General features: G+C 57.4%; 55 protein-coding genes, 1 tRNA gene, 1 pseudogene and 1 riboswitch (2 of these 58 running past the window's edge). Of the genes and pseudogenes, 37 read left to right on the top strand and 20 right to left on the bottom strand.

Going from position 1 to position 57,671, the window contains the following annotated elements; genetic code table 11:
- Positions 1–978, bottom strand: partial view of an amidase gene (locus ACYVJT_RS01620; RefSeq protein WP_343958663.1) — the 5' portion only. The gene continues 426 nt to the left of window position 1, outside the view; only the first 978 of its 1,404 coding nucleotides appear in the window; the start codon lies at positions 976–978; the stop codon falls past the left edge of the window.
- An 81-nt stretch (positions 979–1,059) separates the two neighbouring features.
- Here ACYVJT_RS01620 and ACYVJT_RS01615 point away from each other — a divergent pair, with 81 nt between their 5' ends.
- Positions 1,060–1,386 (top strand): rhodanese-like domain-containing protein, encoded by a 327-nt coding sequence (locus tag ACYVJT_RS01615; protein WP_343958665.1) that lies wholly within the window; start codon positions 1,060–1,062, stop codon positions 1,384–1,386.
- 70 nt (positions 1,387–1,456) lie between these two features.
- Complete coding sequence (pheA, locus tag ACYVJT_RS01610; protein WP_343958667.1) at positions 1,457–2,383, top strand: prephenate dehydratase; 927 nt, start codon at positions 1,457–1,459, stop codon at positions 2,381–2,383.
- 30 nt (positions 2,384–2,413) lie between these two features.
- Here pheA and ACYVJT_RS01605 read toward each other — a convergent pair whose 3' ends face one another.
- Entirely contained in the window at positions 2,414–3,529 is a 1,116-nt protein-coding gene (locus ACYVJT_RS01605) for a diacylglycerol/lipid kinase family protein (RefSeq protein WP_343958669.1), read from the bottom strand.
- 44 nt (positions 3,530–3,573) lie between these two features.
- Here ACYVJT_RS01605 and serS point away from each other — a divergent pair, with 44 nt between their 5' ends.
- Both serS and ACYVJT_RS01595 read left to right on the top strand, forming a co-directional pair.
- Positions 3,574–4,854, top strand: a complete 1,281-nt coding sequence (serS, locus tag ACYVJT_RS01600; protein ID WP_343958671.1) for a serine--tRNA ligase — start codon at positions 3,574–3,576, stop codon at positions 4,852–4,854.
- Positions 4,855–4,940: 86 nt separating this feature from the next.
- Complete coding sequence (locus tag ACYVJT_RS01595) at positions 4,941–5,732, top strand: HAD family hydrolase (RefSeq protein ID WP_343958673.1); 792 nt, start codon at positions 4,941–4,943, stop codon at positions 5,730–5,732.
- Positions 5,733–5,734: 2 nt separating this feature from the next.
- Here the strand turns inward: ACYVJT_RS01595 and ACYVJT_RS01590 are convergent, their stop codons facing one another.
- Both ACYVJT_RS01590 and ACYVJT_RS01585 read right to left on the bottom strand, forming a co-directional pair.
- Entirely contained in the window at positions 5,735–6,373 is a 639-nt protein-coding gene (locus ACYVJT_RS01590; protein WP_343958676.1) for a hypothetical protein, read from the bottom strand.
- A 212-nt stretch (positions 6,374–6,585) separates the two neighbouring features.
- Positions 6,586–7,065, bottom strand: coding sequence for an inorganic diphosphatase (locus ACYVJT_RS01585; RefSeq protein WP_343958679.1), 480 nt, complete (start codon positions 7,063–7,065; stop codon positions 6,586–6,588).
- 164 nt (positions 7,066–7,229) lie between these two features.
- On the opposite strand from ACYVJT_RS01585, the gene ACYVJT_RS01580 reads away from it, so the two are divergent.
- From ACYVJT_RS01580 to hpt, 4 genes are read left to right on the top strand one after another with little or no spacing between them, the layout of a single operon-like run.
- A complete protein-coding gene (locus ACYVJT_RS01580) occupies positions 7,230–8,786 on the top strand; it encodes a D-alanyl-D-alanine carboxypeptidase/D-alanyl-D-alanine-endopeptidase (RefSeq protein ID WP_343958681.1) in 1,557 nt (518 codons plus the stop codon).
- 47 nt (positions 8,787–8,833) lie between these two features.
- Positions 8,834–9,856: a zinc-dependent metalloprotease gene (locus ACYVJT_RS01575; protein WP_343958683.1), complete on the top strand. Its 1,023-nt coding sequence runs from the start codon at positions 8,834–8,836 to the stop codon at positions 9,854–9,856.
- Between the two features lie 29 nt (positions 9,857–9,885).
- Positions 9,886–11,004, top strand: a complete 1,119-nt coding sequence (gene tilS / locus ACYVJT_RS01570) for a tRNA lysidine(34) synthetase TilS (RefSeq protein ID WP_343958685.1) — start codon at positions 9,886–9,888, stop codon at positions 11,002–11,004.
- A gap of 22 nt (positions 11,005–11,026) precedes the next feature.
- The gene (gene hpt / locus ACYVJT_RS01565) at positions 11,027–11,578 is read left to right on the top strand and encodes a hypoxanthine phosphoribosyltransferase (RefSeq protein ID WP_343958687.1); all 552 of its coding nucleotides are present in this window, start codon (positions 11,027–11,029) and stop codon (positions 11,576–11,578) included.
- Between the two features lie 81 nt (positions 11,579–11,659).
- Here hpt and ACYVJT_RS01560 read toward each other — a convergent pair whose 3' ends face one another.
- Positions 11,660–13,468 (bottom strand): HNH endonuclease signature motif containing protein, encoded by a 1,809-nt coding sequence (locus tag ACYVJT_RS01560; protein WP_343958689.1) that lies wholly within the window; start codon positions 13,466–13,468, stop codon positions 11,660–11,662.
- Positions 13,469–13,643: 175 nt separating this feature from the next.
- On the opposite strand from ACYVJT_RS01560, the gene ftsH reads away from it, so the two are divergent.
- The 13 genes from ftsH to ACYVJT_RS01495 are packed head-to-tail and all read left to right on the top strand — an operon-like array spanning position 13,644 to position 25,872.
- Positions 13,644–15,689, top strand: a complete 2,046-nt coding sequence (gene ftsH / locus ACYVJT_RS01555; RefSeq protein ID WP_343958691.1) for an ATP-dependent zinc metalloprotease FtsH — start codon at positions 13,644–13,646, stop codon at positions 15,687–15,689.
- Entirely contained in the window at positions 15,690–16,262 is a 573-nt protein-coding gene (gene folE / locus ACYVJT_RS01550) for a GTP cyclohydrolase I FolE (protein ID WP_343958694.1), read from the top strand.
- Positions 16,263–16,297: 35 nt separating this feature from the next.
- Complete coding sequence (gene folP / locus ACYVJT_RS01545) at positions 16,298–17,206, top strand: dihydropteroate synthase (protein ID WP_343958696.1); 909 nt, start codon at positions 16,298–16,300, stop codon at positions 17,204–17,206.
- Between the two features lie 13 nt (positions 17,207–17,219).
- Positions 17,220–17,600 (top strand): dihydroneopterin aldolase, encoded by a 381-nt coding sequence (gene folB, locus ACYVJT_RS01540; RefSeq protein ID WP_343958698.1) that lies wholly within the window; start codon positions 17,220–17,222, stop codon positions 17,598–17,600.
- Entirely contained in the window at positions 17,597–18,127 is a 531-nt protein-coding gene (gene folK / locus ACYVJT_RS01535) for a 2-amino-4-hydroxy-6-hydroxymethyldihydropteridine diphosphokinase (protein WP_343958700.1), read from the top strand. Before folB ends, folK begins: the two co-directional genes overlap by 4 nt.
- Positions 18,124–18,657, top strand: a complete 534-nt coding sequence (locus ACYVJT_RS01530) for a DUF3180 domain-containing protein (protein ID WP_343958702.1) — start codon at positions 18,124–18,126, stop codon at positions 18,655–18,657. The genes folK and ACYVJT_RS01530 overlap by 4 nt, the downstream gene beginning before the upstream one ends.
- A 10-nt stretch (positions 18,658–18,667) precedes the next feature.
- Positions 18,668–19,186: a PH domain-containing protein gene (locus ACYVJT_RS01525; protein ID WP_343958704.1), complete on the top strand. Its 519-nt coding sequence runs from the start codon at positions 18,668–18,670 to the stop codon at positions 19,184–19,186.
- Entirely contained in the window at positions 19,183–20,850 is a 1,668-nt protein-coding gene (locus tag ACYVJT_RS01520; protein WP_343958706.1) for a PH domain-containing protein, read from the top strand. Before ACYVJT_RS01525 ends, ACYVJT_RS01520 begins: the two co-directional genes overlap by 4 nt.
- A complete protein-coding gene (locus ACYVJT_RS01515) occupies positions 20,847–21,344 on the top strand; it encodes a PH domain-containing protein (RefSeq protein WP_343958708.1) in 498 nt (165 codons plus the stop codon). The genes ACYVJT_RS01520 and ACYVJT_RS01515 overlap by 4 nt, the downstream gene beginning before the upstream one ends.
- Before the next feature lie 9 nt (positions 21,345–21,353).
- Entirely contained in the window at positions 21,354–22,262 is a 909-nt protein-coding gene (locus ACYVJT_RS01510; RefSeq protein WP_343958710.1) for a Rossmann-like and DUF2520 domain-containing protein, read from the top strand.
- 57 nt (positions 22,263–22,319) lie between these two features.
- Positions 22,320–23,234, top strand: a complete 915-nt coding sequence (gene panC / locus ACYVJT_RS01505; RefSeq protein WP_343958712.1) for a pantoate--beta-alanine ligase — start codon at positions 22,320–22,322, stop codon at positions 23,232–23,234.
- Positions 23,235–23,294: 60 nt separating this feature from the next.
- Positions 23,295–25,313 (top strand): M13 family metallopeptidase, encoded by a 2,019-nt coding sequence (locus tag ACYVJT_RS01500; RefSeq protein ID WP_343958714.1) that lies wholly within the window; start codon positions 23,295–23,297, stop codon positions 25,311–25,313.
- Between the two features lie 10 nt (positions 25,314–25,323).
- A complete protein-coding gene (locus ACYVJT_RS01495; protein ID WP_343958716.1) occupies positions 25,324–25,872 on the top strand; it encodes a YbhB/YbcL family Raf kinase inhibitor-like protein in 549 nt (182 codons plus the stop codon).
- 83 nt (positions 25,873–25,955) lie between these two features.
- Here ACYVJT_RS01495 and gabT read toward each other — a convergent pair whose 3' ends face one another.
- Complete coding sequence (gene gabT, locus ACYVJT_RS01490; protein WP_343958718.1) at positions 25,956–27,284, bottom strand: 4-aminobutyrate--2-oxoglutarate transaminase; 1,329 nt, start codon at positions 27,282–27,284, stop codon at positions 25,956–25,958.
- A 109-nt stretch (positions 27,285–27,393) separates the two neighbouring features.
- On the opposite strand from gabT, the gene ACYVJT_RS01485 reads away from it, so the two are divergent.
- The 5 genes and pseudogenes from ACYVJT_RS01485 to ACYVJT_RS01465 all read left to right on the top strand — a co-directional run bounded on the left by ACYVJT_RS01485 (position 27,394) and on the right by ACYVJT_RS01465 (position 34,410).
- A complete protein-coding gene (locus ACYVJT_RS01485; RefSeq protein WP_343958720.1) occupies positions 27,394–28,299 on the top strand; it encodes a LysR family transcriptional regulator in 906 nt (301 codons plus the stop codon).
- Between the two features lie 86 nt (positions 28,300–28,385).
- Positions 28,386–29,930 carry a lysine--tRNA ligase gene (gene lysS, locus ACYVJT_RS01480; protein ID WP_343958722.1) on the top strand — a complete coding sequence of 515 codons (1,545 nt, stop codon included), beginning with the start codon at positions 28,386–28,388 and terminating at the stop codon, positions 29,928–29,930.
- 9 nt (positions 29,931–29,939) lie between these two features.
- Positions 29,940–30,158 carry a hypothetical protein gene (locus ACYVJT_RS01475; RefSeq protein ID WP_343958724.1) on the top strand — a complete coding sequence of 73 codons (219 nt, stop codon included), beginning with the start codon at positions 29,940–29,942 and terminating at the stop codon, positions 30,156–30,158.
- 213 nt (positions 30,159–30,371) lie between these two features.
- Positions 30,372–32,906 carry an ATP-dependent Clp protease ATP-binding subunit gene (locus ACYVJT_RS01470; protein ID WP_343958726.1) on the top strand — a complete coding sequence of 845 codons (2,535 nt, stop codon included), beginning with the start codon at positions 30,372–30,374 and terminating at the stop codon, positions 32,904–32,906.
- Positions 32,907–33,014: 108 nt separating this feature from the next.
- Positions 33,015–33,115, top strand: a riboswitch (TPP riboswitch).
- Between the two features lie 161 nt (positions 33,116–33,276).
- Positions 33,277–34,410, top strand: a pseudogene (locus ACYVJT_RS01465) (LLM class flavin-dependent oxidoreductase).
- A gap of 34 nt (positions 34,411–34,444) precedes the next feature.
- Here the strand turns inward: ACYVJT_RS01465 and ACYVJT_RS01460 are convergent.
- Together ACYVJT_RS01460 and ACYVJT_RS01455 are read right to left on the bottom strand one after the other, a co-directional pair.
- Positions 34,445–35,260, bottom strand: coding sequence for a fructosamine kinase family protein (locus ACYVJT_RS01460; protein ID WP_343958728.1), 816 nt, complete (start codon positions 35,258–35,260; stop codon positions 34,445–34,447).
- Positions 35,257–35,760, bottom strand: coding sequence for a low molecular weight protein-tyrosine-phosphatase (locus ACYVJT_RS01455; protein ID WP_343958730.1), 504 nt, complete (start codon positions 35,758–35,760; stop codon positions 35,257–35,259). The genes ACYVJT_RS01460 and ACYVJT_RS01455 overlap by 4 nt, the downstream gene beginning before the upstream one ends.
- A 119-nt stretch (positions 35,761–35,879) precedes the next feature.
- On the opposite strand from ACYVJT_RS01455, the gene ACYVJT_RS01450 reads away from it, so the two are divergent.
- Positions 35,880–36,404, top strand: a complete 525-nt coding sequence (locus tag ACYVJT_RS01450; protein WP_343958732.1) for an amino-acid N-acetyltransferase — start codon at positions 35,880–35,882, stop codon at positions 36,402–36,404.
- Here ACYVJT_RS01450 and ACYVJT_RS01445 read toward each other — a convergent pair.
- Positions 36,401–37,339: an iron-sulfur binding domain-containing protein gene (locus ACYVJT_RS01445; RefSeq protein WP_343958734.1), complete on the bottom strand. Its 939-nt coding sequence runs from the start codon at positions 37,337–37,339 to the stop codon at positions 36,401–36,403. The two genes, ACYVJT_RS01450 and ACYVJT_RS01445, sit on opposite strands and share 4 nt — an antisense overlap.
- 58 nt (positions 37,340–37,397) lie before the next feature.
- Between ACYVJT_RS01445 and ACYVJT_RS01440 the strand changes: the two genes are divergently transcribed.
- The gene (locus tag ACYVJT_RS01440; protein ID WP_343958736.1) at positions 37,398–38,042 is read left to right on the top strand and encodes a hypothetical protein; all 645 of its coding nucleotides are present in this window, start codon (positions 37,398–37,400) and stop codon (positions 38,040–38,042) included.
- Between the two features lie 3 nt (positions 38,043–38,045).
- Here ACYVJT_RS01440 and radA read toward each other — a convergent pair whose 3' ends face one another.
- Together radA and ACYVJT_RS01430 are read right to left on the bottom strand one after the other, a co-directional pair.
- The gene (gene radA, locus ACYVJT_RS01435) at positions 38,046–39,548 is read right to left on the bottom strand and encodes a DNA repair protein RadA (RefSeq protein ID WP_343958738.1); all 1,503 of its coding nucleotides are present in this window, start codon (positions 39,546–39,548) and stop codon (positions 38,046–38,048) included.
- Between the two features lie 38 nt (positions 39,549–39,586).
- Positions 39,587–40,759, bottom strand: a complete 1,173-nt coding sequence (locus tag ACYVJT_RS01430; protein WP_343958740.1) for an FUSC family protein — start codon at positions 40,757–40,759, stop codon at positions 39,587–39,589.
- A gap of 192 nt (positions 40,760–40,951) precedes the next feature.
- On the opposite strand from ACYVJT_RS01430, the gene pstS reads away from it, so the two are divergent.
- The 4 genes from pstS to pstB all read left to right on the top strand — a co-directional run bounded on the left by pstS (position 40,952) and on the right by pstB (position 45,160).
- A complete protein-coding gene (gene pstS / locus ACYVJT_RS01425; RefSeq protein WP_343958742.1) occupies positions 40,952–42,052 on the top strand; it encodes a phosphate ABC transporter substrate-binding protein PstS in 1,101 nt (366 codons plus the stop codon).
- A 103-nt stretch (positions 42,053–42,155) separates the two neighbouring features.
- Positions 42,156–43,115 carry a phosphate ABC transporter permease subunit PstC gene (gene pstC, locus ACYVJT_RS01420; protein WP_343958744.1) on the top strand — a complete coding sequence of 320 codons (960 nt, stop codon included), beginning with the start codon at positions 42,156–42,158 and terminating at the stop codon, positions 43,113–43,115.
- An 83-nt stretch (positions 43,116–43,198) separates the two neighbouring features.
- Positions 43,199–44,344, top strand: coding sequence for a phosphate ABC transporter permease PstA (gene pstA, locus ACYVJT_RS01415; RefSeq protein ID WP_343958746.1), 1,146 nt, complete (start codon positions 43,199–43,201; stop codon positions 44,342–44,344).
- 36 nt (positions 44,345–44,380) lie between these two features.
- Positions 44,381–45,160 (top strand): phosphate ABC transporter ATP-binding protein PstB, encoded by a 780-nt coding sequence (pstB, locus tag ACYVJT_RS01410; protein ID WP_343958748.1) that lies wholly within the window; start codon positions 44,381–44,383, stop codon positions 45,158–45,160.
- A 217-nt stretch (positions 45,161–45,377) separates the two neighbouring features.
- Here pstB and ACYVJT_RS01405 read toward each other — a convergent pair whose 3' ends face one another.
- From ACYVJT_RS01405 to ACYVJT_RS01395, 3 genes are read right to left on the bottom strand one after another with little or no spacing between them, the layout of a single operon-like run.
- Entirely contained in the window at positions 45,378–46,601 is a 1,224-nt protein-coding gene (locus tag ACYVJT_RS01405) for an FAD-dependent oxidoreductase (protein WP_343958750.1), read from the bottom strand.
- Entirely contained in the window at positions 46,598–47,326 is a 729-nt protein-coding gene (locus ACYVJT_RS01400) for a class I SAM-dependent methyltransferase (RefSeq protein ID WP_343958899.1), read from the bottom strand. Before ACYVJT_RS01400 ends, ACYVJT_RS01405 begins: the two co-directional genes overlap by 4 nt.
- Positions 47,327–47,328: 2 nt before the next feature.
- On the bottom strand, positions 47,329–48,474 hold the full coding sequence (locus ACYVJT_RS01395; RefSeq protein ID WP_343958752.1) for a type III polyketide synthase: 1,146 nt from the start codon (positions 48,472–48,474) through the stop codon (positions 47,329–47,331).
- A 258-nt stretch (positions 48,475–48,732) separates the two neighbouring features.
- On the opposite strand from ACYVJT_RS01395, the gene ACYVJT_RS01390 reads away from it, so the two are divergent.
- Together ACYVJT_RS01390 and ACYVJT_RS01385 are read left to right on the top strand one after the other, a co-directional pair.
- Entirely contained in the window at positions 48,733–49,203 is a 471-nt protein-coding gene (locus ACYVJT_RS01390; protein ID WP_343958755.1) for an AlbA family DNA-binding domain-containing protein, read from the top strand.
- Positions 49,204–49,257: 54 nt separating this feature from the next.
- The gene (locus ACYVJT_RS01385) at positions 49,258–50,502 is read left to right on the top strand and encodes an ATP-binding protein (protein WP_343958757.1); all 1,245 of its coding nucleotides are present in this window, start codon (positions 49,258–49,260) and stop codon (positions 50,500–50,502) included.
- On the opposite strand, the gene ACYVJT_RS01380 is transcribed toward ACYVJT_RS01385, so the two are convergent.
- The 3 genes from ACYVJT_RS01380 to ACYVJT_RS01370 are packed head-to-tail and all read right to left on the bottom strand — an operon-like array spanning position 50,499 to position 52,860.
- Positions 50,499–51,512 carry an inorganic phosphate transporter gene (locus tag ACYVJT_RS01380; RefSeq protein ID WP_343958759.1) on the bottom strand — a complete coding sequence of 338 codons (1,014 nt, stop codon included), beginning with the start codon at positions 51,510–51,512 and terminating at the stop codon, positions 50,499–50,501. The genes ACYVJT_RS01385 and ACYVJT_RS01380 overlap by 4 nt on opposite strands.
- Positions 51,512–52,138, bottom strand: a complete 627-nt coding sequence (locus ACYVJT_RS01375; RefSeq protein ID WP_343958761.1) for a hypothetical protein — start codon at positions 52,136–52,138, stop codon at positions 51,512–51,514. The genes ACYVJT_RS01380 and ACYVJT_RS01375 overlap by 1 nt, the downstream gene beginning before the upstream one ends.
- A gap of 41 nt (positions 52,139–52,179) precedes the next feature.
- On the bottom strand, positions 52,180–52,860 hold the full coding sequence (locus tag ACYVJT_RS01370; RefSeq protein ID WP_343958764.1) for a hypothetical protein: 681 nt from the start codon (positions 52,858–52,860) through the stop codon (positions 52,180–52,182).
- A 134-nt stretch (positions 52,861–52,994) separates the two neighbouring features.
- On the opposite strand from ACYVJT_RS01370, the gene ACYVJT_RS01365 reads away from it, so the two are divergent.
- Positions 52,995–53,067 (top strand) — tRNA-Lys (locus tag ACYVJT_RS01365).
- A 122-nt stretch (positions 53,068–53,189) separates the two neighbouring features.
- Here ACYVJT_RS01365 and ACYVJT_RS01360 read toward each other — a convergent pair.
- Positions 53,190–53,564, bottom strand: coding sequence for a hypothetical protein (locus ACYVJT_RS01360; protein WP_343958766.1), 375 nt, complete (start codon positions 53,562–53,564; stop codon positions 53,190–53,192).
- A gap of 135 nt (positions 53,565–53,699) precedes the next feature.
- On the opposite strand from ACYVJT_RS01360, the gene ACYVJT_RS01355 reads away from it, so the two are divergent.
- Positions 53,700–55,262 (top strand): AbgT family transporter, encoded by a 1,563-nt coding sequence (locus tag ACYVJT_RS01355; RefSeq protein ID WP_343958768.1) that lies wholly within the window; start codon positions 53,700–53,702, stop codon positions 55,260–55,262.
- A 66-nt stretch (positions 55,263–55,328) separates the two neighbouring features.
- Here the strand turns inward: ACYVJT_RS01355 and ACYVJT_RS01350 are convergent, their stop codons facing one another.
- Together ACYVJT_RS01350 and ACYVJT_RS01345 are read right to left on the bottom strand one after the other, a co-directional pair.
- Positions 55,329–56,390, bottom strand: coding sequence for a DUF998 domain-containing protein (locus tag ACYVJT_RS01350; RefSeq protein ID WP_343958770.1), 1,062 nt, complete (start codon positions 56,388–56,390; stop codon positions 55,329–55,331).
- A 117-nt stretch (positions 56,391–56,507) separates the two neighbouring features.
- A complete protein-coding gene (locus ACYVJT_RS01345) occupies positions 56,508–56,930 on the bottom strand; it encodes a hypothetical protein (RefSeq protein ID WP_343958772.1) in 423 nt (140 codons plus the stop codon).
- 153 nt (positions 56,931–57,083) lie between these two features.
- Between ACYVJT_RS01345 and poxB the strand changes: the two genes are divergently transcribed.
- Positions 57,084–57,671, top strand: the start of a protein-coding gene (poxB, locus tag ACYVJT_RS01340; protein WP_343958774.1) for a ubiquinone-dependent pyruvate dehydrogenase. The gene runs 1,134 nt beyond the window's last position; the window shows 588 of its 1,722 coding nt (coding positions 1–588); the start codon lies at positions 57,084–57,086; its stop codon lies beyond the right edge, outside the window.

Below are 57,671 nucleotides of genomic sequence, written 5' to 3'. Positions count from 1 at the left end.
CAGCGGCATATTCGTCAACCCGTTGGTCCAGACGGTCTGGAAGTTCTTGTGGTAGTCGGGCAGATACGAGAAATCCATCTCTTCGATGGACAGCCCGTCACGCGCTAACAGTGTGACCGCAAGAGTGAGCGCTTGAACGGCCGACTGCGACAGGGTGATATCCAAGTCCGGCTGGAATGGGGCAGCGGTTGTGTACCCAATGGACAGATTGCCTGCGGATTCCTTGCCTTCCCGAGCGGCCGTGACATAGCGGCCTTGTTGCTGGGTTGGGTCGACGAGCGCATCCATGAGCAAGCCTGCATCTTCGACGGTGCGCGCCAGTGGGCCCGTAGTGGTCAAATTGGTGACGTCATCGCGCTGCTCGTCCGTGGGAATCGTGCCGCGGCCGGGCTTGAGCCCAATGATGCCGGTTGCTGCGGCAGGAATACGAATGGAACCCCCACCGTCGGTGCCCGGTGCCACCGGAAGCATACCGGCAGCGACCGCTGCAGCGGCACCACCCGAAGAGCCACCGGCGGTGAGCTCAGGATTTCGAGGGTTTCGTGCCGGTTCAGAAATCGCATTATCCGAATGGCAGGACAGCGCGAACTCCGGAATGGTCGTCTTACCGGTCACCACTACACCCGCGGTGTTCATATTGACGGGCAACGGATCATCACTGGTTTTTGGTTCAGTGTCAGCAAAGAGTTTGGACCCAAACGTGGTGACCATCCCGGCCACATTCACGGCATCCTTGAACGCGATGGGTAGCCCGTGCAGCGGGCCGACCACACCGGTTGAAGTGTAGGCGGCATCGAGCTCATCGGCGCGGGCCAATGCGGCCTCGGCGTGTACCGTCATGAATGCACCCAGCGCAGACTGCTGCTGGATGACGGAAAGAAAATGTTCGGTGACTTTGCGGGCCGTATACGTGCCAGCGGCAATCGCGTCGCGCAGTTCGAGCGCGCTGAGCGTGCCAATTGCATGAGTTTCGGTCATGCGATAACTCTATACGCCCGTGGAAAGAAAGCGGTGGCTTTTGCTGGCAGCTGGGCGTTTTCCTGGTTTACGATGGGCTCCATGAGCGATTTTGAAACATTTAGCGTCAACGACGTCCCCGACAACGCCCACATACTGGATGTGCGTGAACCCTACGAATTCGACGCCGGACACATCCCGGGCGCCATCAACATGCCGATGGAACAACTGCCCATGCGCATCGAAGAGTTGGACCCAGACACCGACTACTACGTCATCTGCCGAACCGGTGGACGCTCCGCACGGGCCACACCATACCTGGAAATGCAGGGTTATTCGGCGTTCAATGTGGCCGGTGGATGCGGAGCCTGGCTCGAAGCCGACCTGCCCTTGGTGTCCGAAAGCGGTGCCGAGCCCATCGTGCGCTAAATTCGTGCCGAACGCACCGGAGCATGCCATAAGCGCATGGTGCTCCATGGTGTGCGTAAGATAGACGAGCATGAAGTCGTATGCGTATCTAGGCCCCGAAGGCACATTCACCGAAGCAGCACTCCAACGGGTGCCCGAAGCCCGTGAAGCAGAGAAAGTCGCGGCAGGATCCGTGATCGCCGCCCTGAATCAGGTGCGGTCCGGTGACGTCGAAGCCGCTGTCGTCCCGATCGAAAATTCGGTGGAAGGCGGGGTTTCAGCAACCCTGGACGAAATCGCGAACGGCGAGGAACTCTACATCGTCGGTGAGGTGCTCGTCCCCATCAGTTTCATGCTGGTGGGCCGCCCTGATCGTCCACAACAACTCGACCAGCTGCGCAGCGTGGCAACCCATACCCACGCGTGGGCACAAGTGCGCGGCTGGGCCCAAACCCATATTCCTGATGCCGAATTTGCCCAAGCATCCTCGACGGCCGCGGGCGCTCGCGGACTGCTTGACGACGCGACAACCTACGATGCAGCAGTATGCGCCCCACACTTAGCCCGCAGCTTGGATTTGCCGATCCTCGCCGAAGGTATTGAAGATACGACCGGTGCGGTGACGCGCTTCGTGGTCGTGGCCCGACCAGGCCGACTGCCCGAACGCACCGGCGCCGATAAATCCTCACTCGTCGTCCCACTGCCAGAAGATCACCCGGGCGCCCTGGTGCAAATCATGAACCAATTCGCCACCCGGGGCGTCAACTTGACCCGCATTGAATCCCGGCCTACCGGCGAATACCTGGGCAAATACTTCTTCTCCATTGACCTCGAGGGCCACCTGGGTGAAGAACGTGTCGGCGCCGCACTGGCAGCGCTCTACCGGATGTTTCCGGGCGTGCGCTTCATGGGGTCTTACCCGCGCGCCGAACACAGTCCCACATCGATTCCGGCATATACGACCGATGACGCATATCAGCGGGGTCGTGCCTGGGTGCAAAACATCTTGGATCGCTAAAGCCCCTGCGAGGGGCACGGCGACTTTACGCTACTCGCGTTCGTTTGGTGTTTTGGGGAGTGGAACCCGAACCTGCAGCGAATCTGGAATATTCTTGGCCACGATCTCTTTAGTCTTTGGAATCGGGTCGCCGTCAATCTGCGCCACCAGAGGTTCTTCGAACACCATCTTGCAACTCCGGGCCTGAAACGTCGTCACCCGCGGGCTTTTCGTCTTGGGTTTCAGTGCCGCGGTGGCAACCTGAATCCAATCCACGAGATGACGCGGATCCAACAAGGCCACGTCCAGCAAACCATCATCGATGGCCGCCTCCGGGACCATATTGATTCCCCCGGTCAAATACCCGCAGTTGGCAATCATCGCCGAACGTAACCGGTACCGCTTCGATTCGCCATCATCCGTCGAGATCGTCACCGCATGCCGTTTGCCACGCAAATTTCGTACCCCTGCCTCGGTATAGGCTAACCATCCGGCGGCCGCCTTGAGCCGGTCCGACGTCGAATGCATAATCTCCGCGTCATAGCCGGCACCGGCAATCACCACCGACACCATGTTCTCCCGCGTCCCATCGGCATACAACATATCTAACGAAATCACATCGATGGGGCGCACCACACCGTTAAACGCAATCGAAATACACGCCTGGACGTCATTGATCGGCAAATGCAGGTTGCGCGCCAGCAAATTTCCCGTCCCCGTGGGGATAATCCCCATCTGCACGTCGCTGCTCATCAACGCTTTGGCCGCGGCACGCACCGTACCATCGCCACCGGTCACCACCACGAGCTGGGCCCCATCATCTTTGGCCCGTTGCACCGCAGCAAACCCCGAATCATCGGGATCCGTCTCATACAACTTCGGTTCAGACAGCCCAAAGAGCCCGCACGCCTGCATGACCAGCGGCATCGCCTGGTCAGTCGCAGCCTTCGACGGGTTATACACCATGGCCACACGCTTTGGCACACCCAATGACGACGCGACCTGCGGAAGCTCATAGGCTTGCGTGAGCTGGTTCGACAGTTCAGCACGCAAGGACTCGGCACGATTGGCGCGCTCGCGAGCCTTCCGCCAGGCAACGGTAGTGATGATTGCTGCCACGATGGCGCAAACGGCCACGACGAGGAGCACAATCGTTAACGGATTCATGTCACCAAGTGTAGGCGACACCCGGCTCGGGTAGGCTGAAGGATGTGATTGACGTAAAGCATCTTGCCGAAAACCCTGACCTGTACCGCGCCTCCCAGCGAGCCCGGGAAGACGACGAATCACTGGTGGATCAGATCATCTCCGCCGACGCTGAACGTCGTGCTGCACTGCAGAGTTTCGAAAACCTGCGGGCCGAGCAAAAAGTGCTGTCCAAAAAGATTGGTCCGGCCTCCGGGGACGAAAAACAGGAGCTGTTGGCTGCGGCGAAAGAACTGTCGGCAAACGTCAAAATTGCCGAAGCTCAAGCCGACGAAAAGCAACGCGAGCTTGAGGCGCTGAACAACGTGTTCCCGAACCTTATTGCCGAGGGGATCCCGGCGGGCGGGGAAGAAAACTTCTCGGTGCTCAAAACAGTCGGCGAACTGCCCGAATTCGATTTCGAACCCCGGGATCACCTCGAACTGGGCGAAATGTTGGATGCGATCGACATGGAACGTGGTGCCAAAGTCTCCGGTTCACGCTTCTACTTCCTCAAAGGTGTCGGCGCGCAACTCGAAATGGCGCTAACCCAGATGGGCATGGCGCAGGCCGCCGAAGCGGGATTCACCCCCATCATGACCCCGACCCTGGTGCGCCCAGAAATTATGAGCGGCACCGGTTTTAACGTCGAACACGATGACGAAATTTACCGCATCGAAAAAGACGACCTCTACCTGGTCGGCACCTCCGAGGTCGCCCTGGCCGGTTACCACGCCGATGAAATTCTGGACCTTTCCGACGGCCCGATCCGTTTCGCCGGGTACTCGACCTGCTACCGACGCGAAGCCGGCGCCGCAGGCAAAGATACCCGCGGCATCATCCGCGTCCACCAGTTCAATAAACTCGAAATGTTCATCTACACCACGGTCGAGGAAGCCGAAGCAGAGCACGAGCGCCTGTTGGCCTGGGAAGAAGACATGCTCGCCAAAATCGAAGTGCCATACCGCGTCATCGATACCGCCGCCGGCGACCTCGGACCATCAGCGGCACGAAAATTCGACTGCGAAGCATGGGTCCCAACCCAACAGGACTACCGCGAACTCACCTCAACTTCGAACTGCACCACATTCCAGACCCGTCGCCATAACGTCCGCGAACGCCTGTTCAAAGACGATGGCAGCCGCGCCGGAACCCGCATGGCGGCAACCCTCAACGGCACCCTGGCCACAACGCGCTGGCTCGTCGCCATCCTGGAAAACCATCAAGACGCCGACGGCTCAGTCAACGTGCCGACAGCGCTCCAGCCATACATGGGCGGCAAAACCGTATTGGAACCCGTCGCATAAGACCGTCATCCCAGATTTCAAGACACGTTGATTCGGGTTTGCCTCTGATTCATCGCAACGTTGTCCAACATGATTGACTAGTGGTTATGAATCAAAAGATGGTGTGTTTAGACGTAGACGGCACGATTGTGGATTTCGACGGTCACATGTACCCCGAAGTGCGTGCCGAAATTATGAATGTCATGGAAGCCGGGCACCACGTGCTCATCGCCACCGGGCGCGCCTTCCACGCGACCCTGCCCATCATTCGTGACATTGGACTGCACTCGGGCTACTCGGTGTGCTCCAACGGCGGTGTCTCCTTGCGCCTTGATCCAGACTTGGAAGAGGGATTTGAAATCGTTGCGCGCAGTACTTTCGACCCATCGTCGGTGCTCGATGCCTTGCGGGAGCGCATCCCCACCGCAAAATTCGCCATCGAAGACGTTGACGGTAACTACCTTTCCACCGAACGCTTCCAGGACTTCAGCTTTGGGGTCCAGGCCAAAGGGGTCACGTTCGAAGAACTCGAAGAAGCCACCGCCGTGCGCCTGGTCGTGTTCTCTCAAGACTCATCGACCCAAGAATTTGCCTCAGCCATCGAAGCACTGGGTCTACAAGGCATTACCTACTCGGTCGGTTACAACGCGTGGCTCGATGTGGCCGGGGCCGGCGTAACCAAAGCCTCCGGACTGGATGCGCTGCGCCAAGTACTCCATATCGACGAAGCCGACACCGTAGCCATCGGCGACGGCTTCAATGACGTCGAAATGTTGGAATGGGCCGGTCGTGGCGTCGCCATGGGGCAAGCGCCCCGAGAAGTCAAGCGCGTGGCCGACGAAGTGACCGACACCGTCCACGACGGCGGTCTGGCCACCGTACTGCGCACGCTGCTCTAGTACTAGTAGCCGCTATTGGACTGGATGGTGACGGCCGCACCGGTTTGGTCTAACAGCAAACTCACGGCGCTTCGGACGTCGTGCTCGGTGTTATAGAGGGAACGTTTAATGGCCTGCGATACTGCCTGGACCGTCATGTCTAACTCCTCGGCCACGCGACGCTGTTGACCGCGAACACCCGGGGTTAACTGATCAAGGACCGCCCATTCAGCGGTGGAACGACGGGACACAATATGGCCCAGCAACTGCAAGACGCTTTGCGTATGCTGGCCGAGTTGCGTCTGCTCGACACCGCGGGGCGGCTTGGCGGCCTCGACCCGCAACGGCACCAGCTGGCCCTGCTTGGCCGCAATCGATACGGCAAGAGCGGCGGCTTTGACGCCCGAACCGTCCAGCCCATTGCCGTTTTCAACAACCGAGCCGACACCGATACCAACATTCCAGGTACCCAACCGCATCGCGTGCAAGGCCATCTCAACCACATGGTGTGACGACGTCAAAACCTGCTGATACATGGTCGAATCCGCAGCCCAAGACCCGGGCAGATCTGCCCCAAGACGCTGCGCTAACTCCTTCTGTAACGCCCGCACGTTTTGTTCACTGGGCTCGGTGGTGCGCTGAGTCATCGTCACAACAAACATGGTTCTATCCTTACACGGACCCGACACCCGAAGCGAGGAATATTAGACGGCCAAGCGTGGATGCGTTGTGGGGATGCACGACGAAACGCCGCGAGACCGGAATCTCGCGGCGTTCTACGCGTATATTGTGAGGCGACCTCAGTATTGTCTTTGGGCGAAATTGCTGAAAACCATACGAAATGCCTTCAAAATGAGGTGGTTCTCAGTTGGGCCTAGCCCTGGAAACGATCGATGGAAGCCTGCAGCTCAGCTTCGGCAGCCTTGCGATCCTTCCATCCTTCAGCGCGAACCCATTTGCCTGGTTCAAGATCCTTATATCGGGTGAAAAAGTGCTCGATCTCTTTGACCAGGTACTCATCGATATCGCCAATATCCTGGATGTGGTCGTAACGTTGATCAGTTGGCACGCACAGCACCTTGTCGTCCCCGCCGCCATCGTCGGTCATCGAAAAGATACCGATCGGACGGGCTTCCACCACGATATTGGGCAGCAACTCGAAGCCCGGCAGGTATACCATCGCATCGAGAGGATCGCCATCTTCCCCCAACGTATTATCGAAAAAACCGTAATGGGTGGGATACGACATGGCGGTGTACAAAATGCGATCCAGGTGCAAACGACCTGTCTTTTCATTGATCTCGTATTTGACGCGCGAACCGGCTGGGATCTCAATGGTGACGTCGTGCTGCATTATTTCTCCATCTGTTGGCGGTATGTCTTGCCGCGCCGAAACGATCTGACGCAAGCGTATGCTTGTTCTAAGGTTATTACGTGCACAGGCGAATCACCCAAATGTGCTCAAGGGTGCCAAGATATTAAACAGGCTAACGCGAAAAAAGTTCGACAGGTGAAACCATGATGGCAGCGAAACAATCTGGACGGCGTGCCAACCGCACCCCGAAGGGTCGAAATCGCAACACCAGCTGGCTCATCGGACTGCTGATTGGAATTGTGGGCGGTGCCGGGATGGCACTGGTCTACCCTGCGCCGAGCACCGACATCATGAAAATTCAGGCGAGAGACTGGTATCAGTCTATGCGCGACCTGGTGACGCCATCTGCCGCACCCGGTGGCGGGACAACCGGTATGCCACAGGTTTATGCCGCCCCACCCATCGGCCTGCCACCCGAAGCTGACACCGACGAAGTCCTGGACATTGAAAACGTCTCAGAACTCGTCAACGTCAATGCGCCGCGACCCGACACCGAGCAACTCACCCGAGCCTTGAATACAGAAATGGGGGAGCTGAACCTCAACAACAGGATGGTCGTCGTCGACGCTGCAACCGGTAACACACTCTATGACGCCGGCGGTCAAGACCAGATCGTGCCGGCCTCAACACTAAAACTCTTTACCGCCGCGACGGTGTTAGAACACCTCGACACCGACCACCGCTTCGCCACCTCGGCTAGCTATAGCACCGACTCGGGTGTCGTTTTGACAGGTGGGGGAGACGGCCTACTGGCCACCGGCGAAGGAACCGGTGAAACCATGGGCTACGCCGGATTGGCCGATCTCGCCGAAAAAACCTGGGACTCCATCAGCGACCAATTCTCGGCCGGTGACAACCTCACTGTCGATGTCTGGGCCGACGTGTCACGTTACAACCAGCCATGGGTGCACCCGGGCTGGTCTGAAAGTTTGATGACCGGCGGCTGGATTTCACCGATCTACCCGATGAACACTTTCGGCGGTTTTTACGTGAATCCGCGCACCGAAAACACTGCGGTGGAAGATGGGGCCGTACACGCCACAGCAGCCTATGCACGACACCTCACCGCACTGGCCGAAGCCGACAGCATGAACATCGAATTCAGTTACGCGGGTCAACAAACCCGGTCCAACGATCTCGAAGCAGTCGCCACGGTGCGGTCCGCGCCACTTGGACAACAACTGGAATATGCTATGAAGCAGTCCAACAACATGCTCTTTGAAATGTTCGGACGCGAAGCTGCGCTCGCCGCGGGCAACAGCCCAGACTTCGATGGCACCGCAGCAACCATGCAATCCACCATGGGCGACCTGGGAATTTCCACCGAAAACTTACAATTCGTCGATAACAGTGGACTCTCACCAAATAGTCGTGCCACCCTGAACTCGATGGTGCAACTGTATGACGTCATGCTCGCCGATGAGCAGTTCAGGCCGGTGTTCCACGCGCTGACCGTCGCCGGATACGACGGCACCATGCGCAATCGGATGGCCGAAGCGCCCTACTCGGGCATCGTGCGTTCCAAAACCGGCACCCTGGAAGTTGCCAGCTCCAATGCGGGAATGACCGTGACAGCAGATGGCCGAGCACTGTGGTTTGCCGTTAACACCACAGGGGCCGGCGAAGACTATGCTGCCGCCCGAGCCGAACAAGACCGCCTCGTCCAAGTACTGACCGACTGCGGGTGCCAAACTGAGTGACCAACAGCGTCGTTGGTAAAAACACTTCAACGTGATGGGATGGACCTATGGAAATTTTTAAACAGCACGTCGCCGTTTCAACCGGAACAAACCTGGTGCCTCCGGGGCCACGGGTGCCCGCCACGGATGCAATCGTTGAAGCCGAAGGACTGCGAGCCGCTGCCTATTCGGCAGCTGAACACGTGGCATACCTGAGCAAATTGCCGGTCATCCAGCACTGGGACGCCACCACCGTGGCGGATGACGTCGATGTATTAGTGGTTGACCGGCCCGGTTGGATCACCGCCAACTCGGCGTCGCTGCAGGTCATGTTGGAACCAGCCATCACCCGCCTTCATGAAGCCCAACCCGAACTGGTGAAAAACATTGGCACGGGCGTGACCGCAGCATTTTCTGGTGCGCAAGTAGGCTCCGTACTGGCGTTTCTTGCCAGTAAGGTGTTGGGGCAGTTCGAACCATACGCGGCCAAAGCTGCGGAAGGTGATGCAAAGCCCCGCCTCATGCTCGTTGCACCAAATGTGATGATGATTCGTGACGAACTCAACCTCAACGCTGAAGATTTCCGCTTCTGGGTCAGCTTGCACGAACTCACCCATGTTGCCCAATTTGCTCAAGCCCCATGGTTGGCCGACCATATTTTGCAGATTGCCACCGAGTTCCTCATGACCAACTTGCTGCCAGAATCCGAAAGTGAGTTGAACGCCGAACAGAAAACCGAGCGCTCTAAGACTTTGGAATCCCAGATCACCGCGGTGATGTCCCTGCTGGAGGGGCACGCCAATGTGATCATGGACGCGGTCGATACCACGCTGGTACCAAGTGTAAAAACCATCCGACAACGCTTTGACGCACGCTCCTCGAAGTACAAATGGTTTAGTCAGATCCTGCGCAAGGTCTTTGGCCTCGATGCCAAGGCGAAACAATATAAGCGAGGCCAATCCTTCGTAGCGGCAGTTGTTGATCGTGTCGGAATGGAACAGTTCAACCGTGTCTGGGAAAATCCGCAGCATCTGCCAACCATGGACGAACTGCACGACGCTGATGCATGGATAACTCGAGTACTGGGCTAAGTAGCGTTGACGCGACCTTGAATGATCCGATGACCACACAGCTGCAAGTGCCCCAAGGACCTAGGATTTGGCCGCCAACGCAAGCGTGGCCGCCAGCGGTTCATGCTGGCATCAATCAGCTCAAAGCCATGGCACACCAGTGGCGGAACGCAGACGACGACTCCACGGGGCCGATCCTAGTGGCCGTTTCTGGTGGGGCAGACTCACTGGCTCTAGCCGTTATTGCCGCCGAAACGCAGCGAACCACTGGCATCACCTTTGGCGCGATCGTGCTAGATCACCAACTACAGCACGTCACGGCCAAGGTTGCACGGCGCACCGCCGAGATTTGTGGGATGCTACGTCTTGAACCCGTGCTGACGGAACGTCTAAGCGTGACGGATCATGGAGACGGCCTTGAGGCAGCCGCACGAGAAGCCCGATACGCTGCGTTTGTGCGTTGTGCACATGAGGTCGACGCTGCCGGTGTGGTCACCGCGCATACCGCCAATGATCAAGCCGAGCAGGTGTTGCTAGGCATCGCCAGAGGCTCAGGAGCGCGCTCAATTGCTGGCATACGAAAGCAGCGTCACCATAATAGTGCTGGCTATCAGCCTATCCGCATTGGCCGTCCCATCCTGGAGCTTACCCGACAGGGGACTGAAGCCATCTGCACCTGGGCAGGCTTAAGATATTTCCAGGATCCGATGAATTTTGATGATGATGTGGCTCGGATCCGGGTCCGCAATCATCTTCTACCGACACTGACGGATCCGAGTAGCGGGCTCGGCCCCGGTGTGTTTTCAGGTCTAACCACTACCGCCGCGCTCGCAGCAGAAGACGCGGATCTGCTCGACGAACTTGCCGAGGAATCGTATCGTGCGCTCGCAGATGAGGAAACGCATCAGATCAGTTTTTCTCTGGCTCAATTGCGCGCGCTCAAGCCTGCCATCCTACGTCGGGTCGTGGCACGTGCTGTTCGACAATTCGATGCGCCCCAGCCGACGTCCGAACGGTTACGTGCTGTTCAAGAGCTCATCTTCCCGCCCGTTGGTGTGGCGTCATCGGCGGGCCCAATCCAGCTGGAGGGACACGTGAGTCTCTTCCGGAAAAAAGCAACCAACGAATATGCAAAACTATTAGTTATCTGCTCACCTCCGAGCGAGTAACCAGACACTATGAGGAGTGACCATGAAGGCCGAAGACGTTGTAGGCGATTTAGAGTCAGTGCTACTCAGCCGCGAAGAAATTGACGAGATCGTCAAGGACTTGGCAGCCAAAATTGACCGCGACTATGAAGGTAAAGATGTCTTGCTAGTCGGTGTGCTCAAAGGCGCATTGATGATCATGGCTGACTTATCGCGAGCCATGAAATCACAAGTCACCGTCGACTTTATGGCAGTGTCCTCGTACGGTTCTGGGACGAAATCATCGGGGGTTGTGCGTATCTTGAAAGATCTCGAAGAGGATTTGATGGATCGCCACGTGCTGATTGTCGAAGATATTGTCGATTCTGGTCTGACGCTTTCATGGTTGCAAACGAACCTGAAATCTCGCGGTCCAGCTTCTGTCGAAATTGTGACCTTGTTACGTAAACCAGATGCTTTGGCCGTCGATATCGATGTGAAATACATTGGCCGTGATATCCCGAACGAGTTTGTCGTTGGATACGGTCTGGACTTCGACCAGAAATATCGCAACCTGGACGTTCTGGGCACCTTGGCCCCACACGTTTACCAGTAAGGAATGCCCTCGTCCCGGTGGCGCCACGCTATGTTGTGACACCACCGGGGTGCTGTACCCTTTTGGATTATCGTTCCGTATTTATCCGCGATGCATCATATTGCGGACCCACGTTGCTTCCTGTGCGGTCGGTTCTAGAAGAAACTCCGGGAGTTGATCGTCGTTGAGTCGGACAATGACTTCCGATTGATGCGTGATAATATGGTGGAAGTTGCACAACATTACGGCATTCTCCAGTGATGTCGCACCGCCGTTTTGCCAGTGGACGATGTGGTGAATTTCCGAATAGATGTGCGGCAACTTGCATCCCGGGTAGGCGCATCCGCCGTCTCGTAGGATAACGGCACGACGAATACTGGTCGGGAATGCGCGCTGGGCGCGACCGACGTCGAGCGACTCACCTGGAGAATTCAAGACTGCGGGGATAATCGAAGCGTCGCAAGCCATGTGCCGCAGTGTTGCCCAATCCATGTTCATGGTGTCGTAGTCGTAGAGTTCTGGAAAAGGCTTACGGCCTTCCAGCAGCGCAGCTATTTCGGCTTGTACATTTGGGTCTTCTGAACCAAAGTCCAAGTATTTTCCGGCGAGATCCGAGTACTGCAGCCCAATCATGACGTTGGGCGCGACATTGACTAAACGGCCCAGCCCTGGAATGACGGCACCGGACGGCGCAATATCCTCGGGATGGGTTTCGTCGACGGTTTGGAATTCGGATGTCGTGTTGGAACGTTGTTGAACGTCACCGCAATACGCGTTGACCTGATCCTGGGCCTCACCGGAATCGAAACTGGTGAGCACAATGCCGGTTTCCAAAATATCTAACAGGAAATGTGACCACCGCTGGGCAACCGTTCGGTTGTCGTAGAGCATGGGAATTTCGTACTCATCATCGGCGGGCGTAATTCGTTGCGCTCCAGTTTGTGGCTTTCCGCTGACCTGATCCCTGGTATCTTCATTGATCCGGGATATTTCCGAACGAAGATTATTGACCCGTTGTCGCAAGCGTTCTAGAACGTTTTTGTATTGCCACTTGGTTAGCACCCAATCCAAGCGAACGTGGTTATCGCCCAGCGGCGTGACAAATCGTAGACCTTCTTCATATTGACGTTGCTTCGGCGTGAGTCGAGTGCCTGGCTTGGTGAACTGACGGCCAGTGCTGCGTTTCGTACGGTCGGCAAAGCGTCGAACTTCAGCGGGACCAGCATGCAACGCCTTGGCGAGGAATTCGCCCTCTTTAGTAGCGACGAGTTGATCCGCTTGAGCATCCGTGGAGCCAGCGCGTTTTGCCGAGGCCCGAATGGAACGCAACCGGTCGACAATGTAGTTAGCCGATGACGGGTCAATGCTCCCCGAGGTCATGGCTTTCTGGATTTTGGGTGCCCGCATTTTCGACGCACCGGGTTTGGTCGGATTCGCGTTGGCAATGCGTAGGCGACGTTCCACTTCAATGACATCAATCCCGTTGAGTCGAGATTGGAAATCTTTGGAATCCTTGAATGGTTGTTTACCCTTATGCGCCAGGGTGGCACTGCGCGCTTCCAATGTTGTAAACCAGCCCTCAAGTAACAGAGCGATTCGGCATTGGAAGTTATAGAACCGACGATGGTTTTCTTCGGCGATTCGGGAGACATCTCCCAGTGACAGACCCGCATCTTGGTATTCAGCAGTGTCTGTGAGTTCCTGATCGGAGCGGGTTTCAAGTTGTTCGGTCACTAACGCATGCATGGCCAATAATTCTGGGCCCGTCATGGTCTGGAGATCCTGTCCGTACCGCTGACGGAGCTGCTGCATATTCGCCGTGTGGGCAGGAAAGGCCCGCTGTGTTCCAGAGAGTTCGGGCCCATCGTCGGCGTCCTGTGTGTCTGGAGCAGTGAGTGTTGGTGTCGTCATGTCGCACCTCCTTTCGAAATGTAGCAATGCCACTAGTGTCGCGAACTTTGACACCGGACGCGCCCACACACGTCCAAATTGTGGATAACTTTGACGGCTGTGGACCCTTCCACCGATTGCGAAAGGAAAAGAGACGTGGACATGCGAGCTTGACGAAGCAGGTACCTTTAGAAGGGTGAAAGCCAAGAACATCTTTAAAGGGCCGGTCATTTGGATCGTCCTTGCAGTATTAGCGTTAATACTCATCGTGCCGGTATTGTCTGGTTCCTCATCGAACCGTGTCGATACCTCGGTGGGTATGGAATTGTTGCAAGACAACAAGGCAGACCAAGCGTTGTTGGATGACAACGAGTCTCGCGTTGACCTGACACTGCAAGACGACTTTGTCCACGAGGACCGCAATCTCGGCACCCAGGTGCATTTCTTCTATTCAGCGGATCGTGCCGAAACCGTGGTGGATGCCATCGCGGAATCGACTCTGGATGACTATACGGATGAGCCCGTCCAATCCAACTGGCTGATGTCCATGTTGGGCTTCTTGATCCCGTTCATCATCATTGCCCTGTTGTTCTGGTTCTTGCTGTCTCGCATGCAGGGCGGCGGTAGTCAGATGATGAAGTTTGGTAAATCACAGGCCAAGCTGATGTCGAAGGATACCCCGCAGGTTACGTTCAAAGATGTTGCGGGTTCGGATGAGGCCGTCGAAGAGCTCTATGAGATTAAAGAGTTTTTGACCGAACCGGAGAAGTTCAAGGCCGTCGGTGCCAAGATTCCAACGGGTGTGCTGCTGTATGGGCCTCCCGGTACCGGGAAGACGCTCATCGCCCGTGCACTCGCTGGTGAAGCGAGTGTGCCGTTCTACACCATTTCGGGTTCCGACTTTGTCGAAATGTTTGTTGGTGTGGGTGCCTCGCGTGTGCGTGACCTGTTTACCGAGGCCAAGAAGAACGCGCCGGCCATTATTTTCGTCGATGAGATTGATGCGGTGGGACGTCACCGTGGCGCTGGTGTGGGCGGCGGTAACGATGAGCGCGAACAAACCCTGAACCAGTTGCTGGTCGAGATGGATGGCTTCGACGAGAACTCCAACGTCATCCTTATTGCTGCGACGAACCGTCCGGATGTGCTTGATCCCGCGCTGCTGCGCCCGGGACGTTTCGACCGTCAGGTTCCCGTCGAGGCGCCGTCGCTTGAGGGCCGTCTGCAGATTTTGAAGGTGCACTCCCAGGGCAAACCCTTGGTGGAGAATATTGACCTGTACGGGCTGGCGCAGCGTACCCCTGGTTTTTCGGGTGCTGATCTTGCCAACGTGCTCAACGAAGCGGCCTTGTTGACGGCGCGCTCGAATGCCCATTTGATTGATAACCGTGCCGTGGATGAAGCAGTCGACCGTGTGATGGCCGGTCCGCAAAAGAAGACCCGGTTGATGAATGATCACGAACGCCGCGTGACCGCGTATCACGAGGGTGGTCACGCGCTGGTTGCCGCCGGGCTGCGACACTCAGCGCCGGTCTCCAAGGTGACGATTTTGCCCCGCGGACGGGCCCTGGGCTACACCATGGTGGTCCCGGATGAGGACAAGTATTCGGTCACCCGTAATGAGCTGCTGGACCAGCTCGCCTATGCCATGGGTGGCCGTGTGGCTGAAGAAGTGGTCTTCCATGATCCGTCCACGGGTGGCTCGAATGACATCACGAAGGCGACTGATACGGCCCGGAAGATGGTCACCGAATACGGTATGTCCGCGCGGGTTGGTACCGTCAAACTTGGTTCCGGTAACGATGAGCCGTTCTACGGTCGCGATGCGGGCTCGGGTCGAGAATATTCTGACGAACTGGCCTTCGTGGTGGATGAGGAAGTTCGTAAACTCCTCGACGACGCGCATGCGGAAGCCTACTGGGTCCTCAACGAAAACCGAGACATCCTGGATGACCTGGCAACCAAGCTGCTGGAACAGGAAACCTTGAATCGTCACGAGTTGGCCGATATTTTTGCCAATGTGCGCAAGCATCAGCCACGAGAGACGTGGTTGTTCCACGAGGACCGTCCGGTCTCGGATCTGCCACCGGTCGCCATGCCTGCCGGCACCGTCACGGACAACTCCACCCAACCCGCCGACCCAGCCGACACGGATACCGAGACGACAACCCAACCGGTCACCCCAGCCGAAACCACCGATGACGTCGACGACGAGTCTCACGGTGATGACCAGGAGAAATAGATGATTGACCAACCGAGGATCGAAGCGGCCGTACGTGAGATGCTCCTGGCGGTGGGTGAGGATCCGGATAGAGATGGCCTGATCGAAACTCCGGCACGGGTAGCCCGGGCGTACGGGGAGTTTTTCTCCGGATTGCACCGCGAGCCCGCAGAGGTGCTGGGCACCACATTCGACATCTCGCACGACGAACTTGTGTTGGTCAAAGACATCGAGTTCTATTCGATGTGTGAACACCACCTGGTTCCGTTTCATGGCAACGCCCACGTCGGGTATATCCCCTCGGCCGAGGGCAAGATCACCGGTTTATCAAAGCTTGCCCGGCTGGTCGATTTGTTTGCGCGTCGTCCGCAGGTACAAGAGCGCTTGACCACTCAGGTTGTCGAAGCGATCATGGAACACTTGGAACCGGCGGGCGCCATCGTTGTCATTTCGGCGGAGCATATGTGCATGTCGATGCGCGGGGTGCAAAAACCACACGCCAAGACCGTGACCTCGGCGGTGCGCGGCCAACTTCGTGAATCGTCCACCCGCAACGAGGCGATGAGTCTGATTCTCAATGCCGGGGTACACTAAGCCCGGCGGAGATAACCAAACAGGAAGGATTACCCATGTCTATTGGAGCTGTCCCAGGAACCGGTCCGGCCACGGGTCCACTGTCAGTGGTTCGTAAGGCCACGCGCAAAAGTTTTTCGGATTTGCCAACCGATCGCACCTTGGTCATGGGCATTCTCAACGTGACGGATAATTCGTTTTCCGATGGCGGAGAGAACTTCAATACGGCCAAGGCGATCGACCATGGGCTGCGCATGCACTATGCGGGTGCAGATATCGTCGATGTCGGTGGTGAATCTACTGCACCGGGCACCGAAGAGGTCAGCGTTGCAGAAGAACAGCGACGCATCCTGCCGGTCATCGAAGCCCTTATTAAAGCTGGCGTGTATGTCTCCGTCGATACCCGGCACACCGATACCGTGCGTGCGGCACTGGAATTTGGTGAGGTGCTGATCAATGACGTCTCGGGCTTGTCGCACGAGGCCGATATGCCCGCGCTCATCGCTGAGACCGGTGCCCGCTATATTGTGATGCACAATCGCGGCAATTCCAAGACGATGGATGAGCTCACCAGCTATGACGATCTGGTGACCGATGTGGTTGCTGAAACCCAGCAGATTCTGGATACGTTCATTGCGGCAGGTGTGAAACACGAGCAGTTGATCGTGGACCCGGGGCTCGGATTCTCCAAGGCGGGGGAACAGAACTGGCAGTTACTCAATAACCTGGCGGCGTTCGAGGCGCTGGGCTATCCGGTGCTGATCGGTGCCTCGCGGAAACGGTTTGTGGGTTCGATGCTTGCCGAACAAGATGACGAAGCAGTGGAACCACGTCAGCGAGATCATGCGACCGCCGCGATTACTGCCCAGGTTGCCGATCAGGGTGTGTGGGCTGTGCGCGTGCACTCGGTGATCCCAAATCTGGATGCCGTCAAAACCGTGGCCGCCCGTCAGGCAGTAGAATAACCGGTAGGCCACCATGGGGATCATCAGTTTGACGGGGCTGCGCGCCCGCGGCCACCACGGTGTGCTCGACCATGAGCGTGCCACCGGCCAGACCTTCCTTGTTGATCTAGAGCTCGAACTCGATGTGGACGAAGCTGCCCAGACCGATGATGTCGCCGCCACGGTGAACTATGCCGAGGTGGCCAAAGTCGTCGAGGAGATCGTCACCGGCGAGCCGGTCAACCTCATCGAAACCCTGGCCGTGGCCATGGCCGATGCGATTCTTCGAAACTTCCCGCGCGTCACATCAGTACTCGTGACGGTGAATAAACCCCAGGCACCCATCCCGGCAGATTTCGCCAATGTTGCCGTGACCATCAGCCGCGACCGACACCAGACACCGGAGTCGACATGAGCGCACTGGATCCTCAATTGGTCACTGCCCCGCAGACTCCCGCGGTGGCCGTGGTCGCGCTGGGCTCGAATCTGGGCGACTCCCAAACAATTCTTGACGACGCGGTCCAAGCCTTTCGCGATCACGAGGCAATCAGTGTGACGACAACCTCTCCCTTGGCCAAGACCGCACCGGTTGGGGGGCCCGAACAACCTGATTTCCTCAACCAAGTACTCGTGGTCGAAACCACGCTGGCCCCCTATGCCCTGCTGCAGTTTGGGCACGAACTGGAACACGCCGCCGCACGAATACGCGATGTCCGGTGGGGCCCGCGCACGCTCGACGTCGACCTCGTTACCTATGACAATGTCACATCCAAGCACCCGGTGCTCACGCTGCCCCATCCCAGAGCGCATGAACGCGCCTTCGTGCTCGTCCCGTGGTCGTGGGCCGACCCGCACGCCACGCTGACAGGCCAGTCGGTCGCGCACCTGGCGTCGCAGGCAGCCGACGCCGACACCGTCCACAAATACCAGGACGACTCATGACATCAATTCGTTACGGGTGGGTCGTGTTGATAGTCCTCCTGGCCGCGATTTTGGGCTGGCTCGCCGCATTTTTTACCGCAGAATCGGGTTGGGCAATCCCCGCGCTAGGCTACCCGGCCGTGATGACTCTGGCCGCCGTGGGTGTGCTCGAACTGATCTTGGGCATTCGAGTGCTCAAAGACCGCCAACGTCCCGTGGCCGATCGCATGAACCCCGTTGCCGCAGCCCGCACCCTGGTGTTAGCCCAGGCAGGCACGTATGCTGGGGCTGCCTTTGGTGGGTGGCACGCCGGAATTTTGTTGCACCGTGTTCCCCACGTTGGCTTCGGCTCGAGCGTGGTGACAGAAGCCACCGCGCTGGTCGTGACGGCGTTGGTGTTGGTGATCATAGGTTTTATTGTGGAACAATGGTGCCGAATCCCGCCGGACGATACCGACGGCAATGGCAACTACCATCAGCGGCCGCCCAATACTTCCGGAGCACAACCAACGACCCGGCAACAGGATTCCACCGACTGGTCTCAACGATAAGAATGCAGGCATGGATCACGAACAGCTCGACTACCGACGGGTTTCTCCCCGGCTGATACCGCTGCGCCAAATCAACAATGCCATCGGCTTTGGGTTCTTTTTTCTCGCGCTCCTAGTGCCGATCGTCATTGTTAACGCCGTGAATTCCACCTTCTTCTCGATGAACAGTGCTGCCTACTTGCTGTACGTGCTGCCGGTGGCCGTGCTCGTATGGGGGATCGTCTTGGCGTGCATTATCCCGCGCCAAGTACGAGCCATGGGCTATTTGGAACAGCAGGACGATCTGCTGTTGCGACGCGGTATCCTGTTCCGCAACCAGGTGGCGGTGCCCTACGGTCGCATCCAGTACGTGGACATCCGCCAGGGGCCACTGCAACGTGCCTTCGGCGTCACGCAAATTGTCATTACGACGGCTGGCGGCGGCACCGCGTCCACGTTCGAGGGACTGGTCATGCCGGAAGCCGAACGTCTCCGTGATGAACTGACTCAGCGCGGCTATGCTCGTCTGGCAGAATTGGGTCAATCATGACCGAACAGCAGACTCAGCACATTCCGTGGCGGCGCGTCCACCCCATCTCACCGTTCATTAAGTCGTGGTCGGCGCTGTTAGTGTTCGTATACATCATCACGAGCCTCTCGGTGCAGACGCTGCGCGACATCGTCAACTCGGTAGATATGGGGACGGGTCAAGCCCTGTTGGTGTTGCTGGGTATTGTGATCGCCATTTTGGTGGTTGCTGCCATCCTGTACGCGATCTCATGGCGGTTCTATCAGTTCCGCATCACCTCAGATGCCGTGGAACTTCACGCCGGTGTGATCTTTCGGCAGCGGCGGTATATGCGCTTGGACCGACTGCAAGCCGTGGATATCGTGCGCCCATTCTTTGCACGAATTTTCGGGCTCTCGAAGCTGTCATTGCATGCCGCAGATGGTTCCGAAACCACATTGACGTTGGAGTATCTCAAAGAAGCCGAAGCCGAGCAGCTGCGTCGCGAAATCCTCTATTTGGCGTCGGGCGCCCAGGATGATCCGGCCCTCGACCCTGCTGTGGATCCCGCAGGCGAACAGGCCATCCTCCAGGCGCCTACTCACGGCGCACCTCGATACCCATATGCCGACTATTTGCGTCAGTACGTGCAACATAATCCACACGGGCTCAATGAGGATGTCGCGCCGGACCCTTCGACCGCACCGATTCCGACCCCGCAGCACCCCAAAACCCCGCCGCGTGAGTTGTTGACCATCCCGTTTGGTCGAGTGGTGGGGTCCGCCTTCGTGACAGGACTCGGGACCGGTTTGATCAGCGGGCTCTGGGCCGCGATCTTCGGTGGGTTTTTCGTGTGGCTTGGTCTCCAATCAGACCCGACTGCAGACGCGGTGCCGTTTGCGCTGGTCGGGGCGATTGGGTTTCTTGCTGTCACCATCGTGGTGGCGGCAATTACCGCCTTCAGTCAGGTGAACTCGAACTTTAATTTCACCGCACGCACCTCAGATTCGGGGGTCCGCCTGACCTCGGGCATGCTGTCGACGTCGTCGCACACCATCCCGCCTGGTCGTATTCAAGCCATCCAAATTTCACAGTCTTTGGCCTACCGGATCTTTGGCTGGTACCGCATCCAGGTCACCGTGGCCGGGTACGGACTCACGGATTCATCGACAACCGTGCTGCCGGTCGGCAAGTTCAATGACGTCATCATTATGATGTCGGTGCTCGCCCCAGACCCCGGGGTTTACAACGCCAACGACCTCATCTACCGCGCGATGAAATACACCTCCGACGATGACGGTTTCACCCATGTGCCGTCCCGAGCCCGGTTTTGGCAGCCGGTGGCCGGCCGACGTCACGGCTACACCACGACTCCGACACTGCTGCTCATTCGGTATGCGAAGCTGCGACGCATCCTGGCGATGATTCCGCACGAACGCATCCAACAGTCCACCGTGTACCAGTCGCTTTCGGATAAATTCTCGGGCACGGTTTCGGCGAGATTCACCACCCCGCCCGGCCCCGTCCGCGTCGACATCAAAAACCACGAGCCACACGAGCTGATTCAACTGTTCTTTGAAGAGTCCCAGATTGCAGCCCACGCACGGCGCATCAGCGATAAGAATGAGTGGATGGCTGAGGACGAACTGGAAAACTTTGCGAAAGCGGCACAAAAAGCGCAAGCGACGGGAGGTAATCGGGCGTGAAAGCATTTCCCGCACACATTGCATTCCAACCCGTCAGGTCCGAGCTGGCCACCTACCGGCAGATCCACAACCTGATCAGCCTGGTCATCTATGTGGGAATTCTCGGTGGGTCCGCCGCGCTAATCAGTGCACTCTCGGATCCCGGCTGGTGGCACATCCTGTTCTACATTCCCGCCATCTGGATTCTGATCCACTGCGTGGTGCGTATTTTTATCATCCCGCATCAAGTTCGCATCCACGGTTGGTCGGAACAATCCGATGACATTCTGATCCGCAGCGGCGCGATCTTCCGGGCGCATACGGCCGTGCCGTATGGACGGTTGCAGTTCGTCACCGTGCGTCAGGGACCATTGCAACGAAAATTCGACCTGGCCGATGTATCGATCACGACCGCGGGGTCCAAAGCGGCGATACACGGCCTACCAACTCGAGAAGCCACTCGGCTGCGCGATGACCTGTCGTCCCGCGGTTACGCGCGGCTGGCGGGACTCTAAGGGAGGGTCATGAGCGTTGATGAACCACTGACCACCGAGGCCATCGGTCAACCAAACCGTCTAGGCATCGGCATCATCGGGGCCGGACGCGTCGGTGGCGTCCTCGGGTTGGCACTGCAGCGCGCTGGTCACACGATCACAGCGGTCCACGCGGTCTCGGATGCCTCCGTCGGGCGTGCAGAAACCTTGCTACCCGATGTGCCGATTATCGAGATACCAGACATATTGCGCCGCTCCGAGGCCGTGATTTTTGCGGTCCCCGACGACGTCCTAGAGTCCCTGGTGGCCGGGCTAGCCGAAGCCGGACACATCCAAACCGGTCATCTGCTCGTCCACACGTCTGGTCGGTACGGCACCGACGTCATGCAGTCGGTGCGTGAGCACGGCGCCATTCCGGTGGCCATTCATCCCGCCATGACGTTCTCCGGGCTGTCACTAGATGCCGACCGGTTACAGAACACGGCGTTTGGTATTACCGCGGACGCGGTCGTGGCACCGATCGCCGAGGCGCTCGTCGTCGAGATGGGCGGCATCCCCGTCACCATTCCAGAAGCCGCCCGACCCGTCTACCATGCTGCGATGGCGCACGCGTCGAATCACCTGGTCACCCTGACGGCACAAGCTCAGGCCATGCTGACGGCTGCCGGTATCGACCAAGCGCCCAAACTCGTGGGCAACCTGATGAGCGCAAGCCTGGAAAATGCGCTATCCAATGGCGACCAAGCACTCACTGGCCCGGTATCGCGCGGTGATACCGGCACGGTTGCCAAACACGTCGAAACACTCAAAGCGCTCGATGACCAAGACCTGTTCGAAACCTATCGCGCCATGGCGGTGGCTACTGCCCGTCGGGCACATCGTGCAGGGTTCATCAACGCGGCCAAACTCGAAGAACTCCAGCACGTGCTCGAGGTCTGAAACACCACGGGCCAGCAGATCTCAACCACCGGCGCATCCGAGACTAGACTGTCTGACGTGACAGACCAACAAGCCCAACTGGTAACCACCACTCAAGCTGCGCGAGACCTTATCGCCGCAACGGTCGCCGAGGCGATCGCGGACGGCAAGCCCAACCCGACGGTTGGCCTGGTGCCCACCATGGGCGCCCTGCATGACGGCCACGGGGCGCTGTTCGAACAGGCCCGCGCCGAAAATGATGTGGTCATCGCCTCGATCTTCGTCAACCCACTGCAATTTGACCGCGACGAAGACTTTGAAAACTATCCGAGCACCCTGAACGCCGACCTCGAATTGGTCACGCGCTACGGTGGCGACATCGTCTTCGCCCCGGACACCCAGCACATGTACCCCGGCTACCCGGACGCCCCACAGATCCGCGTGAGTGCCGGAGAAATGGGCCGCATGTTTGAAGGCGCGTCACGGCCCGGCCACTTCGACGGCGTGTGCACCGTGGTGGCGAAACTGTGGAACATTCTCATCCCACCGGCGCCGGCACAATTCCGCAGCTATTTCGGGCAAAAAGATGCGCAACAGTTAGCGATCGTGACCCGCATGGCCCGGGACTTAAACACCGATGTGGCGATCCGTGCCGTTGATCTGGTTCGTGCCCCTTCTGGGCTGGCGCTGTCGTCGCGCAATGTCAGACTCGATGATCACGGCATGGAAAACGCCCTGGGATTATCCAAGGCACTGCACTATTTGGCCGACCAAGCAGCCGCCGGGGTGCCCCTTGATATTGCAGCGGCCAGAGACATCATTCGAGCACAAGAAAACGTCGAATTAGACTATTTGGAGATCGTCGATCCGGCTACCTTAGCGTCCCTGACACCACAGCAACTTGCCACCCCGCTGGCAAGCGAAGCCCTCGCGCTGGTGGCAGCTTGGGTCCCGCCGGTGAGACTGATCGACAACATGTTGTTAGCGCCGTAGGCTACCCATCACATACCGGACTGATTTCTTAGCAACCGGAACGATTTCGCAAGGAGACGCGTGACAAGCACAGCACCAAAACCGACCCAGGATCTTTATCGACACGTCAACGGTGAATGGATGGATTCCAACACCGTCCCGGCAGATCGCGGCACATATGGCGCGTTCATGGAATTGCACGACCAGTCCGAAATAGCAGTCCACGACATTCTGAAATCTGCGGCACAAGACCTTTCGAAAAAACAGCTTCGCAAACCGATTTCTGCGGAACATACCGATGACGGAGCAAAAGCCCGCATCGGTGCCCTGTATGCCGCGATGATGGATGAAGAAACCATCGAAGCCCTGGGTGTGACCCCGCTGTGGGAGACCCTGGATGAAGTCTCTGATATCTCGAGCACAGCAGAATTCTTGGAAACCACCGGCAAATTGGAACGCGAAGGCGTCGTCGGTGGTCCCGTCGGCACCGGAGCGATGCCCGATGCCGGCAATCCCGAACGGGTGCTGCTGCACATGATCCAAAGTGGACTCGGTCTGCCCGATGAATCGTACTATCGGGAAGAAAAATTTAGCGACATCGTCGAGGCGTATCGGACCTATGTGGAAACGCTCTTCTTGCTCTCCGGGCTGGCCCCAACCGAAAAGCGCGCTCGCAAGATGGCCAAGCGCGTCATCGATCTGGAAACCAAAATTGCCGCAAAGCACTGGGACATCGTCTCGGTGCGAGATGCCGTCAAACGCTACAACCTCTATGACCGTGACACCCTGCTAGAGAAGTTCCCATCGGGTATTCACTGGTTGACCGGCATGAACATGGCTCCGGGACAAGCACACGAAAACCGTTCCGAAGAGATTGTCGTGTGGCAGCCCGACTTTTTGACCGGTTTGGAAGAATTGCTGGATTCTGAGCCCATTAAATCCTGGCGCACCTGGCTGAAACTGCACATCATTTCCTCTCACGCACCATTCTTGTCGGATGACTTTGTCCAAGCGAACTTCGAGTTCAGCAAAGTGCTCTCGGGTACCGAAGAGCTCCGTCCGCGGTGGAAGCGCGCCGTTGGTCTGGTGAACTCGAGCCTGGGCGAAGACGTGGGCCGTCTCTATGTTGCCCAGCACTACACCGAATCGCATCGTGCGGATATGGATAAGCTCGTCGACGCACTGCAGCAGGCCTACCACGCATCAATCTCTGAACTGCCGTGGATGGGCGAGGAAACCCGACAGCGTGCACTCGAGAAGCTGGCCAAGTTCAACCCGATGGTCGGCTACCCGGTGAAATGGCACAACTACTCTGATATTGCCGTGGATGCCAGCGATCTTGTGGCCACCCTGGATCGTATTTCGGCACACGACGTGGAAGATAACCTCTCCAAAATTGAAAAGGGCCCGGACCCAGAAGAATGGCACATGAGCCCGCAGACGGTGAATGCATACTATTCACCATTAGAGAATGCGATCGTGTTCCCCGCAGCTATCTTGCAGCCACCATTCTTCTCACCCGACGCCACCCCGGCACAGAACTTTGGTGGCATCGGTGCTGTCATCGGTCACGAAATTGGTCACGGTTTCGATGATCAAGGCTCACAGTATGACGGTGATGGTGCGCTCAATGATTGGTGGACCGATGAAGATCGCGCTGCGTTCACTCAACGCACCGAATCGCTGGTGGATCAGTACAAAGTACTGGCACCGACTGAAGCACCAGAACACAACGTCAACGGTGAACTCACCCTCGGGGAGAACATCGGCGACCTGGGCGGCCTAGGCATCAGCCATAAGGCACTGTATCTGTACTTGGAACAGCACCCTGAGGCAGTCACAGCACAAGGTCTGGATCCGAACGATGCCGATGATCGACAAGCGATCGATCGGCAGTTCTTTGAGTCCTGGGCTTCGGTATGGCGTCAACTCATCCGTCCAGAAGCCGCGGTGACTCGCGTGTCAACGGACCCGCACTCACCCAATGAGTTCCGTTCCAACCAGGTCGTCAAAAACCTTGACGCGTTCCATGCTGCCTACGGCACCACACCCGAGGATGAGATGTGGTTAGCACCTGCAGAACGCGTGACGATCTGGTAAAACCGTAGTCATGAGCTTTGATCCTTATGCACCGCTACCCGATTTGGTCCAGATGACGATGAGCAGCGAAGACTTCACCGACGGTGACCGGCTGCCAACGCGGTCGGTCATGGAAAGTTTGGGCCTGGGCGGCAAAGACGAAGTGCCGCAGTTGTCATGGGACAATATCCCAGAGGGCACCAAGACCTTTGCGCTGACCTGTCTTGATCCGGATGCGCCAACGGCCAGCGGGTTCTGGCACATGTCGGCCTTCAATATTCCGGCGACGGTCACCTCGCTGCCGGGTGGCGCCGTCGCCTGGGGTACCATCGACTGGTCGGCATTTGGCGTGTCCGGTGCAGACCAGGGTCCGATTTTCGTCAAGAACGACCGCAACGTGGCGGGTTATACCGGTGCTGCGCCACCGGAAGGTCACCCAGACCACCGCTACATGTTCGTCATTCACGCTGTCGGCACCGAACTTGAACTCGGCAACGATGCCACCCCGGCCCAGGTTGGTTTCAACCTGTTCAAACACGCCATCGGCCGCGGTCGAATTACCGGTGTCTTCGGGCGCTAGCACGGCACGTATATCGCACTCAAAAACAACTGTGGCCGCAACCTGCGAAAGGTTGCGGCCACAGTCAATTCAGGTAGTCGGGATTACTTGGTCTGCGCCAGAATATCGGTAATGACGCTCAAGCCTTCTTGCAGCAGATCTTCGTCTATGACTACAGGTGGCAAGAACCGCAGCACGTTGCCGTAGGTTCCGGCGGTCAGTGTGATGACGCCCTGCTTGCGTGCCTCCACGGCGATCTCATTGACCAGCTTGGCTAGTGGTTCTTTGGTTTCCGGATCGACGAATTCAATGGCCATCATCGCACCGCGACCGCGAATGTCACCCACCCGAGCATCGTCCTTTTGGATTCTGGTGAAGTGCTCGGTGATGAGCTCGCCGATGCGGTTTGCTTTCGCCGACAGTTCTTCTTCTTCCATGACTTCGAGTGAGGCCAGGGCGGCAGCAACAGCCACTGGGTTGCCACCGTAGGTGCCGCCCAGACCACCGGCGTGGACGGCGTCCATGACGTCAGCGCGGCCGGTTACCGCCGACAGCGGCATACCACCGGCGATGCCCTTGGCCAGTGTGATCAGATCTGGTTCGATGCCCTCGGTGGTGGAGGCAAACCAGTCACCGGTCCGGGCAAAACCGGTTTGGACCTCGTCGGCGATAAACAGCACGTTGTTGGCTTTACACCACTCAACAATCTTGGCCAAAAAGCCCTCAGCCGGCACGATGAAGCCACCTTCACCCTGGATAGGTTCCATGATCACCGCGGCCAACTGGTTGGCGCCGATCTGCGTTTCCAATGATTCGATGGTACGGGCCGCGGCCTGTGCACCCGTCAGGCCGTCGCGGTACGGGTAGGATCCAGGCACTCGGTAGGTTTCGGACGCGAATGGCCCAAACGATTCTTTATACGGCATGTTCTTGGCGGTCAGCCCCATGGTCAGCGTGGTGCGACCGTGGTAAGCGTTATCGAACGCCGCAATGGCCTGCTTGCCGGTGTATGCGCGAGCCACTTTGACAGCATTTTCGACGGCTTCAGCACCCGAGTTCAATAGTACGGTGCGTGTTTGACCGGAGATTGGCACCAGCCCATCGAGGCGTTGTGCCAACTGCACGTAGGACTCATACGGGGTGACCATGAAGCAGGTGTGGGTAAAGTCCGCGACTTGTTCTTGCACAGCTTGAACAATTTTTGGATGCGATGCACCGACCGTGGTCACAGCGATCCCCGCGCCTAGGTCAATGAGACGGTTGCCATCAACATCCTCGACGATGCCGCCTTCAGCACGAGCAGCAAACGCCGGTGTGGAGGGGCTGACAGCCTTTGGAACATACGTTTCAAGGCGTTCATGCAGTTCACGGGCTTTAGGGCCGGGGAGTTCGGTGACGAGTTTGCGAGACTGATCTAGCGGTTCACGCGACATTCAATATTCCTTACGTAGCTGTAACAAGACTGGGTGCTTCGTTCATTATGAGACATCAGAGCTATGTGCGGCCAATAGAACCTTGTCATGATGGGTATGCTTAACCGGTATGGACGAGCGATTACTGACAGCATTTCTGACGGTGGCTGAAACTCAGAACGTTTCAGTGGCTGCACGCCGCTTGAATATCACCCAGCCTGCGCTGTCTCGGCAATTACAAAAACTGCAGCGTCACCTCAAAGTGGCACTGTTGCAATCGCATCATTCCGGTGTGGGTCTCACCGCTGCAGGTGAAGAATTTTTGCCCGTCGCCCGGCGGTTAGTCGATGAGATGCGCAAGGCTGAATCGTTTGCACGCATGTTAGCCACCGGTGCATTTACCGAGATCACTTTCGCCGCACCGGGGACGACACTCATCGATATCGTGATCCCGTTCGTTGCCACCCTGGATTCGAAACAACTGCATTCGCACGTTATAGAAACTCCGCTCGGAGCATCGTTGGAACAGGCGGTCAACACCGCAGATCTGGTGATCATGCCCTCGGAGCCGCCCCGTGATCTGGCCTCAATTGCTCTGGTGGAGCTCCCGGTGTGGGCTTATGTTGCGCCCGGCCATCCGTGGGCTGACCGTGACGAAATTTCGCTGGATGAGCTCGTGGAAGAACGGGTCGTGGTTGCCACCACCGACTTCATGTCGCGCAGGGTATTAGACGGCGCGGTTGATGTTGCCGGGCTGACCGTGCCACAAATTGTGGAAACGAATTCAGGCCGCGTTGCCCAGGCCCTCGTGGCGACGGGGAATGGGGTCGCCGTGGTCACCGAGGATGCGTTCTTCGGGTTGAAGCCGGCCAAAATTACTACGGGGCACCACATTTTATCTGTGTGGTTACACGCCGGTTGGCGAGCCGATCACTACGCTCTGGAACGTGTGCAAGAGCTCGCAGAGGAACTCGCGGCATTTGCACAAGCACGGTATCCGGAACTCACCCCGGGCCCGATTGATCCACAACCTTGAGCGTGCTGGTGAGCCAAGGGCGATTAAACTGCACATGTCGGACATAACGAAACTCAGTGGGCCTGCGCCGGGCTAGACTACTAGGCGTGAGTACGACCAACGCAGCTAATGCCAACCCATCCGACGCCGAAGGCGCTACAAATACCCGTGATCAGCGAAAGGTTCGTCAGGCGAAACGCCAAGAACTGCTCGATGCCGGCATCCAGGCCTATCCGGTTGCGGTAGACCGCACCCATTCGCTGGCCGAGATTCGTGAAAAGTACCCGAACCTCGAAGCGGGCGAAGAAACCGGCGACATCGTGGCCGTGGCTGGTCGCGTCGTATTCCAACGCAATACCGGAAAACTCGCGTTCGTCACGCTGCAAGAAGGCGGCGAAACCGGTGACCATCCACGTCTACAGGTCATGCTGTCCCAGGCCCGCGTGGGAGCAGAAGCCCTGGACTCATATAAGCACCTGGTCGACCTCGGTGACCACATCGCCGTCACCGGTGAAGTCATTACATCCAAACGCGGCGAGCTGTCGATCATGGCAGATACCTGGACCATGGCATCCAAAGCGCTGCGTCCACTGCCCGTACTGCACGCTGACCTGGCCGATGAGACCCGCGTGCGGCAGCGCTATGCCGATCTGATCGTGCGCCAAGAAGCCGCTGCAATGGTGCATACTCGCTCGGGTGTGGTCCGTGCCGTCCGTCGTGCGCTCGAAGATCAGGGCTACATCGAAGTCGAAACGCCGATTTTGCAGCTGATTCACGGTGGGGCACAGGCTCGACCATTTGAAACACATCTCAATGCATTTGACCAGACGATGACGCTGCGTATTGCCACCGAGCTCTTCCTGAAGCGCGCCGTGGTCGGTGGCATCGACAAGATCTTTGAAATCGGACGGGTTTTCCGAAATGAGGGGGTGGATTCCACACACTCACCGGAGTTCACCATGCTGGAAGCCTACGAAGCATACTCCGATATGTATGGCATGGCCGAGCGCATTCGCGAAATCATTCTGTCGGCTGCCAACGCTGCCGGTGTCGGTCACGAGTTGATCACGCCAGAAGGCCAGACCGTGGTACTCGATAGCGAGTGGGAATGGAAAGAATTTTACCCCGCCATCTCCGAAACCGTCGGCCAGGATATTACACCCGACACCTCGGCAGAAGAACTGCGGGCCATCGCCGAGGCGAACAACGTTGAGGTTGACGAGCAGCTATCCGTTCAGCAGTTGGCGATGGAACTCTTCGACGAACTCGTGGAACCACATATCGTCCAGCCAACATTTATTTATCACTACCCGCAAGCGGCCCAGCCACTTGCTCGCCCACACCGCGACGACCCGCGCATGGTGGAAGCCTGGGACCTGATTATTAACGGTTATGAGATCGGCACCGCATTTTCCGAACTTATTGACCCCGTTATCCAGCGCGAACGCCTGACTGCTCAATCCGATGCTGCAGCTGCTGGCGATGAAGAAGCTATGCAACTGGATCACGACTTCCTTCGGGCTCTAGAATATGGTGCACCCCCAACCGGCGGACTCGGTATGGGTGTTGATCGGTTGGTCATGTTGTTGACCGGCACCGGGATTCGTGAAACCATTTTGTTCCCGCTGCTGAAACCAGAAGGCGACGAGTAAGGAGGCACTATGGAAGTGTTCTGGGATTATTTTGAAGTCCTTGCCCCATCCATTGGGCTGTTCTTTATCTTCTGGTTGGTTATGCGCTCGCTGTTTCGCGGGGATTCCGGTGAACGTGATGCCAAGCGGGATGCCGAAGAGCGTGAAGCGCAACTGTGGGCCCAGCGTCGTGCCGCAAAACAACAGGGTGTGGAAGACGAAGCCAACGCAACAGTAGAAAAGTTTTAGTCCGGGAATAACGCTGACTCAAAGCTGGTTATCTCTACTCCTAACAATTACCTTTGTGTGAAAGGACTAGAGTTGTGCAAATTTTACCTTGAGCCGATCAGACTCAGCTTTCGGTAAAAATGGTGCATTTCCTTCGCCCAGCAGTGAACAGTAGTCTCAATACGATTTATAACTCAGTACGATCAGACTCAATAGTCAGCAAGGAGTGTGCCTATGTTTGAAAGATTCACCGATCGGGCCAGACGAGTAGTAGTGCTTGCGCAGGAAGAAGCGCGCATGCTGAACCACTCGTACATCGGCACCGAGCACATCCTGCTCGGGTTGATCCACGAAGGCGATGGCGTGGCCGCCAAAGCCCTGCAATCCCTTGACGTTTCGTTAGGCGCGGTACGCGAGCAGGTGCGAGAAATTATCGGTCAGGGCCAGCAAGCGCCATCCGGTCACATCCCATTCACCCCGCGTGCCAAAAAAGTTTTAGAACTCTCACTGCGTGAAGCACTGCAACTTGGCCACAACTACATCGGCACCGAACACATCCTGCTCGGACTCATCCGTGAAGGTGAAGGCGTGGCCGCACAGGTACTCGTGCAGCTGGGCGCCGACCTCAACCGCGTCCGCCAGACAGTCATTCAGTTGTTGTCCGGTTACCAGGGCTCCGGCGAAGGTGAAGGTAAAGAAACCGCAGGAGTTTCTGCTTCAGGTGGCAGCCAAGGCCAGCAGGCCGGTTCAGTTGTGCTCGACCAGTTCGGTACGAACCTCACTGCAGCATCCCGCGAATCTCGGCTTGACCCAGTCATTGGGCGCAGCGACGAGATGGAACGCGTCATGCAGGTGCTCTCGCGTCGTACCAAGAACAACCCGGTGCTCATCGGTGAACCCGGTGTTGGTAAGACGGCCGTTGTCGAAGGTCTGGCACAGGCCATTGTGCGTGACGATGTACCAGAGACTTTGAAAGACAAGCAGCTATACACCCTCGATCTGGGTTCGCTGGTTGCCGGTTCTCGTTACCGCGGTGATTTCGAAGAGCGCCTGAAGAAGGTTCTCAAAGAAATTCGCACTCGTGGCGACATCATCCTGTTCATCGACGAGATTCATACACTCGTAGGTGCCGGTGCCGCAGAAGGCGCCATCGATGCCGCTTCGATTCTCAAGCCGATGTTGGCACGCGGCGAACTGCAGACCATCGGTGCCACGACACTGGATGAATACCGCAAACACATTGAAAAAGATGCGGCCCTGGAACGTCGTTTTCAGCCCATCCAGGTTGACGAACCATCAGTTGAAGACTCCGTTGCCATTCTGCGTGGTCTGCGCGACCGGTACGAAACGCACCACCGTGTGTCCATCACGGATGAAGCACTCCAGGCAGCTGCCACCATGGCAGATCGCTACATCTCAGATCGCTTCCTGCCGGATAAGGCAGTCGACTTGATCGATGAGGCCGGTGCACGTCTGCGTATTCAGCGGATGTCGACCCCTCCAGAGATCAAGGAATACGATGCGCGCATCGAGGAAGTACGCAAAGAGAAGGAAGCCGCCATTGACGGCCAAGACTTCGAAGGTGCGGCCTCACTACGTGACAAAGAACAGTCACTCCAAGATGAGCGCAACACCAAAGAACGCGAATGGCGTGACGAAGCCGCTCACGGTATCGCCGAAGTCGGCGAAGACATGATTGCCGAAGTGCTATCGAAGTCCACCGGTATTCCAGTCTTCCGTCTCTCCGAAAGCGAAGCCGAGCGTTTGCGCAATATGGAAGACGAACTGCATCGTCGGGTCATTGGCCAAGACGAAGCAGTCAAGTCGCTGTCACGTGCGATTCGTCGTACCCGTGCCGGGCTGAAGGATCCACACCGTCCAACCGGCTCGTTCATCTTTGCCGGTCCGACCGGTGTTGGTAAAACCGAGCTGGCCAAGACGCTGTCCGAGTTCCTGTTCGGGGATGAAGAAGCCCTGATCACCCTGGACATGTCAGAATTCCAAGAGAAACACACCGTCTCACGCCTCTTCGGTGCCCCTCCGGGCTACGTCGGCTACGAGGAAGGTGGCCAGCTGACCGAACAGGTTCGTCGCCGTCCGTTCTCCGTTGTCCTGTTTGACGAAGTTGAAAAAGCCCACCAGGACCTTTTCAACTCGTTGCTGCAAATTCTGGAAGAAGGTCGTCTGACCGACTCACAGGGTCGCGTTGTGGACTTCAAGAACACGGTCATCATTATGACGACCAACCTTGGTACCTTCGATATTGCTAAGGGTGTTCAGACCGGTTTCCAGTCAATTTCTGACACCGAGACCGGATACGAACGTATGAAGGCAACCGTTCAGCAGGAGCTGCGTCAGCACTTCCGCCCAGAGTTTCTCAACCGTGTGGACGACACGATTGTCTTCCCACAGCTGTCCATCTCCGAAATCATCGAGATTGTCGACCTCTTCATTGGCAGCCTCGAGGAGCGTTTGAAAGAACAGAACCTGAGCATCGAACTGGATCAGGCCTCCAAGGAACTGTTGGCAGAGCGTGGTTACGACCCATCCATGGGTGCCCGTCCGCTGCGTCGTACGGTGCAAGACATGCTGGAAGATAAACTGTCCGAGAAGCTGCTCTTCGGTGAAATCCCGCCTTACACCCACATCCTCGTGTCCGTGAAGGGCGAAGGCAAGAATGCGGAACTCGACTTCGAACTGGTCAACCAACCAGAATCGATCGAAGCCGCACCAGAACGCGAAGCAATCGAGGCAGGTAGCGACAGCTAACCTTTAGCCTCGGACAAAAAGTGCTGGACCCCTCAACGAGAGGGTTCCAGCACTTTTTTATGCGACAGCAATAGTTCATGCTGACGCCTCGTTGTGGTCTACAGTAGAGGCCGTACCCCGGGGAGCTGACACGGCTGAGAGTGCGCAACGCGCAGACCCGAACACCTGATCCGGATCATGCCGGCGGAGGAAGGGCCAGATGACTTCACCAGTTCACGCCACGCAATGTGTTGCGAAACCTTTCGAATCTTCCATACCTTGTGCGGCAATGATTTTTCCGCCCTTGTTTCAACTCGCTGGTGCATGGCGACATCCCAAGAATCGTTCCGACTGGTTACGTGCCAAATTCTGGGCGGATATAGGACGCTAACTGGAAGCAGACGGCTATGACATGTTGTTTGTTCCAGATGCGATGGCAATGGCACGTGGTCACGATGGCACCACAGATGCTGTTATTGCAGCAGGTGCCAAAGGGGGAATTTACCTGGATCCTGTGACCGTGATGTCGGCTGTTGCCTCCGTGACAGAACGGCTGCGTCTAGGATGTACGCTTTCTACATCCTTTGTGCCGGCTTACGATATTGCTCGCAGGGTAGCGACCTTGCATCAACTGTCCGGGGGTCCCGCCGCCTGGAATATCGTGACTTCTGCCTACGATTATGAGGCGCAAAACATGGGCCTGCCCGGGCTTGAACCCAGAGCAGATAGGTATCACAAAGCGGACAAGGTCACCCAAGAGGTGCTGGACGTCTGGCAAACATTCCCAGACGATGCACTGTGGGTAGATACCGAAACCGGCCGTTTCGCTGACCCCACACGTATCCAGCCGACCAACCACGGCATTGGCCCTTTGACCGTGCCGGGAGACGTCGAGGGCCATCGTCCGATGCTATTGCAAGCCGGTGCTTCCCCAACAGGTCTGGATTTTGCTGCTCGCTAGGCTGACGCAACATTTATGGTGGCGGCCGACGGTGCTCAAGGTCAACAGATTCGTGCGGATCTTCGCTACAGAGCATCACAAGCAGGAAGAAACCCAGATAGGATCACCACGCTGATGGGTGTTCAACCCGTCGTCGCCGAATCCGGAGTCGCTGCGGAGGAAAAACTGCGGCAGCTCAAAGGCCTGATTGACCCAGTCACTGCCTTGCAGGATCTGGCCACTTTGTTCCGGGCTGATCCTGCTGACTGGTCCTTGAAGGATTCAGCCGCAGAATTTTTGCGAACACAGCATGGCGCGACCGGTGCCGAAGGATTCGAAAATACTGTTGCCGAACTCGTAGCGGGCGGAATAACGACGCTTGGACAGCTTGCGATGTTGGGTGCAATCGCGCAATTCAAACCTCTTCTCGTCGGTACCGCTGATTCTGTCGCTCAACAAATGCTGGATTTGGTCGAACAGGGTGCAACCGACGGGTTTATGATCATGGGTACTGTCGTCCCTGAATCCTTTACGGACTTTGCACCAGTGATTCGATTACACGAGGAGGCTGCACCCAAAATCTAGTTTGCGGCCACAGCACCAGATGGTCATGATCCTCCTAAGGATGGTGATTGACGGTGGCACGTAGCGAGCGCATCGTGGGGTCAGAGTATCCCGAGCCGAATAACAGTACATGAACCAGCAGTGGGACGAGTTGGAAAGTCGGGATACGTTCTTGCCAACCTGCAGTCAGCGGAAACACTGCGTTATAGCCGTCCATAACGGCCGGCCCGAATCCGCCAAATAGCTGCATCATGGCAATGTCTTGTTCGCGATGGCCCCAATGACATGAGGGATCAATCAACCAGCTGGCACCCGATTGATCGACCATGCGGTTGCCAGCCCACAGATCTCCATGCACCACAGTTGGTGGCTCTTGTGGTCCCAGGTGCTCAGGGATGATGGCTTGTGCCATCTGGAGTGCAGAGGCATCGAGTTGGCTCGACTCAATTGCCTGTTCGGTTAACGGGATGATCCTGTTGGTCACCAGAGTTTCATGCAAAGTTTCGGTGGGTTGTAGGTCAACGGCAGCGCCGCCCAGAAACCAGTGGTCGAGCCCTTCGAGACTGCCAAATGTTTGTGCTGGGTCAGCAGTCTGCTGTGCGGTCAGATGCAGTTGCGCTAACTCTTGGCCAAACACATATTCGGGGTGCTCAATAGCAGCAGAACCGTCTTTGGCTTCAACGTGGCTGATGATGAGCTGTTCCTCGGTCACCTCATATACCTGGGGCACCCTTGCCCCAAGCGCCCCTAGGGCTTGTAAGCCGGCTGCTTCGAACTGGAAGAAGCCTTCTGGAGCACCGGGTAACGATTTGCGGAACGCTTTGGTCCCATCAGTCAGCGTAACCGTCGACGTCGAACCGGTCAGACTCACTGGGCACCGTAGCGTTGCAGGACGGTTTCGAGACTCTGGTCTTCAACGGCCCTCACGAGTCCGCGCGCTGCATCCTCAATCTGGTCGTACATCGAAACAAAAGCGTCCTCGGGGTGGCCATACGGGTCTGGCACGTTGGCAATACCGTCCTGGTCTACCGCCGAGGCGAATGCCCCGAAACGAACGATCTTGGCGCGTTGTTCGTCAGTGTCAGTAAGCGCCAGAATATTTGCCAGATTCGAATCGTCCATCGCCAAGATGACGTCTGCTTCATCCAGGTGCGTTGGTGTGAGCTGCTCGGCTACCGAACTGAACCCATAACCGCGTTCGGTCCCGACTTTTCGGGTCAGCTTATGGGCCTGGCTGCCAATGTGATAATCCGAGGTGCCGGCTGACGTAACGTCAGCATTGATGCCGGCTTTGGAAAACTCTTTGATGAGTACCGATTCGGCGGCAGGGGAGCGACAAATATTTCCGAGACAAACAGTCAAAATCTTCATAGCTTCTATTGTGCGGAGGTTTGCAGCCGTTGGCCAGACTCTTCGTGCCGTGTCCGCAGCTGGCACATTGGTCGCTGGGCACTCGCTGTCGAATGGCTAGACAGACTACAGTGGGGAGAATGGAATTTGCCGTCCGCCCAGCCCGAACCCAAGATGTCGCTGTCATTCGATCCCTGGTCCAACCGTTAGCCACCGATCGTGTGCTGCTGGATAAGGACAAGGTTGCCTATTTTGAGGCCATCCAAGAATTTTTGATTGCCGAAAATCCTGACGGTGAGATTGTCGGCTTTGGTGCGGTACACGTGATGTGGGAGGACTTAGCTGAAGTTCGCACTCTGGCTACCGCAGATTCCTATCAGGGCCAGGGCGTCGGTGGAGTGGTGCTGAATGCTCTGCTGGATCGCGCCGAAGACTTAGGCGTCCAGCACGTCTTTTGTTTGACGTTTGAAACCTCGTTTTTCCAGCGTCACGGTTTCGAAGTCATGGATGATCAGTCGGTCCTTGACCCGGATGTCTTTGCTCAGTTGCTGCGTTCCACTGACGAGGGTGTCGCTGAATTCTTGGATTTGGCACGCGTTAAACCCAATACGTTGGGCAATACTCGGATGATTATCGACCTGGCCTCACGGCCGAACCGTGGTTAGGGCAACGCCAACACTTCGTTGTCGAGCACTGCAAGACCATCGGAGACTAAGCCGTTGACCGCGCGGTTCCATTGCGTTTGCTCGGGGACGTGTCGACCCAGCCGACCGGTTGCCTCAACGGTGGTCTGTAAGCCGCCGACATCGATGGTGCCCTGGGCACGTAAGACGCCCATGATGGCCCCGCGAACTTGTCGATCCGAGCCGGCCCACGACTGCGTCCGGGTCACGATTTCAGGTTCAGGTTTCCCCACGGCCACCCAGGCGCACAGGTCTTCTACCGGGCACTGGGCACATTTCGGGGCTCGTGCCGTACAGATCAGCGCACCAAGCTCCATGACCGCAACATTCCAAGTGTTCGCATCGCTCACCCCTTGGTCTGTGGAGGTCTCGGGCATGAGGTCAGTAGCCAGCCTCCGTTCGGCGGCCGTCAGACTGGGTGCGGCCGCGCCTTGGCCTGAGAACATGCGCGCGTGAACCCGTCGGATATTGGTATCGATCACCACCTCGGGGATCTCAAAGGCAAAAGATGACACGGCCGCTGCGGTGTACTCGCCGATGCCCGGTAATTGCAATAACAGTTGCGGATCGGTGGGCAGAACGCCACCGTGTTCGGCGACGACAGCTTTGGCAGTCTCATGGAGGCGCAACGCTCGGCGCGGATAGCCCAGTCGTCCCCACATGATCAATACGTCCGAGGCTTCTGCTTCGGCGAGTTCTTGCGGCCCCGGCCAGCGTTTCATCCATGCCAGCCAAGCATCCCAGACCCGAGCGACTTGGGTTTGTTGCAGCATCACTTCGGATACGAGGATCCCCCAGGCCGTGGTGTCTGGTTCGCGCCAGGGAAGTTGCCGACCCTGCTGGGCGTACCAGTGAAGAATGCGCTTGCGAACCTGCTGGATGTGGTCTTTAGACAGGTGTGGGGTAACGGATGACATATGCACCATGCTAGTCGTAGCCAGTTGACAGTCAGTCTGAGTCGCTAAACTATTGACCATGGCCGACAACGCGAATCTTCCCCCTCGTCCGAAACGTATTCCGCCGCATATTTTGCGGCGCCGTCGTATCGTCGCGGTCATTATTCTGTTGATTATTTTGGGCCTCATTGGTTGGGGCATCTGGGCGTTGGTGAGCCTATTTGTGCCCGATGAGCAGCAGGATCAGCCGCAACCCGAGCCAACGGTGAGCGAAAGCGCGTCACCCGCCCCCAGCGAGTCCGAGTCGCCCGATGATGATACTGCCGCCAACGCGAATGCGTGTGACCCGGACGTGCTTGCCGTGACGGGTGCGACCGATCAGGAGACGTATGGCGCCGATGAGTTCCCGACGTTTTCGATGACGATTGCGCATGAAGGCGACGAGCTGTGTGATGCGTCGTTAGGTTCTGACCAGCAGAGTTTTGTGGTTGAGGACGCTGAGGGAGAGTTCGTGTTTTCGACGCGCGCCTGCCAGGTGGATCCGCAGTCGCAGGTGGTGGAAATGGAACCTGGTCAGTCCGAAGCCGTGGAGTTTCAGTGGGAACGCGTGGGGACCGATGAGTCTTGCGAGACGGTGGTCGAAGATATCTCGGCTGGTGAGTATCAGCTGGTTGTGGGGCTTGGCGAAGAGACCGCTGAACCGGTGACCTTCGAGCTGCAATAGCGGTTATTTGTCGTCGGGTTCCATGCCGGGAAAATACCGCAGTGAATCCCGTAGTTCTTGGCGCGCTTCTTCGACGGTGCGCCCTCCGTGGGGTTGCCGCGGTGGGGGCCTGTTTGCCGGGCTGAACAGTGAGGTCATCGCTTCGGTCAACGAGCTGGTCTGTAGCACCTGCATGCCCTTGGGCACGGTCATGTCGTCGTCTTCGGGAACGATGGCTTTGGCAAAGCCCAGGCGGTGGGCTTCTTTGAGACGTCGTTCCATACCGGCTGCAGGGCGAAGCTCGCCGGCCAGGGAGAGCTCACCGATCAGCACTGTGCTGCGTGGTAGTGGCAGTTCATTGCGTGATGACATGATGGCAGCGGCGACCGCGAGATCCGCCGCGGGCTCGTACACGCTGATACCGCCAACCGTGGATGCGTAAATATCTTGGTTGGTGAAGTCGTTATGCAAGTGCCGTGACAGGATGGCGATGACGGTATTGAGCCGTGATTGGACCAAGCCTGTCACGACGCGGCGTGGTGAGCCGCCGGTGCCTTGCGACACGAGGGCCTGGATTTCTGTCATGAGTGGCCGGTGCCCGTCTAGGGCAACGGTGATGGCGGTGCCCGATGCCGGGGTCGCGAAGGTGTTGATGAATAGTCCAGATGGGTCATCGATGGATCCGATGCCGGAGTCTTTCATCGAAAAGCAGCCAACCTCATCGGTTGAACCGTAGCGGTTCTTGGCCGACCGGATGAAGCGCAATTGTGAGTGTCGGTCACCGTGGAACTGGCAGACCACATCGACCAGGTGTTCCATCGTGCGTGGCCCGGCAATGCTGCCTTCTTTCGTCACGTGACCCACCAGGATGGTGGCGATATTGTGACGTTTCGCCAACCGGATGATGGAGGCGGTGACTTCTTGAATCTGCATCCGCCCGCCAGGGGTACCGTCGATCGAGGCAGACTGGATGGTTTGTACCGAGTCGACCACGAGGAAGTCGGGTTTGATGTGTTCGATCTGGCCTAGAACCTGGGATAGGTCTGTCTCGGCGGACAACAACAGGTTTTCCCGCATCGCGCCAATGCGTTCGGCACGCAGCCGCACCTGGGCGGCGGATTCTTCACCGGTCAGGTACAAGGTTTTACGTAACCGCTGGTCGTCGCGTCGTGTGGTCGCCACCTGGCCGGCGATGTCCAACGCCATCGTGGATTTGCCGATGCCTGGCTCACCGGCCAGCAGGATGACTGCACCGGGCACGAGACCAGAGCCCAGCACGCGGTCGAATTCTGAGACACCCGTGGGGAAACTTTCGGCGTGGGTGGCGTCAATTTCGGTGATGGGCTGGGCCAGCTGATCAACCGTGACGGTCGCCGGTGCGGTGCGAGCCGTCGTCGGGCTGATACCGGCTTCTTCAATAGTGCCCCAGGCTTGGCATTCGCCGCAGCGCCCAGTCCACTTTGCGGTCATCCAGCCGCATTCACTGCATTTATAGGCAAGCTTCGTGTTGCTCTTGGTTTTGGCCATGCCGCTAAGCTTAGCCGCACCCGCGGACACGATAAAGATTACAGCCTGGGCAGATAGCTGCTGGCCTCGGAATGGTCAGAACCGGTGGCTTCGAGGAAATCGACCATCATCGGCCGACACATCATCACCAGGGCCTCACCGTGGAGCGTTCCGGCGCCCAGCTGGGTCGGCGTGAGCTTGGTGGTGACCGCCCCCAGGGCATCCCGCGCAATTGAAAGGGATCGGTGACGACCCGGAGCGGCGGGTTCTGCCACCGACCGGCCGAGGACGGCGACGGCGTCTGCGGCTTCAGAAAACCAGTCGGCTAGCTTGGCAACATCGTCGGAGGTAGTCGATTTGGCATCGAGTTCATCGATCACCGTGATGACCCGGCGGGCAATGATGCGCAGCGAACGAATGGCCAGGTCCGTCTTTTCGAAGGTGCGTGAAATTTCGTCCAGATCCTGCCTGGCGGAGCGACGGGTTGGGGAGTAGGTGGCAGCTTTGTGCACATCAGAGATGGCGGTGCGAACCGTATCAATTTCGGTTTGTAGGCCACGTGCTTCAATGAGCGCGGTCCAGCCGTTGCGCGATTCATGGGTGCGTAGTGCGGTTGACAGTTCGCGCAGTACATCGGTGGTGGAACGGAAGAGTTCGCGCATGCCAGTCACCGTTTCGCGGCGTCCAGAGACTGGCGTGATCATGGTGATGGCAATGGCAATAATCCCACCGATGACCGCATCTAATGAACGACTCAGGGGGCCTTCAGGCGGGATAGGGAGTAAGACGACCATGACGGCCTGGATAGACATCTGGGTGGTGAAGATGACCCCGGAATCGATAAATCTGGCCAACATAATGGTTACAAACACGACGATGACGCCCTGCCAGTACCCTTGTCCGAGAAGGGATTGTAGAGAATCACCAACCAGTATGCCTAACGTCACACCAATGGCTACTTCGAGCGCTTTTCGGATGTGCGGGTCGCGTCCAAAACCCAGCGCAATTAAGGCTGAAGTGGCCGCGAAATAGGGCTCGCTATGCCCAATAATTATGGACGCAAAAGCATAGGCGGCGACCGCAGCGATTGCCGCTGTTGCCCCAGGAACAAGGGCATCTTTCGCGCGCGAACCCCCGGAGCGCACCCTCGATGATATGAACCGCTTGACCTTCTCCCAGCCGCTGGGTTCCGGCTGGACCGGAAGTGGGGTGGTATGCATGCGCTCAGCCATGTCTCTCATCATACGAGGTGGGTCAAAATGGGTGAAAAATCTGTGCGTAGAAAAACGTTTACCTGCAGTTCATCTGTTCGGAGCCGCTAAGTTACCTGGCGTGCGTAGCTTCGGTGAGTAGTTCGGGCCACCAAGCAAATTTTCCAGGCCCAACATGACTGACTCACAACGAACTCGAAAGAGGAAAACACAGTGAAGTTTTCTCGTTTTTACCGCTCCGCTGCAATCGCATCTGTCGCAGCAATCGCCCTAGCCGCTTGTGGATCTGACAACGGTGGAGAAGGATCCGCAGAATCAAACGGTAATGGTGGTGGCGAAGAAGTTTCAGCCTCCGGCAACCTCATCGGTGGTGGCGCATCCTCGCAGGAAGCCGCCATGACCGCCTGGACTTCCGGTGTGACCGAAGTTCACCCAGACCTTACCGTCAACTATGACCCAGTTGGTTCCGGTGCAGGCCGTGAAGGCTTCATCGCCGGTCAGTACACCTTCGCAGGCTCTGACGCTGCGATGAGCCCGGACGAGCAGGAACAGGCTTGTGGCGGTGGCAGCTCCTTCCACGTGCCTTCCTACATCTCCCCGATTGCCGTTGCTTTCAACCTTGAAGGCGTCGACACTCTGAACATGGACGCAGAGACCATCGCCTCGGTATTCGCCGGCGAAATCACCTCTTGGGATGACGACGAGATTGCAGAGCAGAACCCAGACGCTGATCTGCCCGCAACTGACATCACCGTTGTGCACCGCTCAGATGAGTCCGGTACCACCGAGAACTTCACCGATTACCTCTCCGGTGCAGCAGGCGACGTATGGAGCTGGGAAGCTGCAGAAGAATTCCCAGAAGAGCTGACCGGTGAATCCGCTCAGCAGACCTCCGGTGTTGTCTCCCTGACCTCCGACACCGACGGTGCTATCACTTACGCAGACGCTTCCCAGGTCGGTGGCCTGTCTACCGTTGCAGTTGGCGTTGGCGAAGAATATGTAGAGTACTCAGCTGACGCAGCAGCAGCAGCTGTTGAAACCGCTGAAGAAGACCCAGAAGCCGAAGGTGCTCGCATCCTGGATCGCAACAGCGAAGAAGCAGGTGCCTACCCAATCGTCATGATCTCGTACCACATCTTCTGTGATCAGTACGAAGACGAAGCACTGGTAGACCAGGTCAAGGCTTTCGGTAACTACGTGATCTCGGAAGATGGTCAGTCAGCAGCTGAAGAATCAGCAGGTAACGCTCCAATTTCAGATACGATTCGTGAAGAAGCAACCACACGTCTCGATGAGATCTCTGTTGCCGGCTAAAGCAAGCAGTTAGCTTTCACAGCTGATACCACCGCATGGCAAACACGCGGTGGTATTGGCATGAGAAGCACATTTTTGTACACGAACGTTACAGGAGTACAACGTGTCAACCACATCCCCGCGCACCAAACCCCAAGCGCGTAGTACCACCGGAGCGGTGGGGGATAAGGCCTTTCACGGTCTTGCGCTAGCTGGTGGCGCGATCATTTTGGTCGTGCTGGCCTTCGTGGCAGCGTTTTTGCTCATCAGGTCCCTTCCGGCAATCATGCCGGAAACGTTCGGGCCTGGTGCAGACGAAGCAATCGACTTTTGGGAGTATGTCTGGCCGCTGATGGCGGGCACCGTGCTCGTCTCGGTCATCGCGCTCCTGCTTGCCACACCGATCGCAATTGGCATCTCGCTGTTCATCAGCCACTATGCGCCACGCCGATTCTCAAACTCCATCGGGTACCTCATCGACCTGTTGGCCGCGATCCCATCGGTCGTGTATGGCGCGTGGGGCATGCTTGTACTCGCACCGGCGATGGTGCCGATCTACCAATGGCTACACGAGAACCTCGGTTTCATTCCGCTCTTTGCCGGTGACCCAGCCGTCACTACAACCGGGCGTACGATCCTGACCTCGGGCGTAGTCCTGGCGGTGATGGTCCTGCCGATTATCACCGCCCTGTGTCGTGAAATTTTCCTCCAGGTTCCACACCTGCATGAAGAAGCCGCACTCGCGCTCGGCGGGACCCGCTGGGAAATGATCAAAATGACCGTCTTCCCATTTGCCCGCGCAGGCGTTATTTCGTCCATTATGTTGGCTTTGGGACGCGCGCTCGGCGAAACGATGGCCGTGACCATGGTGCTTTCACCTGGTGGATTCTCCTGGTCGTTGGTCACGTCAGGTGCCAACGCCACGATTCCTTCTGAAATTGCACTGAACTTCCCCGAAGCCTTCGGGCAACGCCAAGCTGAACTGATCGCTGCCGGCCTGATGCTGTTCATTATCACCCTGGTCGTCAACGTCGTTGCTAGGGCAATCGTTAGCAGCCACGCGAAGAAAGCCGAGGGACTGTGATGAGTTCTCCAACTAACTCGCCTTCAAAGACGCAATCGACGGGTCCAAGCAAAGACTCGAATGGTCGCAAGAAGTCAGAATATATGATGCCACATCATAAAAACTCTCGGTTGGATTCGCTGACCGCCAACCGGAAACCGCGCTGGACTTGGCTGGCCACGGCCGTAGGCTCTGCCATTCTTTCGCTGATCATCTCGCTGTTGTTCTTCGAAACCTTCAATGTCATTGGTTTCGTGCTCATCGCCGCGGTACTGTTCATCATCAGCATGTATGTCATCACATACATTTTGGAAGAACGACTCAAGGCTGTCGACGAGTTCTGGAAACACCTCATTTGGGGAGCGTTCTTCGTAGCACTCATCCCACTGATTTCCGTCATCTGGTCGGTCATCGCACAGGGGTTGCCAACCCTGATCTCGAATCCGGGACTGCTTACTTCGGACATGCAGGGTGTTGTCGGTTCCGACGATATTGCGACCCAAGAAGAAGGAGCCCCGCTGCAAGGCGGTATCCTCCATGGCCTGGTCGGTACACTGATGATCACCGTGCTGGCCAGCATTATCTCGATCCCAGTGGGCCTTTTCGCATCCGTCTACCTCACCGAATACGCCAACAAAAACGTATTCTCCAAAGCAATTCGTTTCTTCGTTGACGTGATGACCGGTATCCCATCGATTGTCGCCGGTCTCTTCGCCTTCGCTGGGCTCACTCTGGTTGCTGAGCTCACGCTGGGTAGCTCGCCGCAGGCGTTGCAGTCCGTCAAGACCGGTCTCGCCGCTGCCATCGCATTGAGCGTGCTCATGATCCCGGTGGTCGTCCGATCGACCGAAGAAATGCTGCAAGTTGTGCCCGATGAACTGCGTGAGGCCTCCTACGCGCTGGGCGTGCGCAAATGGCGCACGATTACAAAAGTTGTGTTGCCAACCGCGATGTCCGGGATTGCCTCGGGTGTCACCCTGGCCATTGCTCGTGTGACCGGTGAAACCGCACCCATCCTGGTGACCGCAGGCTATGCGGCATCAACGAACTGGAATCCGTTCTCGGAGTGGATGACCGCGTTACCGGTCTTCATCTATCGCCAGTTGGTCAACCCGACTGCACCGGCCGCAGGCGATCCATCCACAGCACGTGCCTGGGCGGGCGCGCTGGTGTTGATCGTCATCGTGATGGGCCTAAACTTGGGTGCCCGTGCAATCGCCAAATACTTCGCTCCGAAAACTGGCAAGTAAACGTCGGTATTCGAAACCACTAAGGAAAAGAACTCCATGGCTAAACGCATTCAGACCATCGATCTCGATTGTTACTACGGCGATTTTAAGGCCGTCAGCGATATCAACATTGAGATTGAACCACGTTCGGTGACCGCATTCATCGGTCCCTCAGGCTGTGGCAAGACCACGTTTTTACGTACGCTGAACCGCATGCACGAAGTCACACCCGGTGCCAGTGCTCGCGGGAAGATCCTATTGGACGACGAAGATATCAACGCCCCCGGTGTTGATCCGGTTCGCGTGCGCTCAACAGTGGGCATGGTGTTCCAGCGCCCAAACCCATTCCCCACCATGTCCATCCGTGAAAATGTGCTCGCTGGCTACCAGCTCAACGGCATCCGCCTGAGCAAATCTGAATCGGAAAACGTCCTCGAGCGTTCACTGACCGGTGCCAACCTCTGGGGCGAGGTCAAAGACCGTCTCGACCGTCCAGGTGGTGGGCTCTCCGGTGGACAGCAGCAGCGTCTGTGCATTGCTCGCACGATCGCCATCGAACCAGACGTGATCCTCATGGACGAGCCTGCTTCCGCGCTGGACCCCATTTCGACGCTGGCGATTGAAGACCTCATCAATGAGCTCAAAGAGCAATACACGGTCGTCATCGTGACCCACAATATGCAGCAGGCTGCACGTGTGGCTGACCGAACCGCCTTCTTCAACCTGCAGGCCATCGGCGAGCCAGGCAAGCTCATTGAATATGATGACACGACCACCATCTTCAACAACCCGGCCAACCAGCAGACCGAAGACTACATTTCGGGACGCTTCGGTTAACGAGCCTGAACATGCAAAAGCCCTGGCCAGTTTGAGCTGCTCAGGGCTTTTGTAGAGTCAACGATGCCGGGCCGGGCACGCCTCACGGCGTGTGGCCGCTCGAAGCGGCTGATAATTTGGAGCCCGGGGGTACCGCAGCCCGACATCTACATGTCACTCTATCTTTACCTTCCGGTACTCCGCAAGGAAACGACTCCTTCTGCGAAGTCATGTCGAGTCAGTCAGGAATCTGAGTCTCCATCCCGCCCAACGGCTTACGCATAGTAAAAGCCTTGGCCAGTCGGTCACGCATGCTGGTGGCTAGCACCGTCTTCAGGGCAGCATCCCGCAGAACAGTTGCGGCTTGGGGCATCGGGCGTCCCAGAGCCATATTGAGTTCTGCTTGCAAAGCGGTCGCGCGGGCAGCAGCGATGCGCTTCGTCTCAAATGCCCGAAAACCTGGATGCTGTTGCAGTGGTGTGGAACGCTTGTCGACTAACACCTGGGTCAATAACGGTGCTACCTCCCATGCGTCGAGCCAGCCCAGGGTCATGCCCTGCCCACCGATCGGGCTGACTTCATGGGCTGCGTCCCCAATGATGACCCGACGTCCGATTGCCATCCGCAGTGCTAAGCGGCGCCGAATGTGGAAGGCACTGATCATCGTCGAGGTTGTGGGGTCGACTGTGGCGCCGGTACGGTCAGCAATGAGTCCGGTCAGTGCAAGCGGCGACTCGGTCGTCAGCTCGGTACCGGTGTGTGCCACCCAGCGACGCATCTGGCCGGGCAGAGGAAATGACTCCACGACGCCGCTGGATTCGAGGAAGATCGCAGCGGTTGCCTCGTTCCGGTGAGCAGCCGAAGTAACAGCTGAATAGTCGGAGAAATCGCCCATCAGGTACGTGTCTTTGAGCATCCGCGCACGGGTTGTGATGCCCGATCGGCGGCGCACCAGACTGTGTGGGCCATCAGCGCCGATTACGATATCTGTGTGCCAGTGGCTCTGGACATCACCGGCCCCGGCGGTGACCTCGACGGATTCGGTGCCGTCCACAATATCGGTGACTTCCCACCCCGAGTGCACAGTTCCGGGAGCGAGTTGGGCGAGTCGATGAGAGAGGAGTTGTTCGGTGCGATTCTGCGGCAAGGTGAGTACGAAAGGACGAGACGGCCAGGCCTGTTCGAAGGTGAGCGTACCCAATCGACGGCCGCCACTGTATGCGCTCCCGGCGTGGACACGGACGCCTTCAGCCAGTGCGGTTGCTTCGACACCGATTTCATGCAGCACCGCCAGCGCAGGTGGATGCAGCCCAATGGCCCGTGAGTATTCTCGTGGATGAGTGCGGCGTTCCAGCACGGCCACGTCGACCCCGCGGAACGCCAGCAGGCAGGCTAACACGAGCCCTGTTGGGCCGCCGCCGACGATCAAGACCTCGCTTTTGTGCACAGATGTAGCAGTCATGGCTGGTCCGGCTCTGGATTGGTGGCGCCCTCGGCGTCGTAAATCAGCAGATTCCGCCAGGGTCGCTGAAATTCAACTCGCCACCCGGATGGTGCGGCAGCGGCCATCTCCTCGGCGGTGTAACTGCGTCGGATGGAGACTAAGCCATCTTCGCGGATGAACGACCCGGGGAAGAACGGCCACGTCCCAGCAGAGAACAACATGTATGCCGCCTGGCTGCGTCGGATGTCGCTGTGGACCGCGCGGATTCGAGCTAACTGTTTCGAGTCGTGCAGCAGTGACTGCAGTTCGTCATCCTGGAGATGGTGCAGTAGGTGATTTGAGATCACCAGGTCGAAGTTGCGGCCCGCATCGACGAGGTCAGAACTCAATGCTTGTTCGTATACGAGGTCACCGGGATTGTCGCGCATGGCCCAGGCGCTTGCACGTTCGTCGGGATCCGCGGCGGTGATGTGGATTCGAAAGCCGTCCCGGTGCGCCCAGCGTGCGATCGCGCGGGTGACATCTGCGCCACCCGCGCCAATGTCGAGCAGCGTGTTGGTCCGGTCGTGGGCGAGTACGGGGCGCAGGTACCGTCGATACGTCTGCTGCCATCCGGCTACAACACGGTTGATGACGTGGAATTGCGCATAGGTTCGATGCAGCTTGGAAAGGTCACAGTCCGGGTCGTCCATCCGCTCGGTAGCCTCACGGTCGCGGGTGTGCAGACGCGGTAGCGCGGGCATCTTCACGGATTGGTCCCGATGGTTGTGAACAGGCCGGTCTCTACCGTCAGTCCCGGGCCGAAGGCCATACTGCAGATGCGTTCTCCGTTCGACGACCCCGGTTCTTCGAGGATCTGTTTGAGCACAAACATGACGGTGGCACTACTCATGTTCCCGAAACGACGGAGCACCTCGCGGGACGGGGTGAGTTGGTCGGCGTCGAGTTCCAGCTTTGCCTCGACCTTGTCTAGAATGCTGCGGCCACCGGGATGGATGGCCCAGTGCTCGATCTCGCGATATTCACGTTCAGTCAGTGCATCGTCGTGGGCTAGCAGTGGGGCCAGCGCATCGACGATGTGTGCGTCGATAATCTTTGGTACGTATGTTCCCAGCACCATCTCGAACCCATTATCGCCGATGTTCCACGCCATTGCTTCTTCACCAACGGGGGTCACCACGGTTTCGAAGTGATCTAACTGCAGCGCACGCGTCTCGCCGAGGTCATCCCGGCCGGTGATGATGGCTGCCGCCGCGCCGTCGCCAAACAGTGAAGACCCCAGAATTGTGTCTGGGTCATCGGAGACTCGCACATGGATGCTGCACAACTCAACGCTGACGACCAGCACGACGGCGCTGGGGTCGGCATCGCAGATCGTTTTGGCCTGTCGCATGGCAGGAAATGCTGCGTAGCATCCCATGAAACCGAGATGGTAGCGCTTGACTGAGGGTTCCAGATCGAGACTGCGCACGATGCGGTAGTCGGGGCCCGGTGAGAAGAAGCCGGTGCAGGACACGGTGATTACATGGGTGACGTCGGTTTTGTCGATGCCTTCGCATGCTGTTAGCGCAGCGGCGGCAGAATCGATGTAGAGGCGTGTGGCTTCGCGTACGTAGACGTCATTGCGTACCCCGGTGCTGGGGTTGAGAATTTCACCGGTGGTCGAGTTGAAAAACTGTGGAGGATCATCAGTTTCTGGTCGCTCCAACAGGTCCATTTCCGCGACCGCACTGTGTCGAGTATCAATTCCTGAGGAATCGAAACTGGCGCCGACCAGACGAGTAGCCAAGCGGCTCATGCCGGGTTGGGAGGCAAAGACGTCACGAACCTCGTCTTGGACCAGGACTGTGTCGGGGACTGCGACTTCAAGAGATCTGAGAGTGACTGCCATGGTTCATTGTCTCAGCGGGGCATAAATGGGGGCAATAGTTCAGGCTGACGAGAAGACGAACCGTTGTCGTCACCATAGAAAAACCGGTGTCACTCTACAAAGTGACGTCCTCACTGTAGAAAAAGGGTGCCTCAGTGTTAAAAGTGACGTTCTCACTGTGTAAAGTGAGCTTCTCAGTGTGGGAAATTATGATCTCACTGTAGTAATTGAGCTGCTCAGTGTATAAACTGAGACTCACTGACGCGAGTGAGGGCTATTTTGGATATCGAAACTGACATCGCCACTACAGTGAGTCGTTTACGTGAGCAAGGAAGTGACGATGCTTCTGTTGAGGCGAAAGCAGGTGCCGGGGGAGTTGCGAAAGATGTCTGGCGTTCGGTGTCCGCTTTTGCGAATTCAACTACTGGCGGGCGGCTTCTTTTTGGCCTGGACGAAGAAGACGATTTTCGTGTAAACGAGGAGCTGGATCCAGTGCGCATTACGGACGCGGTGGTGACTGGTCTGGGTGATGAGCACAGCGATGCTGCAAAGATTCGGCCGAAGCCGCCGTATAAAATTAGCACCGTGCCCTTCGAAAACGGGCGACTCGTGAGAGTCGACATTGATCCACTCACCCCTCTAAACAGTGACCTCGCTGGGCCGTGTTATGTCGTATCGCAAGGACCGGTGGGCGGTGCGTATAAACGGGTCGCGGATCAGAATCAGAAACTCTCCGATCAGGAATCTTAGAATATCCATTCACGGTGGGGACCTCGTGAATTTGATAGCGAACCCATTGAGGGAATGAGATTCCAGGATATCGACGAGGACCTGAAACAGTCACTATTCCAGAAGATTCGTAGTTCCGGTTCGAGAGCACTTCTGCACACTGACAACGATGTTGAAAAACTCACACGGCTTAAGGTGGTAGATCCCGATGGTCGTATTACGCTTGCCGGTGGTTTGATGCTGGGAACGTACCCCCAGCAATTTTTCCCACGCTTGGTCATTGACGTGACGGTTCATCCTCAAGATGCCAAGGATGCCGTAGGTCAGATCAGATTTCTCGATCGCAAGGTGTGCGATGGGCCAGTGCCGTACATGATTCAAGATGCAATCACGAGAGTGCTGGCAAACCTGAAGACCATTCGGGTGGTTTACGGTGCCCAAGGCTTCGATGAGGCCGAAATACCAGAGGATGTTTTGCGAGAAGCTATCACCAATGCTGTCATGCATCGTGACTACAGCACTTTTTCACGAGGTGAGCGTATCAGCATTGACATTTTTCCTGATCGCGTTGAAATTATCAGTCCCGGTGGGCTGGTTGGTGATCGAACTCAACAGAACATCGCCGAAGGGAAATCAATTACAAGGAACCCAACGCTCGCAACGCTTCTACGCACAACCCCAATTCCCGAACAGCAAGGCGTACTTGCTGAAGCGCAGGGGAGCGGGATCCCTCGGATGCAAGCAGGCATGAGACAGCTGGGCTTGCCGCAACCAGAATTCTCCGCAGACCTCGTGTCCGTGAAAGTCACGTTGCACCGGCATGGCCTATTGGACCAGGAAACACGCGTTTGGCTGGATCAGCTCCCAAATAGTGCTACTCGACAACATCGGGAAAACCTGACTTTGGCGCTACTGTTTCGCTTGGGCAAAGCGACAGTAGCGGAACTCAAATCAGCGCTGGGTTACGACTCTGACGAAATTCGCCAGATACTCGGGCATCTCATGGCAGAAGAGCTCATAGAAGGGCTCGGTGACGGTCCGTTCCAAATTTCTGCGCGGCTTGTAGAGCATGCCGCGGTTGCGAACTCTGGATTCGAACTTACGGATTTGGAACGAGAAGTCTTTGGAGCCTTGAGCGCCACCGAACAGAAAAGCATCCGGGCCATCGCCGATCAAATAGGCCGATCAGTAAGTTCACTTCGTCCAGTGCTCCGAAGACTGGTCGCAGCAGATTTGGTGGTCCCCACAGCGCCCCCGCAGTCAAGGCGACGTGCTTATTTGAGGCACACAAATTCTCATATGGATGAGGGACAGCGTTAGACTACGGCCAGCACTGCACTGAGTATGGCAAACGAAACGGCCGCGCAGACAAGGACGGTGCCGAAAAAATATGTGATGAGCCGCAGAACCTGCACCCACCGCACAGAGCCAACATTTTGTGCTGTGCCAGCCCCCGTGATCGCTGCAACCGTCGTCAATGATGAAGACAACGGGATGTGCATCATAAATGACCCGACGAGTAACAGTAATGCTGAGGTGCTCGAAGCAATGGCTGAGTGCAGCGGATCGAGCAGACTAATACGCCGCGCCAGGGTGTAATTGACCCGCCAGGCAGTCACCAGCGTGCCAAAACCGAGCAGTAGGATGATGCAGATACCGAGTAACCAGGTTGGGATGGCGGTAAAGTCAGCGGCGGCAACCGCGGTGAGGACGACGATGTAGAGTCGTTGGCCGTACTGCACGCCGTGCCCGAGAGCGTTGGCCGCAGCAGAAATAGCGAGGGTACCGCGTGCACTAAATGCCACCCTGTGGGGTGCGACATCCTTGGCGAACCAGTTCATCGGAATGGCCAGCAGCCACGCGACCAGTGCGGCCAGGAACGGCGAAGCGATCAAGGAGATGACGATCCCGACGGTTGCGGGGCTCAGGTCTGCTAGCACAAGATGATGCTCGCCCAGTACCGAAACAGCAATTGCACCGCCTGCAATCCCTGCGGTCAGCGCATGGGATGAGGACACGGCCGCGCCACGCCACCATGAGAAAAGCGCCCACCCCAGTGCGACGGCCACACCCACTACGGTGACGGATAACCCCAAGGTGCCGTCGGGGACGAGTTCGACGAAACTTGCGGCAAATAATTGGATGGTGCCCACTCCCATGGCAGCGCCAACCATGCGCATCACCGCCGCCATGAAGAGTGCGCTGGCCGGGGTGAGGGCACCGGCTGCGATGGGTAGTGCTACCGCGTTTGGGGTGTCGCGGCCTGCCACGACAAAGCTAAAGGCCGCGGTGAGGGCAAATACCGCAGAGAGCAGAAGTATGGTGCCCACTAGGAATCACGCACCAGGATCCGTCCTAGTTGGGTCGAGAATTCGCGGAGCGTCATGAATGTGGATTCAAGTGAGCGGGCTACTTCTTGTTGCCGATAGTAATGACGGGCTAACAGTTCATCTGCGTCAGCCAGGCGCCAGGTTGCCAGTGCTCGTTGAGCCTGATGGGTGAGACGTTCCAGGTGCATCCAGGTGCTTTCCAAATCATCGGCCTGAGTGAGTTGCTCCGTAGCGCCCAAGACTAGATCTGCCTGTCTGGTCAGAATTTCGAGCACATCACCAACACGAGACGGCAAGCGGTATTGTCGGGTTGCATGAATGATAGTGCCGGTGACGGAAACCGCTTCAATCGCTCGGTTGATCCACGTACCTAACAGGTAGAGATCTTCGCGGGGCAACGGCGTCAGATACGAGCTGCGCAGCGCCGTGAGCATTGTTGCCTGACTTTTGGATGCCTGGGCATTGATATTGTCCAACTGCGCGTCAAGTTCGGTACCGGTTTCTGGGGATGCCCCGAACATCTGGGTCACCAGATCTACCGATTCCACTAATAATTTGGCTAGCGTTCTTACGTGAGCCGCGCCTGATTCATCGGCAGAAAATAAACGCGTTACAGACAGCTTCATGTCTGGTCACTTTACACACCTTAAGTTAACAGGCTGTTGGATTAATTCCGTGGTAGCTCACTGGGATGCGCCTCATCAAGACGACCCTGACGCCATGCGGTTGCGCACAGTTCTAATTCGGTGGCCGTACGCTGGAGTTTTACCGAGCGGTGCTCGAGTGCTGCGGCAGCTTCTGGGTTGAGATCCTCGAGACGTTCCGCATGCTGATGCTGCCCTGCGGCAATCACGCGAGCATAGGCGCCGCCGCGTTCCAGGGCGATGCCGAAGTCGCCCGAATAGACCCCGGTAAGGATGCGGGTAATTAACGTGCGGAGGTCTTTTGCCTCCGGGGGCTCAGTGGCGCCGGCGATCACCCTCGATGCATAGGCATCGTAGCCAGCGCGATACCAGGTGGCCCACATGTCACCATCGCGGGTTGTCGCCTGTTGCAGTGCGTAGAGGCGCCACAGTGCGCCGCCGAACGTCACTGGTGGCGCGTCCGCCCACAGGCGAGCCATCGTATCTAAACCAACGTCTGTGACGAGATCGACGAGCCACTCGACAGTGGATTCATCAGCGTCTGGATCTTGGCCGGTTGCCACCAGTTGGGCGGCGACTGTTTGGGCAGCAAAAAATACTTCAGCTGGGTCGAGCCCTCCTGGCTGATCTTCAAAGTTTTCAATGGGCATCAGCTTTGGTCGACGAAACTGCATGCCGGCGGAACTGCCCCGCTGGAAACTCAAACGTACTCCTTCATGTAAGACGCGCGTACACCACGACAGCCTAAAGCAGTCGCCGGTGCAAAGAACAGTCAAAGAGTCAGATTTTGTTCCACGGGAAAATACGCTACAATCGTTAATCGGTCCAAACGGGCCGTGGGTCTTTAGCTCAGTAGGTAGAGCATCGGACTTTTAATCCGCAGGTCGCGGGTTCGATCCCCGCAGGACCCACAACAAACCGGCACATGATGAAGCGTAATGCAGCATCAGGTGCCGGTTTTCTTTATGCCTGCTTGGCAATATCATTGGGCCCTTCGTTGTTGCTGCTCATGCGAGTGCCAAGGAGCGATGGGTTATGAAAATTCCCCGTTGTCTAAATGGTTCGGGACTCTCGCGTTTAGCCTCAGCATGAAATATTTTGGGAACGCTCGGGTACCATTCGTCGGTCTTGCGAGTCTCGTCTTGTGCTCAAGGTGGGGTAGGCCACCCATCTCGTCACGCACGGATGGATCGTGCAGCGTTTCTTCACCCTTGCCAACATGGGCAGGGCGCGCAACGCTCTTCAACTGCTCTGCGCTCGCAGCCTCAATCGGCATGTCTATCGTGCCGAGTCCATCGATGTGCAGCTCAAGCACGGCGGCAGGGAGGGACAGGGTCGCACTGTCGACGCTTTCGGTGTCAATACTTGCCAGGAGCTCTTGCAACTGGTCGCGGGGCGTACGTTCCACTTCACTCCCTTTGGTTGTGTCGTTGCACTCAACGGTACTGGAGCTGGTTCCTGACGGCACCATTATTTATGTGACGCATGTTATACTGCTCGAAATTTTCTAATCTAGCAGGTCTCCGACTCGGGAGGTTCCGCAATGGATGCCGCCTCAGCTCAGAACGATTCCCGCAAACGCCGTAAACGGCGCCCGTTGCAGCGAATATTCAACGGCATTGAAATTGCAGGGAATAAGCTTCCACATCCGGCCACACTGTTCGCTTTGCTTGCGCTCTTTGTGGTGGTGTTGTCATGGTTGTTGGCCAATCTGCAGGTGACCGCCGAAGACCCTGTAGATGGCGGGCAGGTGGAGGTATTCAATCTCCTTTCTGCTGAAGGAATCCAATGGCTTTTCACCTCAGCTGTAGACAACTTCCTCGGGTTTGCTCCCCTGGGCGTGGTGCTGGTGACGATGTTGGGTATCGGCCTCGCCGAGCAGACCGGCCTCATTGGAGCACTACTGCGCGGGTTTATCCTCACGGTGCCTAGGGCGTTGGTCACTACAGGGATTGTCTTCGCCGGGATCATGTCGTCTGTGGCCTCAGACGCAGGCTACGTCGTCATCCCACCGTTGGCGGCGATTATTTTTGTGGCGATGGGTCGACACCCGCTGGCCGGTATCGCAGCCGGTTTCGCTGGAGTCTCGGCCGGATTTAGTGCGAACTTATTGCTCTCCGGCACAGACGTGATGCTGGGGGAACTGACCATCGAAGCCGCTGCCACAGTGGACCCCGAGTATGCCGAGGGAATGAACCTGGCGATGAACTATTGGTTCATCATCGCGTCGACGATCCTGCTAACAATCGTTGGCACACTGGTCAGCCAGTACATCGTTGAGCCGCGCCTCGGCACCTGGGAAGGCAAAGGCGCGCTCACCGCTGAAGATCACGACACCATGACGTTGACGGGCCAAGAAAAGAAGGGTCTGATCTGGGCTGGTGTCTCCGCGCTTATCACGATCGCGCTGTTGGCCCTGCTCATTGTCCCGAGTAATGGTGTCCTGCGTGGTGAGGACGGCGCAGTGATCCAGTCCCCGTTTATGGACTCGTTGGTGATCATCATCGTGATCGTCTTTTTCATCCCCGGCGCAGTGTACGGTCTGGTGACTCGCTCGGTGCGCAATGACACCGACGCGGTGGATCACATGTCCAAGACCTTGGCGGGTATGGCAGTGTTCATCGTCCTCGCCTTCGCAGCTGGCCAATTTATCGCCTACTTTGATGAGTCGAACATCGGGCTGCTCGTGTCGGTGACCGGCGCGGACTTCTTAGAATCCGTCAACCTCACCGGCATCCCACTGTTGCTACTGTTCATGCTGTTTGTGGGCATCATCAACCTCTTCGTCGGTTCGGCTTCCGCCAAGTGGGCGATGCTGGCCCCGATTCTGGTGCCGATCATGATGTATCTGGGGATCTCGACGGAATTCACCCAGGCCGCCTATCGTGTCTCAGACTCGGCGACCAACATCCTCAGCCCACTGATGATCTACTTTGCGCTGATCATCGCCGTGGCCCAGCGTTACGACAAGAAAATAGATATCGGTTCCCTGATCTCCGTGATGCTGCCGTACTCTATTGCATTTTGGGTCGCGTGGTCGCTGATGGCCATTGGCTGGTACGTGCTGGGTCTACCACTTGGTCCCGGCTCGCCAGTGCAATACTAAGCGGAGTAATCAGCCCCGCGGCGGCTGGCCAACAAACCATCCGCCAGCTGTCCAACGTCTCCAATGTCAACGTCGTGAGAGGACCAACAGGCGGTGTCTCTTCGATGGCAACGACTGTGTTGGGGCAAGTATCCCGAGGACGCGAATGAGTGTGGTCATCCATAACAATGCGAGTCCGACGACGATGCTCTCGAGCGCCGTCACCGAAAGCACAACAAAGACGAACGTCAGCACCACGCACAGTGCGACAAGCCCAATAAATATTGTGGTGACTGTTTTGAGCACTGGCGGTGGGTCCGGGAGTATGAACTGGGTGTACCCTGCGGCGCCGACCAACAGCAGCAACATCGCGAACGCAGCGATGTTGTGTGCCGGTGGTAGTTGATCGGTCGGCAACAATCCGACGGCGGTGAGTGCTAAACCTGCGCCCGCCCAGACGGCGACAACCCCGGCGATGTGCCCAATGGCTTCGTCGTTGAGCAATCGGTGCAGGTCTCGACCAATGTAGGAGCCAATAGTGGCAACGAGTAGGCCCGCGATGATCAGGGTGCCGTTGAAGGCCCAGGCGCCTTCGGCTCCGAGCTGTGAGAAATTCCGCTCCCACCATGTGGTGTCTGTTGCGGTGGTCATTGCGAACACGGTCCCAATGACTAAGAAGGCGAACAGCAATGCGGAAAGATCCCGCGTACTCAAATCGACGCCCGCTTGAAACGACAGTCTGCCGCCAAAACCTGCGGCAACGCCAGTGAGTATGCCGCCACCAATGGCGCCGAACTCTACACCCTGAAGTCCAGTGGCCAACACCTGACCGGCTAAGAGCACACCGAGACCGGTGACCCCGCCGAGAGCCAGCATGACTGCGAACGAAGACACATTTGAAATTACGCGCTGCCAACGAGGCATCGGGGACGTTTCGTCACGGCGATAGAATAGTGTACTGACAACGAACGCAGGACTTGCGATCGCGGCTGCGATCAGCGCTGTTCGAAGGGTCACCGGACCCGAGCCGGTAAACGGGTGGTTCGTACCCCACAACAAGACCGTGCCGATGACTGCACCGACCACAAAACAACAAGCTGTGGCCCATAGTGCCTGCATCTGTTGGCGCAAGTCCCGATTCGTCGTCACGTTTCCATCAAAGCACATTGCATGAACCGCCGACGTTTCGACACCACAGTCTGGTGACAGACAACAACGGCCCAAACGGGAGAAACCGTTCGGGCCGTTGTATTCAGTGAAGTATGACTAGCGGCTGCCGGTCGTGCCACCTTCGTCTTCGAGGGCCTCGGATGGGTCGCTGATGACGTCTCCGTTGGTCTCCACAGTGGTATGACCGGCCTTGTCGTTGTTGGGGTCGGCGTACTGACTACCAGCGTGGCCGGCGTCCTTGCTTTCGCCATAGCCGGTCGACTTGTCGATTTTATCGGCGGCTTTTTCTGCCATGCCACCCAACGATGGGGCTTTGTCTTTGACTGCGTCCTTGAAGGAGCCGGTGGCTTCGTGCACCTTCTCTTGGGTTTTTGGGTCAGTCCAGAATTGCTGGATGGTTTGCTGGGCTTGGCGAGCTGCTTCTTCGGCCTGAGCCCGGCCTTCTCGATTGCCCATGTAATACCCGATGGCTATACCGGCACCTAAAGTTAGCAAACGACTGAAACTCAAAATTTTCATGGTGACGTCACTCCTTGCAAGGTTGTTTGTTCGATTGTCGATTCTTCTTGGTTGTACCCCGGCTGGTCAACATTGGAACGACGGCGCGCGGTGAGCGTTCCGTGTGATTTGGGCTGGGTGTACGGTTGGAAACACACGATCGTAGGAGGAACTGTGGCAAACGTCGCCGATTATTTTATCTCTACTTTTGAAGCCAATAATGTTGAACGTATTTGGGGTATCGCGGGGGACTCGCTGAACGGGTTCACCGACGCAATGCGGAACTCGGATATCGACTGGATGAACGTTCGTCACGAAGAAGCCGGCGCATTCGCTGCGGCGGCCGAAGCCGAAATGACCGGTGAACTTGCCGTGGCAGCCGGTACTGCAGGGCCGGGCAATCTCCACCTCATTAATGGACTGTATGACGCCCAGCGTTCCCGTGTGCCGGTGTTAGCTATTGCCGCCCACATCCCGGCCGACGAAATTGGAACCGGCTACTTCCAAGAAACGCATCCCCAAGAACTCTTCCGCGAATGCAGCGTCTACGTCGAACACATTAGCGACATTGGTCAGCTTCCAAGAATCCTGCCGATCGCCATGCGTGCCGCCGTCGAACAGCGCGGTGTGGCCGTGCTTGTGATCAGCGCGTCGATGTTTGTGACTGAGCTGCCCGAGGCGAAACCCGAAATTATCCGCGCAACACAGTCACGCATCCTGCCCGCCGTCGGAGAGCTGAATCAGGCCGCCGACTTATTGAAT

It is taken from the genome of Yaniella soli, assembly GCF_054782375.1.
Note: the sequence above shows the minus strand (reverse complement) of the source record. Positions and strands in the feature narration are given on the sequence as shown.

Bases quoted from the DNA above. Each gene is read 5' to 3' on its own strand.
- ACYVJT_RS01615 (WP_343958665.1), top strand. From the start codon at position 1,060: ATGAGCGATTTTGAAACATTTAGCGTCAACGACGTCCCCGACAACGCC.
- pheA (WP_343958667.1), top strand. From the start codon at position 1,457: ATGAAGTCGTATGCGTATCTAGGCCCCGAAGGCACATTCACCGAAGCA.
- ACYVJT_RS01605 (WP_343958669.1), bottom strand. From the start codon at position 3,529: ATGAATCCGTTAACGATTGTGCTCCTCGTCGTGGCCGTTTGCGCCATC.
- ACYVJT_RS01595 (WP_343958673.1), top strand. From the start codon at position 4,941: ATGAATCAAAAGATGGTGTGTTTAGACGTAGACGGCACGATTGTGGAT.
- ACYVJT_RS01590 (WP_343958676.1), bottom strand. From the start codon at position 6,373: ATGTTTGTTGTGACGATGACTCAGCGCACCACCGAGCCCAGTGAACAA.
- ACYVJT_RS01585 (WP_343958679.1), bottom strand. From the start codon at position 7,065: ATGCAGCACGACGTCACCATTGAGATCCCAGCCGGTTCGCGCGTCAAA.
- ACYVJT_RS01580 (WP_343958681.1), top strand. From the start codon at position 7,230: ATGATGGCAGCGAAACAATCTGGACGGCGTGCCAACCGCACCCCGAAG.
- ACYVJT_RS01575 (WP_343958683.1), top strand. From the start codon at position 8,834: ATGGAAATTTTTAAACAGCACGTCGCCGTTTCAACCGGAACAAACCTG.
- tilS (WP_343958685.1), top strand. From the start codon at position 9,886: ATGACCACACAGCTGCAAGTGCCCCAAGGACCTAGGATTTGGCCGCCA.
- hpt (WP_343958687.1), top strand. From the start codon at position 11,027: ATGAAGGCCGAAGACGTTGTAGGCGATTTAGAGTCAGTGCTACTCAGC.
- ACYVJT_RS01560 (WP_343958689.1), bottom strand. From the start codon at position 13,468: ATGACGACACCAACACTCACTGCTCCAGACACACAGGACGCCGACGAT.
- folE (WP_343958694.1), top strand. From the start codon at position 15,690: ATGATTGACCAACCGAGGATCGAAGCGGCCGTACGTGAGATGCTCCTG.
- folP (WP_343958696.1), top strand. From the start codon at position 16,298: ATGTCTATTGGAGCTGTCCCAGGAACCGGTCCGGCCACGGGTCCACTG.
- folB (WP_343958698.1), top strand. From the start codon at position 17,220: ATGGGGATCATCAGTTTGACGGGGCTGCGCGCCCGCGGCCACCACGGT.
- folK (WP_343958700.1), top strand. From the start codon at position 17,597: ATGAGCGCACTGGATCCTCAATTGGTCACTGCCCCGCAGACTCCCGCG.
- ACYVJT_RS01530 (WP_343958702.1), top strand. From the start codon at position 18,124: ATGACATCAATTCGTTACGGGTGGGTCGTGTTGATAGTCCTCCTGGCC.
- ACYVJT_RS01525 (WP_343958704.1), top strand. From the start codon at position 18,668: ATGGATCACGAACAGCTCGACTACCGACGGGTTTCTCCCCGGCTGATA.
- ACYVJT_RS01520 (WP_343958706.1), top strand. From the start codon at position 19,183: ATGACCGAACAGCAGACTCAGCACATTCCGTGGCGGCGCGTCCACCCC.
- ACYVJT_RS01510 (WP_343958710.1), top strand. From the start codon at position 21,354: ATGAGCGTTGATGAACCACTGACCACCGAGGCCATCGGTCAACCAAAC.
- ACYVJT_RS01495 (WP_343958716.1), top strand. From the start codon at position 25,324: ATGAGCTTTGATCCTTATGCACCGCTACCCGATTTGGTCCAGATGACG.
- gabT (WP_343958718.1), bottom strand. From the start codon at position 27,284: ATGTCGCGTGAACCGCTAGATCAGTCTCGCAAACTCGTCACCGAACTC.
- ACYVJT_RS01485 (WP_343958720.1), top strand. From the start codon at position 27,394: ATGGACGAGCGATTACTGACAGCATTTCTGACGGTGGCTGAAACTCAG.
- ACYVJT_RS01475 (WP_343958724.1), top strand. From the start codon at position 29,940: ATGGAAGTGTTCTGGGATTATTTTGAAGTCCTTGCCCCATCCATTGGG.
- ACYVJT_RS01470 (WP_343958726.1), top strand. From the start codon at position 30,372: ATGTTTGAAAGATTCACCGATCGGGCCAGACGAGTAGTAGTGCTTGCG.
- ACYVJT_RS01455 (WP_343958730.1), bottom strand. From the start codon at position 35,760: ATGAAGATTTTGACTGTTTGTCTCGGAAATATTTGTCGCTCCCCTGCC.
- ACYVJT_RS01450 (WP_343958732.1), top strand. From the start codon at position 35,880: ATGGAATTTGCCGTCCGCCCAGCCCGAACCCAAGATGTCGCTGTCATT.
- ACYVJT_RS01445 (WP_343958734.1), bottom strand. From the start codon at position 37,339: ATGTCATCCGTTACCCCACACCTGTCTAAAGACCACATCCAGCAGGTT.
- ACYVJT_RS01440 (WP_343958736.1), top strand. From the start codon at position 37,398: ATGGCCGACAACGCGAATCTTCCCCCTCGTCCGAAACGTATTCCGCCG.
- radA (WP_343958738.1), bottom strand. From the start codon at position 39,548: ATGGCCAAAACCAAGAGCAACACGAAGCTTGCCTATAAATGCAGTGAA.
- ACYVJT_RS01430 (WP_343958740.1), bottom strand. From the start codon at position 40,759: ATGGCTGAGCGCATGCATACCACCCCACTTCCGGTCCAGCCGGAACCC.
- pstA (WP_343958746.1), top strand. From the start codon at position 43,199: ATGATGCCACATCATAAAAACTCTCGGTTGGATTCGCTGACCGCCAAC.
- pstB (WP_343958748.1), top strand. From the start codon at position 44,381: ATGGCTAAACGCATTCAGACCATCGATCTCGATTGTTACTACGGCGAT.
- ACYVJT_RS01405 (WP_343958750.1), bottom strand. From the start codon at position 46,601: ATGACTGCTACATCTGTGCACAAAAGCGAGGTCTTGATCGTCGGCGGC.
- ACYVJT_RS01400 (WP_343958899.1), bottom strand. From the start codon at position 47,326: ATGCCCGCGCTACCGCGTCTGCACACCCGCGACCGTGAGGCTACCGAG.
- ACYVJT_RS01395 (WP_343958752.1), bottom strand. From the start codon at position 48,474: ATGGCAGTCACTCTCAGATCTCTTGAAGTCGCAGTCCCCGACACAGTC.
- ACYVJT_RS01385 (WP_343958757.1), top strand. From the start codon at position 49,258: ATGAGATTCCAGGATATCGACGAGGACCTGAAACAGTCACTATTCCAG.
- ACYVJT_RS01375 (WP_343958761.1), bottom strand. From the start codon at position 52,138: ATGAAGCTGTCTGTAACGCGTTTATTTTCTGCCGATGAATCAGGCGCG.
- ACYVJT_RS01355 (WP_343958768.1), top strand. From the start codon at position 53,700: ATGGATGCCGCCTCAGCTCAGAACGATTCCCGCAAACGCCGTAAACGG.
- ACYVJT_RS01345 (WP_343958772.1), bottom strand. From the start codon at position 56,930: ATGAAAATTTTGAGTTTCAGTCGTTTGCTAACTTTAGGTGCCGGTATA.